This is a genomic window from Microcystis sp. 0824, from assembly GCF_003112475.1.
Taxonomy (GTDB): Bacteria; Cyanobacteriota; Cyanobacteriia; order Cyanobacteriales; family Microcystaceae; genus Microcystis; species Microcystis aeruginosa_C.
Window position 1 is genome coordinate 57,143 of the sequence record NZ_BDSM01000021.1, and the last position, 57,671, is coordinate 114,813.

55 protein-coding genes and 5 pseudogenes (2 of these 60 running past the window's edge) are annotated in these 57,671 nt (G+C 41.3%); 27 read left to right on the forward strand and 33 right to left on the reverse strand.

Going from position 1 to position 57,671, the window contains the following annotated elements; genetic code table 11:
- From aat to N0824_RS08005, 5 genes are all read left to right on the forward strand, one after another.
- Positions 1-346: the 3' portion of a leucyl/phenylalanyl-tRNA--protein transferase gene (gene aat / locus N0824_RS07985; RefSeq protein ID WP_108936378.1), read on the forward strand. 236 nt of this gene lie to the left of the window's left edge; the window shows 346 of its 582 coding nt (coding positions 237-582); its start codon lies beyond the left edge, outside the window; the stop codon is at positions 344-346.
- A 58-nt stretch (positions 347-404) separates the two neighbouring features.
- A complete protein-coding gene (locus N0824_RS20515) occupies positions 405-590 on the forward strand; it encodes a hypothetical protein (protein WP_146184267.1) in 186 nt (61 codons plus the stop codon).
- Positions 591-947: 357 nt separating this feature from the next.
- Positions 948-2,234, forward strand: coding sequence for an RNA-guided endonuclease TnpB family protein (locus tag N0824_RS07995; RefSeq protein ID WP_108936380.1), 1,287 nt, complete (start codon positions 948-950; stop codon positions 2,232-2,234).
- A gap of 47 nt (positions 2,235-2,281) precedes the next feature.
- Positions 2,282-3,400 carry a hybrid sensor histidine kinase/response regulator gene (locus N0824_RS08000; RefSeq protein WP_108936437.1) on the forward strand — a complete coding sequence of 373 codons (1,119 nt, stop codon included), beginning with the start codon at positions 2,282-2,284 and terminating at the stop codon, positions 3,398-3,400.
- Positions 3,401-3,435: 35 nt separating this feature from the next.
- Positions 3,436-4,809, forward strand: a complete 1,374-nt coding sequence (locus tag N0824_RS08005) for an ankyrin repeat domain-containing protein (RefSeq protein WP_108936381.1) — start codon at positions 3,436-3,438, stop codon at positions 4,807-4,809.
- Positions 4,810-4,844: 35 nt separating this feature from the next.
- Here the strand turns inward: N0824_RS08005 and N0824_RS08010 are convergent, their stop codons facing one another.
- From N0824_RS08010 to N0824_RS08020, 3 genes are all read right to left on the reverse strand, one after another.
- Positions 4,845-5,570: a Stp1/IreP family PP2C-type Ser/Thr phosphatase gene (locus N0824_RS08010; RefSeq protein WP_108936438.1), complete on the reverse strand. Its 726-nt coding sequence runs from the start codon at positions 5,568-5,570 to the stop codon at positions 4,845-4,847.
- A gap of 44 nt (positions 5,571-5,614) precedes the next feature.
- Entirely contained in the window at positions 5,615-7,303 is a 1,689-nt protein-coding gene (locus N0824_RS08015) for an AarF/ABC1/UbiB kinase family protein (RefSeq protein ID WP_108936382.1), read from the reverse strand.
- A gap of 90 nt (positions 7,304-7,393) precedes the next feature.
- Positions 7,394-7,699 (reverse strand): DUF6825 family protein, encoded by a 306-nt coding sequence (locus N0824_RS08020; protein ID WP_046662895.1) that lies wholly within the window; start codon positions 7,697-7,699, stop codon positions 7,394-7,396.
- A gap of 270 nt (positions 7,700-7,969) precedes the next feature.
- Between N0824_RS08020 and N0824_RS08025 the strand changes: the two genes are divergently transcribed.
- Complete coding sequence (locus tag N0824_RS08025) at positions 7,970-9,190, forward strand: ABC transporter substrate-binding protein (protein WP_108936383.1); 1,221 nt, start codon at positions 7,970-7,972, stop codon at positions 9,188-9,190.
- On the opposite strand, the gene N0824_RS08030 is transcribed toward N0824_RS08025, so the two are convergent.
- The gene (locus N0824_RS08030) at positions 9,171-9,494 is read right to left on the reverse strand and encodes a Txe/YoeB family addiction module toxin (protein WP_108936384.1); all 324 of its coding nucleotides are present in this window, start codon (positions 9,492-9,494) and stop codon (positions 9,171-9,173) included. The two genes, N0824_RS08025 and N0824_RS08030, sit on opposite strands and share 20 nt — an antisense overlap.
- Positions 9,491-9,724 (reverse strand): annotated as a pseudogene (locus N0824_RS08035) (hypothetical protein). Before N0824_RS08035 ends, N0824_RS08030 begins: the two are co-directional and overlap by 4 nt.
- Before the next feature lie 253 nt (positions 9,725-9,977).
- On the opposite strand from N0824_RS08035, the gene N0824_RS20685 reads away from it, so the two are divergent.
- Both N0824_RS20685 and N0824_RS20690 read left to right on the forward strand, forming a co-directional pair.
- The gene (locus N0824_RS20685; protein ID WP_158269543.1) at positions 9,978-10,880 is read left to right on the forward strand and encodes a hypothetical protein; all 903 of its coding nucleotides are present in this window, start codon (positions 9,978-9,980) and stop codon (positions 10,878-10,880) included.
- A 147-nt stretch (positions 10,881-11,027) separates the two neighbouring features.
- Positions 11,028-11,177 (forward strand): hypothetical protein, encoded by a 150-nt coding sequence (locus tag N0824_RS20690; RefSeq protein ID WP_158269544.1) that lies wholly within the window; start codon positions 11,028-11,030, stop codon positions 11,175-11,177.
- On the opposite strand, the gene N0824_RS08050 is transcribed toward N0824_RS20690, so the two are convergent.
- Both N0824_RS08050 and acsF read right to left on the reverse strand, forming a co-directional pair.
- The gene (locus N0824_RS08050; protein WP_108936386.1) at positions 11,166-11,687 is read right to left on the reverse strand and encodes a zinc ribbon domain-containing protein; all 522 of its coding nucleotides are present in this window, start codon (positions 11,685-11,687) and stop codon (positions 11,166-11,168) included. The two genes, N0824_RS20690 and N0824_RS08050, sit on opposite strands and share 12 nt — an antisense overlap.
- Before the next feature lie 157 nt (positions 11,688-11,844).
- On the reverse strand, positions 11,845-12,921 hold the full coding sequence (gene acsF / locus N0824_RS08055) for a magnesium-protoporphyrin IX monomethyl ester (oxidative) cyclase (protein ID WP_002752007.1): 1,077 nt from the start codon (positions 12,919-12,921) through the stop codon (positions 11,845-11,847).
- A 450-nt stretch (positions 12,922-13,371) separates the two neighbouring features.
- On the opposite strand from acsF, the gene N0824_RS08060 reads away from it, so the two are divergent.
- Complete coding sequence (locus N0824_RS08060) at positions 13,372-13,791, forward strand: DUF6678 family protein (RefSeq protein ID WP_146184268.1); 420 nt, start codon at positions 13,372-13,374, stop codon at positions 13,789-13,791.
- Positions 13,792-14,165: 374 nt separating this feature from the next.
- Here N0824_RS08060 and N0824_RS08070 read toward each other — a convergent pair.
- Positions 14,166-14,252 (reverse strand): annotated as a pseudogene (locus N0824_RS08070) (IS1 family transposase); the annotation flags it as partial.
- Between the two features lie 335 nt (positions 14,253-14,587).
- Here N0824_RS08070 and N0824_RS08075 point away from each other — a divergent pair.
- The 5 genes from N0824_RS08075 (at position 14,588) to N0824_RS08090 (ending at position 17,393) form a co-directional block, all read left to right on the forward strand.
- A complete protein-coding gene (locus N0824_RS08075; protein WP_108936389.1) occupies positions 14,588-15,220 on the forward strand; it encodes a methyltransferase domain-containing protein in 633 nt (210 codons plus the stop codon).
- Between the two features lie 135 nt (positions 15,221-15,355).
- Positions 15,356-16,246, forward strand: a complete 891-nt coding sequence (locus tag N0824_RS08080) for a hypothetical protein (RefSeq protein ID WP_108936390.1) — start codon at positions 15,356-15,358, stop codon at positions 16,244-16,246.
- Between the two features lie 81 nt (positions 16,247-16,327).
- Positions 16,328-16,717 carry a hypothetical protein gene (locus N0824_RS08085; protein WP_108936391.1) on the forward strand — a complete coding sequence of 130 codons (390 nt, stop codon included), beginning with the start codon at positions 16,328-16,330 and terminating at the stop codon, positions 16,715-16,717.
- Between the two features lie 3 nt (positions 16,718-16,720).
- On the forward strand, positions 16,721-17,029 hold the full coding sequence (locus tag N0824_RS20520) for a hypothetical protein (RefSeq protein ID WP_146184269.1): 309 nt from the start codon (positions 16,721-16,723) through the stop codon (positions 17,027-17,029).
- Between the two features lie 22 nt (positions 17,030-17,051).
- Positions 17,052-17,393: a hypothetical protein gene (locus N0824_RS08090; protein ID WP_146184270.1), complete on the forward strand. Its 342-nt coding sequence runs from the start codon at positions 17,052-17,054 to the stop codon at positions 17,391-17,393.
- 301 nt (positions 17,394-17,694) lie between these two features.
- Here N0824_RS08090 and N0824_RS08100 read toward each other — a convergent pair whose 3' ends face one another.
- Positions 17,695-19,185 carry an ATP-binding protein gene (locus N0824_RS08100; protein ID WP_108936393.1) on the reverse strand — a complete coding sequence of 497 codons (1,491 nt, stop codon included), beginning with the start codon at positions 19,183-19,185 and terminating at the stop codon, positions 17,695-17,697.
- A gap of 356 nt (positions 19,186-19,541) precedes the next feature.
- Between N0824_RS08100 and tatC the strand changes: the two genes are divergently transcribed.
- From tatC to psbB, 3 genes are all read left to right on the forward strand, one after another.
- A complete protein-coding gene (gene tatC / locus N0824_RS08105; RefSeq protein ID WP_002737652.1) occupies positions 19,542-20,303 on the forward strand; it encodes a twin-arginine translocase subunit TatC in 762 nt (253 codons plus the stop codon).
- Between the two features lie 220 nt (positions 20,304-20,523).
- Entirely contained in the window at positions 20,524-20,835 is a 312-nt protein-coding gene (locus tag N0824_RS08110) for a hypothetical protein (RefSeq protein ID WP_002749272.1), read from the forward strand.
- 330 nt (positions 20,836-21,165) lie between these two features.
- Entirely contained in the window at positions 21,166-22,692 is a 1,527-nt protein-coding gene (psbB, locus tag N0824_RS08115; RefSeq protein ID WP_002735904.1) for a photosystem II chlorophyll-binding protein CP47, read from the forward strand.
- 263 nt (positions 22,693-22,955) lie between these two features.
- Here psbB and N0824_RS08120 read toward each other — a convergent pair whose 3' ends face one another.
- From N0824_RS08120 to N0824_RS08145, 6 genes are all read right to left on the reverse strand, one after another.
- Positions 22,956-23,075, reverse strand: a complete 120-nt coding sequence (locus N0824_RS08120; RefSeq protein WP_043995402.1) for a photosystem II reaction center protein J — start codon at positions 23,073-23,075, stop codon at positions 22,956-22,958.
- Positions 23,076-23,117: 42 nt separating this feature from the next.
- Positions 23,118-23,237, reverse strand: a complete 120-nt coding sequence (locus N0824_RS08125; RefSeq protein ID WP_002735805.1) for a photosystem II reaction center protein L — start codon at positions 23,235-23,237, stop codon at positions 23,118-23,120.
- Positions 23,238-23,247: 10 nt separating this feature from the next.
- Positions 23,248-23,382 carry a cytochrome b559 subunit beta gene (gene psbF / locus N0824_RS08130; RefSeq protein WP_002736175.1) on the reverse strand — a complete coding sequence of 45 codons (135 nt, stop codon included), beginning with the start codon at positions 23,380-23,382 and terminating at the stop codon, positions 23,248-23,250.
- 25 nt (positions 23,383-23,407) lie between these two features.
- Complete coding sequence (gene psbE, locus N0824_RS08135) at positions 23,408-23,653, reverse strand: cytochrome b559 subunit alpha (RefSeq protein WP_002749269.1); 246 nt, start codon at positions 23,651-23,653, stop codon at positions 23,408-23,410.
- Between the two features lie 78 nt (positions 23,654-23,731).
- A complete protein-coding gene (locus N0824_RS08140) occupies positions 23,732-24,724 on the reverse strand; it encodes a photosynthesis system II assembly factor Ycf48 (RefSeq protein ID WP_108936394.1) in 993 nt (330 codons plus the stop codon).
- Between the two features lie 107 nt (positions 24,725-24,831).
- A complete protein-coding gene (locus N0824_RS08145) occupies positions 24,832-25,179 on the reverse strand; it encodes a rubredoxin (RefSeq protein WP_002757647.1) in 348 nt (115 codons plus the stop codon).
- Between the two features lie 561 nt (positions 25,180-25,740).
- On the opposite strand from N0824_RS08145, the pseudogene N0824_RS08150 reads away from it, so the two are divergent.
- Positions 25,741-28,042 (forward strand): annotated as a pseudogene (locus N0824_RS08150) (TOMM precursor leader peptide-binding protein).
- Between the two features lie 48 nt (positions 28,043-28,090).
- On the opposite strand, the gene N0824_RS08155 reads toward N0824_RS08150, so the two are convergent.
- The 4 genes from N0824_RS08155 to N0824_RS08170 all read right to left on the reverse strand — a co-directional run bounded on the left by N0824_RS08155 (position 28,091) and on the right by N0824_RS08170 (position 30,784).
- Positions 28,091-28,318, reverse strand: a complete 228-nt coding sequence (locus N0824_RS08155; RefSeq protein ID WP_045357929.1) for a type II toxin-antitoxin system HicA family toxin — start codon at positions 28,316-28,318, stop codon at positions 28,091-28,093.
- Between the two features lie 17 nt (positions 28,319-28,335).
- Positions 28,336-28,560, reverse strand: coding sequence for a type II toxin-antitoxin system HicB family antitoxin (locus tag N0824_RS08160; RefSeq protein WP_108936396.1), 225 nt, complete (start codon positions 28,558-28,560; stop codon positions 28,336-28,338).
- A 256-nt stretch (positions 28,561-28,816) separates the two neighbouring features.
- Entirely contained in the window at positions 28,817-29,911 is a 1,095-nt protein-coding gene (locus N0824_RS21285) for a patatin-like phospholipase family protein (protein WP_255420519.1), read from the reverse strand.
- A gap of 666 nt (positions 29,912-30,577) precedes the next feature.
- Entirely contained in the window at positions 30,578-30,784 is a 207-nt protein-coding gene (locus N0824_RS08170; protein WP_108936397.1) for a hypothetical protein, read from the reverse strand.
- 163 nt (positions 30,785-30,947) lie between these two features.
- Here N0824_RS08170 and N0824_RS08175 point away from each other — a divergent pair.
- Positions 30,948-31,644: pseudogene (locus tag N0824_RS08175) on the forward strand (IS1 family transposase).
- 116 nt (positions 31,645-31,760) lie between these two features.
- Here the strand turns inward: N0824_RS08175 and N0824_RS08180 are convergent.
- The 3 genes from N0824_RS08180 to N0824_RS08190 form a co-directional block, all read right to left on the reverse strand.
- Positions 31,761-32,072 (reverse strand): Nif11-like leader peptide family natural product precursor, encoded by a 312-nt coding sequence (locus tag N0824_RS08180; RefSeq protein WP_108936398.1) that lies wholly within the window; start codon positions 32,070-32,072, stop codon positions 31,761-31,763.
- An 18-nt stretch (positions 32,073-32,090) separates the two neighbouring features.
- Complete coding sequence (locus N0824_RS08185; RefSeq protein WP_233256385.1) at positions 32,091-32,930, reverse strand: peptidase; 840 nt, start codon at positions 32,928-32,930, stop codon at positions 32,091-32,093.
- A gap of 341 nt (positions 32,931-33,271) precedes the next feature.
- Positions 33,272-34,129, reverse strand: coding sequence for an IS5 family transposase (locus tag N0824_RS08190; RefSeq protein ID WP_108936439.1), 858 nt, complete (start codon positions 34,127-34,129; stop codon positions 33,272-33,274).
- Positions 34,130-34,528: 399 nt separating this feature from the next.
- Here N0824_RS08190 and N0824_RS08195 point away from each other — a divergent pair, with 399 nt between their 5' ends.
- Complete coding sequence (locus N0824_RS08195; protein WP_002757627.1) at positions 34,529-34,744, forward strand: hypothetical protein; 216 nt, start codon at positions 34,529-34,531, stop codon at positions 34,742-34,744.
- Between the two features lie 170 nt (positions 34,745-34,914).
- On the opposite strand, the gene N0824_RS08200 is transcribed toward N0824_RS08195, so the two are convergent.
- The 3 genes from N0824_RS08200 to N0824_RS08210 form a co-directional block, all read right to left on the reverse strand.
- Positions 34,915-35,157, reverse strand: a complete 243-nt coding sequence (locus tag N0824_RS08200) for a BrnA antitoxin family protein (protein ID WP_108936400.1) — start codon at positions 35,155-35,157, stop codon at positions 34,915-34,917.
- On the reverse strand, positions 35,141-35,260 hold the full coding sequence (locus N0824_RS08205) for a BrnT family toxin (RefSeq protein ID WP_306438739.1): 120 nt from the start codon (positions 35,258-35,260) through the stop codon (positions 35,141-35,143). The genes N0824_RS08200 and N0824_RS08205 overlap by 17 nt, the downstream gene beginning before the upstream one ends.
- Positions 35,261-35,348: 88 nt before the next feature.
- Positions 35,349-35,564, reverse strand: coding sequence for a BrnT family toxin (locus tag N0824_RS08210; RefSeq protein ID WP_233256387.1), 216 nt, complete (start codon positions 35,562-35,564; stop codon positions 35,349-35,351).
- A 475-nt stretch (positions 35,565-36,039) separates the two neighbouring features.
- On the opposite strand from N0824_RS08210, the gene N0824_RS08215 reads away from it, so the two are divergent.
- From N0824_RS08215 to N0824_RS08225, 3 genes are all read left to right on the forward strand, one after another.
- The gene (locus N0824_RS08215; protein WP_108936401.1) at positions 36,040-37,128 is read left to right on the forward strand and encodes an amidohydrolase family protein; all 1,089 of its coding nucleotides are present in this window, start codon (positions 36,040-36,042) and stop codon (positions 37,126-37,128) included.
- 81 nt (positions 37,129-37,209) lie between these two features.
- Complete coding sequence (locus N0824_RS08220; protein ID WP_108936402.1) at positions 37,210-37,815, forward strand: hypothetical protein; 606 nt, start codon at positions 37,210-37,212, stop codon at positions 37,813-37,815.
- Between the two features lie 92 nt (positions 37,816-37,907).
- Entirely contained in the window at positions 37,908-43,694 is a 5,787-nt protein-coding gene (locus N0824_RS08225; protein WP_108936403.1) for an AAA family ATPase, read from the forward strand.
- 21 nt (positions 43,695-43,715) lie between these two features.
- Here N0824_RS08225 and N0824_RS08230 read toward each other — a convergent pair.
- The 6 genes and pseudogenes from N0824_RS08230 to N0824_RS08255 all read right to left on the reverse strand — a co-directional run bounded on the left by N0824_RS08230 (position 43,716) and on the right by N0824_RS08255 (position 51,889).
- Positions 43,716-45,053 (reverse strand): annotated as a pseudogene (locus N0824_RS08230) (AAA-like domain-containing protein).
- A gap of 447 nt (positions 45,054-45,500) precedes the next feature.
- On the reverse strand, positions 45,501-46,712 hold the full coding sequence (locus N0824_RS08235; protein ID WP_108936404.1) for a glycosyltransferase: 1,212 nt from the start codon (positions 46,710-46,712) through the stop codon (positions 45,501-45,503).
- A 73-nt stretch (positions 46,713-46,785) separates the two neighbouring features.
- Complete coding sequence (locus tag N0824_RS08240) at positions 46,786-49,449, reverse strand: methyl-accepting chemotaxis protein (protein ID WP_108936405.1); 2,664 nt, start codon at positions 49,447-49,449, stop codon at positions 46,786-46,788.
- 93 nt (positions 49,450-49,542) lie between these two features.
- Entirely contained in the window at positions 49,543-50,073 is a 531-nt protein-coding gene (locus N0824_RS08245) for a chemotaxis protein CheW (RefSeq protein ID WP_108936406.1), read from the reverse strand.
- Positions 50,074-50,118: 45 nt separating this feature from the next.
- A complete protein-coding gene (locus tag N0824_RS08250) occupies positions 50,119-51,342 on the reverse strand; it encodes an RNA-guided endonuclease TnpB family protein (RefSeq protein WP_108936407.1) in 1,224 nt (407 codons plus the stop codon).
- Between the two features lie 181 nt (positions 51,343-51,523).
- Positions 51,524-51,889: a response regulator transcription factor gene (locus tag N0824_RS08255; protein ID WP_108936408.1), complete on the reverse strand. Its 366-nt coding sequence runs from the start codon at positions 51,887-51,889 to the stop codon at positions 51,524-51,526.
- A gap of 1,325 nt (positions 51,890-53,214) precedes the next feature.
- On the opposite strand from N0824_RS08255, the gene hmpF reads away from it, so the two are divergent.
- The 4 genes from hmpF to N0824_RS08275 all read left to right on the forward strand — a co-directional run bounded on the left by hmpF (position 53,215) and on the right by N0824_RS08275 (position 56,543).
- Positions 53,215-54,855, forward strand: a complete 1,641-nt coding sequence (hmpF, locus tag N0824_RS08265) for a pilus motility taxis protein HmpF (RefSeq protein WP_108936410.1) — start codon at positions 53,215-53,217, stop codon at positions 54,853-54,855.
- Positions 54,856-54,984: 129 nt separating this feature from the next.
- The gene (locus N0824_RS21570; RefSeq protein WP_255420520.1) at positions 54,985-55,113 is read left to right on the forward strand and encodes a hypothetical protein; all 129 of its coding nucleotides are present in this window, start codon (positions 54,985-54,987) and stop codon (positions 55,111-55,113) included.
- A 126-nt stretch (positions 55,114-55,239) separates the two neighbouring features.
- Positions 55,240-55,464: a hypothetical protein gene (locus N0824_RS08270; RefSeq protein ID WP_108936411.1), complete on the forward strand. Its 225-nt coding sequence runs from the start codon at positions 55,240-55,242 to the stop codon at positions 55,462-55,464.
- Between the two features lie 269 nt (positions 55,465-55,733).
- Complete coding sequence (locus N0824_RS08275; protein WP_108936412.1) at positions 55,734-56,543, forward strand: squalene/phytoene synthase family protein; 810 nt, start codon at positions 55,734-55,736, stop codon at positions 56,541-56,543.
- Positions 56,544-56,630: 87 nt separating this feature from the next.
- On the opposite strand, the gene petD is transcribed toward N0824_RS08275, so the two are convergent.
- Both petD and petB read right to left on the reverse strand, forming a co-directional pair.
- Positions 56,631-57,113: a cytochrome b6-f complex subunit IV gene (petD, locus tag N0824_RS08280; protein ID WP_004267928.1), complete on the reverse strand. Its 483-nt coding sequence runs from the start codon at positions 57,111-57,113 to the stop codon at positions 56,631-56,633.
- Positions 57,114-57,164: 51 nt separating this feature from the next.
- Positions 57,165-57,671, reverse strand: partial view of a cytochrome b6 gene (gene petB / locus N0824_RS08285; protein ID WP_002738970.1) — the 3' portion only. The gene runs 162 nt beyond the window's last position; the window shows 507 of its 669 coding nt (coding positions 163-669); the start codon falls outside the window, past its right edge; it ends in the stop codon at positions 57,165-57,167.

Below are 57,671 nucleotides of genomic sequence, written 5' to 3' on the forward strand. Positions count from 1 at the left end.
GCTGACTTGGATTTCCCCGGAGTTAATCCAAATCTATCAGCAATTATACCAAGCCGGTTGGGCCCACAGTTTCGAGACTTGGCAAGGGGATCAATTAGCGGGGGGGATTTTAGGTTTAGCAATTCGCGGGGTTTTTATCGGCGAATCGATGTTCTATAAAATTCCCGATGGTTCTAAACTTGCCATGGTCAAGTTAGTTGAACACCTCAGAGAACGGAATTTCAGTCTATTTGATGCCCAAATGCAAAATCCCCATCTGGCTAGATTTGGGGCCTATACTATCGGCGAAAAAGAATATCATTCCCGACTGGAAAGCGCTCTGTTGAAGCATTGCCATTTTGTTTAAGTATTTTTTCCGATTATAAGTAGCTAGACAAAATTAATTACACATATCTGACTACCTCTTGCCTCTTGCCTCTCCTAACCAAGAAGTTAATTTTGCCCTATTACTTAGCAGTCATCTTAACAGTGAGGCACTAACTTTTCCTTTTGGGGGAGCCAGTCGTCAGGATTCGTTCGTCATCGGCAAATTAGGTTACACTTCACCTTTAGGAAAAATGCTGTCACAATCCATCTGGAAAATGTCTTGACTACCGAACCCGATTACTGGTATTGTATTATACATAATAGCCCAAGTAGGTGGGTGTTAAAAATTGTCAGATACCCCCCCCATCACTCCGCCCTTATTAAGGGGGATACCCGCGCCTATCGGCACCCCCCTTATCAAGGCGGGCAGGGGGGATCAAAGACAAAATTTATCTTCAATTTAATTGAACCCACTTACCTAAAATGTCGGATGAATACCCCCGCTAAATTTTTCGACAAGATACTCACCTTTGCGGGGGATGAAATCCGACCAGAATATCAACCGCGGAGCATCGATTTAATTCTACCATCTATGAGTAAACTGTGTTATACTTAATTTATCCAGGGTCGAAGATTAATCAATGCTAGTCGTAGAAGCCAAGTTCAAAAACGGGACACCAGAACAATACCAAAAACTTGATGAAGCTATTAGAACTTCTCAGTTTGTGCGTAACTCTTGTGTTCGTTATTGGATGGACAATCAAGGGACAAACCGCAATGATCTCCAAAAACTTTGTGCGGTACTAGCTAACAATAAAGAGACCCCTTGGGTTAATAAATTAAACTCACAAGCACGTCAATCGGCTGCTGATAGAGCCTGGCAATCAATTAGTAAGTTTTACCAGAATTGTCATGCTAAGATACCGGGAAAAAAGGGGTTTCCTCGGTTCAAAAAGCATAGTCGTTCCGTTGAATACAAACTAACAGGCTACAAACTATCTGATGAGCGACGTAAAATCAGATTTACTGATGGCTTTAAAGCAGGAGAATTTGATTTATGGTGTAGTCAAAAAACCTTAGTTTATTATTCAGAGCAACAGATTAAACGGGTAAGAGTTGTTAGACGTGCTGACGGTTATTATTGTCAGTTTTTGATTGACGTAGAACGGCAAGAATACCATAAACCAACGGGACAAATAACAGGAATTGACTTAGGAATAAAGGAATTTTATACCGATGCCCAAGGCAATACTGTAGAAAATCTACGTTATTTAAGAAAGTCAGAAAAACGACTGAAAAAAGCACAAAGGAGATTATCAAAACAATTTCGTCAAGGAAAGAAACAGTCTAACAACTATCACAAGCAACGGATAAAAGTGGCTAGACTTCATCTTAAAGTATCAAGACAACGTAAAGACAAAGCAATTAAAGATGCTTTGGCGTTAGTCCAGTCTAATGATCTGGTCGTCTATGAAGCTTTAAAGGTAAGAAACTTAGTAAAAAACCGTAAGCTTGCCAAGTCGATTTCCGATGCTTCTTGGTATCAATTCACTGAATGGTTGAATTATTTTGCCAAGATTTATCGGATTGTTTGTATTGCTGTATCTCCCCATTTCACGACTCAAGATTGTTCAGTTTGTGGGACGAGGGTTCAAAAATCATTAAGCACTAGAACTCATCAATGTCCTAACTGTAAAACAGTCTTAGATAGGGATCATAATGCAGCAATAAATATTCTGAAAAAAGGGTTGAAATATTTGGGAAATCATCTCAACGGTACTGTTGGGCAAACAGAAACCGACCCAAACGCCTTGGGAGAGTCCGACCTCTGGGTTTTTAATGGAGACATTGAAAATCTAAGCTGTCTCGTTGAACAAGGAATTTCTAACAGCGATGTGGAAAGAATCCCCCGTCACAGCGTAGCTTGACGGTGGGAGTATGTCAATTGGTAATGCAATTCAGATTTAAATTGGCGATGTCAAACCAGTTAAGGATTCTAATTATTGATGATGATGAAGTGGATCGGATGGCCGTGCGCCGATTCTTAAGAGCATCGGAGGTGGAAATACAAATAACAGAAGCCACTAACTATCAAGATGCTAAAGAACTGATTTTCAGTGATCTTTTTGACTGTATATTTATCGATTATCGTCTACCCGATCAAGATGGTTTGACTTTGGTGCGGGAAATTCGGCAACAGGGAGTTAAAATCCCCCTAATTGTCTTAACTGGTCACGGAGACGAAGAAATTGCCGTCGATCTGATGAAAGCCGGTGCTTGGGATTACTTGAATAAATTTCGTCTTTCTCCCTTGCGCTTAAATCAAGCGCTCCAAAACGCCCTACGCCTCTATGAAGCGGAAAAAGAAGCGGCGACTGCCAAACAACAAAAAGAGCAATTAGCTAAACAAAAAGAAGATTTTATTTCGAGGATAACCCACGATTTGCGAACTCCCTTACTGTCGGCTAATCGGATGTTAGAACTATTTCAAGAAGGTTTATACGGTGAAATTACTGGCGAAATGATTCGAGCCATTCAGGTGATTATTCGCAGTAATAAGAATCTCTTGGAAATGGTTAATAATCTTTTGGAAGTTTATTTTCATGAAAACGGTGAAAAAAAACTGAATTTGACTAAATTAAAGATTCTCGATATTCTCGAAGAAGTGTGTCAGGAGTTAGCTCCCCTTGCCCGAGAAAAAGGACTAGAATTAAGCTTAAATGCCGAAAATACTGGAGAAGTTTCCCTAATTGGCGATCGCTTAGAACTGCGGCGCGTTTTTACCAATCTCATCGGCAATGCAATTAAATTTACCCAAGAGGGTGACGTGAAAATTCATCTTATCCCCGCTACAGAGGAAGATAATTTTGTCACCATTGTCGTCGAGGATACTGGTATAGGCATTGCAGCAGAAGAACTACCCAGGATTTTCGAGCGCCTGCACTCTGGTCCCCCAGAAAGTTCCACCAATGGTTTAGGACTTTATCTCTCCCGTCGCATTATCGATGCTCATGGGGGAACTATTGCCGTCACCTCAGAATTAGAAAGGGGTAGTAGCTTTTCTGTCCGTTTACCTGCCTATAAAGATCGATAATAGAAAAAATACTTTCTGCCGATCGGTCACTGTTAATGGCTTCTAATTGGGATATCTTGTTAATGCAAGCGACGCGTCAGGGCAATCTCGCGCGGGTTCAAGCTTTACTGAGTCAGGGGGCAAATGTCAACGCCACTGATGCCCAAAATACTACGGCTTTAATCTATGCGGTGCAGGGGGGTCATAGGGAAATTGTAGCAATTTTACGAGAATTTGGGGCTGATATCAACAAAAGTAAACAACCTCAAGGTTTAACCCCCCTCATGTTAGCGGCTGCCCTCAATCACGGTGAAATACTCGCTCAACTAATCGCCTCTGGTGCTAATATCAATCAGGTCAACCAAGATGGTACACCCGCACTAATGATTGCCACTTATAAGGGTCATACAGCGATCGCAGAACAGTTATTAATCGCCGGCGCTCGGGTCAATATGCGAGATCGGGATGGAGATACGGCTTTATCTGTAGCGATAAGCCAAAATTACGCCGCAATTGTCGGTTTACTGCTCGATAGTGGTGTAGACGAAGAAATACGTCAAGAAGCTTGGTTACAGGCTCTCACCGCCAATTGCCCAGAAATCCTCGAATTGTTTATTACCCGTGGTATGCCCCTCGATTCTCCCACTTTATCTGGGGAAACTCCCCTAATTTTGGCTGTAGAGAAGGGAAATCTCGCCAGCGTGCAAACTTTACTGCAAGCGGGAGCAAATCCGAATATCATCACGGAGGAGGGAGAAACTGCCCTCATGCTCGCTGCTGCTGAGGGATATTTCGATATTGTCCGACTTTTACTCGCTCAGGGGGCCAGTGTTGACAATCAAAATCAGGCCGGAGAAACGGCCCTGCATTTAGGGACGATCGAAGGACATTTAGAGATCGTCCAGGCCTTACTACAAGCCGGTGCTTTTGTCAATCACCGCAACCATTTTGGCGATACACCCCTGATCATCGCCACCGTGCAGGGGTACGAAGCGATCGTTTTAGAATTGTTAAAACAGGGAGCGGAGCCTAACCTAACTCAGCAGGGAGAAACACCGTTAACTTTAGCTCTACAGCGCCAATTTACGGAAATATGCCGTTATCTCCTCGACTACGGGGCTAATCCCAACGCGGTTTATCCCGATGGCAAAACCGTCCTCATGAAAGCTTGTGAGGGCAATAATAGTCAACTGGTGCGCCGGTTAATCGATATCGGTGCTGATGTCAATAAACTCGATTTTAGCGGCGCTTCCCCTTTAATGTGGGCGAGTTATCACGGTTGTCTCGACACGGTTAAAGTTTTGTTAGACAGGGGAAAAGTGAACTTAAATCAGAAAAATCAAGGGGGAATGACCGCTTTAATGTTAGCTAAGTTTAATCACCATCAGGCGATCGTTTCTTTATTACAACAAGCGGGAGCGATCGAGTAGGAGAGGAAATAGCGATCGCTGATCGCTATTTCCTCTCAATTTTGCGTTACCATGACCACGGTGATATTATCGGAACCGCCTGCTTTTTTGGCTGCTGCCACTAAATTCTCGACAATTTCCTGACAATCGGCACCGGTTTGCAAATAATCACTAATTTCCTCGTCGGACACTTCTTCCGTCAAACCATCACTACAGAGAATCAAACTATCGCCGGATTGCACATCGAGGGGAGATACCGTCACTGGGGGTAAATTGCGACGACCAAGGCATTGAAATAAAACGTGCCGCCAAGGGTGGTTTTTTGCTTCTTCTTGGGACAGGTCGCCCATTTTTATCGCCCTAGCTACCCAAGTATGGTCTTCCGTCACCTGTTCTAATTTTTGCTCACGAAAACGATAGAGACGGGAATCACCAATATGGGTGTACCAAGAGCCATCATCTCGGACGATAGCCATGACTAGGGTTGTCCCCATGTCCTGTCTTTCGGGATTTTTCAGTTGATCTTCAATAATCTTCTCGTTAGCGACAGTAATTGCCTCCTGCAGCAATTCCCCGGCAGTCAGGGGCGAATTCCAGTGTTCTTCTAGATGAGCTTGGATAGTTTCAGTGGCGATTTGACTAGCTTCCTGGCCCCCCGCATGACCTCCCATACCATCAGCAACGATAAAAAAGCGCCGCTCGGGGTCGATATAATAACTATCCTGATTAACCGATCGCACTACACCGGGATCGGTCATTCCCCCAAAAGAAAAATTGTTCATGGAAATTTCTGCTGCTAACACAATATTTATTATCCCGCAATCAATTACATCATGCGATCCTGACGTTCAATTTTTCGCCAGAGTCTCACAAGAGCTATCCCCGGCAGCAGGGAAATTGCCATCGGCACTAAAGTTAACCAACCAAAACCATTGACAAATAGAAGCGTCGCTGAGATAAGCAAAGCACTGATCAGTAAGGTGTAGTTGGTTCCCATTTGAATCATACCCAATCGCCGCAAAAGTCGATCGGATTCGCTGGAACGTACCCGGACACGGATATCACCCCGTTCTAATTTTTCGATCGTATCATCGATGCGTCGGGGTAAACTCAGGGCGGTGCTGCTCACTTGGGCTGCTTGTCGTCCTAACTCATCGAGGATATTACTGCCATTATTTCCCGTCATATCATTTACTAATTGCAGGGCAAAAGGTTGGGCCACTTCCATAAAGTTAAATTCAGGATCGAGTCCTTTGCCTACCCCTTCCAGGGTAGAAAATGCTCGCATGACGAAGGTAAAGGTAGCGGGAAAGCGAAAAGGCTGATCGTAGGCGATTTCATAGAGATCATCGCTGATAGAGGCCACGGATTGCTCCTCAAAGGGTTTATCCATGAAGTTATCGAGCATATACTGGATCGATCGCCGCACTGCTCCCATATCACCATTAGCAGTTAATGCTCCTAAATCGACCAGAGAAGTGACCACGCGATCGGCATCTTTTTGGGCAATTCCCAAGAGAGTCTGCATTAATTTTTCGCGCACGTTGGTTTTAATTTGTCCCATCATGCCGAAATCGTAGAAAATTAAGGAGCCATCACTATCAACGGCGATATTGCCGGGGTGAGGATCTGCGTGAAAAAAGCCGTTGTTGAGTAGTTGAATTAGATAGGCTTTTGCCCCCAGTTTAGCCAACAATTTGCGATCGAGTCCAGCCGCTTCTAGGGCCTCATAATGACTGATTTTGATGCCAGGGAGATATTCTAGGGTTAAAACCTGGGGAGAGGTGTAGCGCCAATAGACTTTCGGTACTTTCACCCAATCTTCCCCGCGAAAATTACGGCGAAAAGTGTCAGCGTTACGACCTTCATTGAGATAATCGGTTTCTTCCCAGAGAATTTTACAGCATTCTTCATAAATACCCGTCCAATCGCGACCTTTACCCCATTTGGGATGATTTTGGAAGTATTGGGCGATTTTTTTTAGGATGGTCAGATCGATACTAAATAATTTTTTCAATCCGGGCCGTTGGACTTTGACCACCACATCTTCCCCAGTCTTCAGTTGGGCCCGGTGAACTTGCCCTAAACTAGCGGCTGCCAGGGGAATAGGATCAAAGCTTTTAAAGAGTTGATTGAGGGGTTTACCGAGGGATACCTCGATGATTTTGCTGGCCTGTTCGTAGGTAAATGCGGGAACCTGATCCTGTAGTTTCGAGAGTTCTTCCACATATTCGAGGGGAAAAAGATCGGCACGGGTAGAAAACAGTTGACCGACTTTAATAAAAGTCGGCCCCAATTCTAGCATGGTTTCCCGAATCCAAGCGGCTTGTTTTCTGCGTCTGCTGGCCAGTTTTTCCTCGCTATAGCCGCCGTTATAGCTCCATTTTTTACCGTTGAGCCAGAATTGATAAAGTACGGTCAGAACGAATCGCCAAATATCTAGACGACGACGATTGATGGAATAGTTTTCTCGATTCCAACGATAGCTATTTTGGGCGACTTGGAGGGCCGGCATTGCTGGGTTTAACTCTGGGGTAACGGGGACGGGTAGAAAGGCTGACACGCAATTTTTGGGGCTTTAAAGCGACTAAAAGAGGGTTTTTGGTTAATTACGGTGGTTTTTTAGTTCCGAGCGCAATTGGGCGATTTCAGCCCGCATTTCGTCGATGTTTTCCTGCACATCGGCACTGGAGGAACCACTGGACTCTGTACCAGTATATACTCCCTTTTCCACGGCTCGATCGGCTCTCTTTTGCACTTCTTCGACGAATTGCCGCAGGTTTTCCCGTTGTTCGGCATCAAATTTGCCTAATTCGCTTAAAGCGTTGGTCAACGCATCTTCTAGCTGTTCACCGATCACTTCAGCGATCGCTCGTCCGAGGAAAAAGGCGTGAATAACGGGGTTAGTCATAATCTTAAATGGATGTTTTCGCTTGCTGGGGTTTGTGGACAGGAAGGGCGATATATAAATTCCCTAACTACTAGGTTAGGCGACAGAACCAGAAAAGGCAAATCGTTTTTAGGAAACGGAGGTTAGACGGGGAGGTTAATCGACAAAATTAAAGGAAAGAAAGGGGGCTAAGGGAGTAAAATCCGGTTTGATCGCGTCAATAATTGCTGAAATCAACCCGATTCGCGAAATAATATTGTCATCAACAATATCAGCCCTAGGAGAGTTAAAATGCTCAGAAAACGTTTATTAATCCCCTTAATATTATCCCTAGTCACTTTCGGTCTAGTGGTGGCCTGTAATTCCGGCACTCCCACCAGTCAAAACCCCAGTCCCGCAGAAAAGGCCGCCACCGGTGCTATTCCCATCGGTGCAGCTTTGGCTCAAACCAGCAATGTCGCCCTATTGGGACAGGAACAGGTGATCGGTGTCAAGATAGCCGAAACATATTTTAATAAAAAGGGCGGAGTCAATGGAACACCGATTAAAGTTATTATCCAGGATGTGGCTGGGGATGAACAGGGGGCGATCAACGCCATTAATACCCTAATCACCCAAGATAAGGTGGTGGGTATTCTCGGTCCGTCCCTGTCCCAACAAGCTTTTGCCGCTAGTCCGATCGCCGATCGAGCTAAAGTTCCCATTCTTGGTCCGTCTAACACTGCTAAAGGTATCCCCCAGATCGGTGAATATGTGGGTAGGGTGTCCGCTCCTGTGGCTGTGGTCGCTCCCAATGCGATTAAAACCGCTTTAAAAATCGATCCCAAGATTAAAAAAGTGGCTGTCTTTTTTGCCCAAAATGATGCTTTTAGTAAATCGGAAACGGAAACTTTTCAAGAAACCCTAAAGAGTTTAAATCTTGATATTGTCACCGTACAGAAATTCCAAACCACCGATACAGATTTTCAAAATCAAGCCACCGCCGCTATTAATATTAAACCGGATTTAGTGGTTATTTCTGGTTTGGTTGCTGACGGGGGTAATTTGGTCAAACAGTTGCGACAATTAGGCTATCAGGGGTTAATTATTGGTGGCAATGGTTTAAATACTTCTAATATTTTCCCAGTTTGTCAAGCTCAATGTGATGGCATTCTCATCGCTCAAGCTTATAACCCGGAATTAGATCTTCCTATTAATCGGGATTTTGTCGCCGCTTATACAGCAGAAAATAAAAAAGCACCGCCCCAATTTACCGCTCAAGCTTTTACGGGAATTCAAGTTTTTGTCGAGGCCTTAAAACGGGTAGATGATAAAAATAAACTCAGTACACTTTCCCTCGAACAAATTCGCCAACAATTAAATCAGGAAATTTTAGCGGGTAAGTATGTCACTGTCCTGGGAGATATTGCTTTTACTCCCGAAGGGGAAATCATTCAGGATAAATTCTCCGTGGCACAAATTAAAATGGATGCCGATGGTAAAAATGGTAAATTTACTTTTGTGAAAAATTAATCAGTAAAGGGTTCTTCTCATTTCTATCTCGTTGCAAGGAACTCCCTTGCAACGCATTTCCAGAGGTTCTAGCTTTTGTGTCATAATCAGACACGCTATAAACTAGGCGATGTTCTTTTGTAATGCGTCGTGACCATAATCCTGATAGTTCATGTTTTAATGCTTCTGGTTTTCCTAATCCAGAAAAAGGCTCTCTTTGAACATCTTTAATCAGGCTGACAATTTTAGCGTAAACTTTTTTATCTGCGATCGCCCATTGATTAAACTCATCAAAACTTCGGGTTAGAAAGGCGACTTTCCTCATAAGTTAGCAGCATCTACATAAATATAACTATCAGGATTTTTCAGAGATTCTATTGCCTCTTGGAGATGTTAACGGTTAGCTTCTGTGGAAAGCAGATAGTCCGTTTCATCCATTTCAGCAGCTTCTTTAATCAATAAAATCGCTTCGACAACTGTTCCTTCTGGTAAGTCGAGGGGAGGTAAACTAAGTTGACCATTTTTGATGATTGTTTGGTATTTTAGTGCATTCATAGAATTTTACTATTCTTGATATTCTATTAATTATAGCAGTTTCAAAGATAACTTGGCTCTTCTCGTTTCTGTATAGTCTTACCTCGTTGTAAGAGTCTCCCTTGTAAGGCTTTCCAGAGGTTCTAGCTCTTGTCTAACCGCTCAGGGGAGGGAGACACTCCTTCCCTTTTCTTCTTACAGGTAGAACCTTGGCAGCAGAAAAACATAAAGATTTTATTAAATTGTATTTTTAACTACAATGTGGGGGGGGGAAGTGTGTATCTTACTCTTCTGTTCGCTAGTCTTTGGTGTTGGGTATTGCTGTGTCTTCACCCAACCGACGGAAACTGCGATCGCAAACGAATTTATCAATCTCGATCAAACAATTATGGATGCAAAACTGAAAAATAGCACCTTTGACAAGTTGAAGCTGGCTCCCATCGCCCTAGCGGCGGGTGCAGGCCTGATGATGGCGGCTGCTGTCCCCGGACAAGCAGCATCGCAGCTATCAGTTGACTTCAGTCCCAACGATAGCTGCGTCGCTTCTGGATATGCAGGATTTATTTTTAACAACAACTCGGCACCGGGGACTCGCACATATTTATCTGGCTCCACTGGTTACACTGGCTCAATGGATAGCGGTACCGGCATTGGTGTGACGCTGGCTTCTGTTTCCGGTCCATCGGCTTTTCGCATGATTGATCGAGGTGGTACAAATTTGTTATTGCGCGACTTTGCTGGGCGTGATGGTATAAATCTCGGACAGGATTTAAAATTTGCTGGCTTAGTGGCTGGTTCCTATTTGCTCACGATACCTTTGACTGATACAAACAACCAAGATGGTGTTGTGGATGTGCAACTTAGTACAAACGGGGCAACATCCTTCAGCAATGTTCACGACAATTTAGCTTACGGATTGAATCAGGGTCGAAGTGCCGTGTTGAAATTTCAGGCTGACGGAATCAATGATGTTATTGCGCGTTTTTGGACGGGGGGTAATCAGTTTGGTGTCACTGGACAAACTACCAATACTAGCAATATAAATCGCATCTTTACGATGAATGGATTTGTCTTGACGCGTGTCCCTGAACCCTCCTTAAGTATCTTGGGTACAGTATTGGTTTTAGGATTTCTACCGATTCTCAAAAAAAAGTTTCCATCGAATGATAAGCACTGATGATCACAGAAAATCGAGAAGCTCCGAAAGTGCTTTTTACCTCGTTGCCAGACTATCCCTTGTAACACACTTCCAGAGGTTCTAGCTTTTGTGTAACCCATCAGGGAAGGGAGGGAGTGTTTCCCTCCCTTGTCCCCACTGTTAAGAATGTTGGACATAGACAAACAACCGATTTGGTGGGAAAACTGCGATCACTATGGGTTAATCTGGTTAGAAGCGGGTCAATTCAGCCAATATAAACAGAATTTTGCCACAAAAGGAGTTATAGATTTAGCTAAACAGGTTTTATTGCTGTAACTGATGACCACAGCTACTACAAAAGCGATCGGTTGCCGCTACTTTTGCCCCGCATTGACTACAAAATCGCACTTGACTGACGGTTTTTGTGTCTCCCATACTCATTTTCATATCTCCCATCTCCATTTCCATGGGGGCAAAATTCATCGACATATTACCCATTTTCATCGGTTGCATTGGTTGCATCGGTTGCATTGGTGAGGAGGAGAAACTGGTAGCGGTTGTCGATTGAGAGGACTGAGAAACTCCAGAGGTATGAGGAGAGGAAAAACCGATACTGCTTCCTTGAATTTGGATTCTGTGGGGTCCGGTTTCGGTGATAATTTCAATAATTGCCCCTTGGGGAATTATCTCTATTTGGGGTTCTTTTGTCCAAACTCCCGTGGCAAAACTACTGCTAGACTGCTGTTGTTGTCCCACTGCACCACTAGCGAGGGTTACAATCGTCTGCGGCCCTTGATTATCGAGATAGAGACGTTGTCCTGTGGGTAATTCACTATAAATAGCCATATTTTTGACGGTGAAAAGTAAAAAGTAAAAAGCTAGTTAACACCCCTAGGATCCAGTCTAGCGAGGATAGAAATGTTAGAGGATTTTCTTAAGAATTTTATCGACAAAAAAAGGGTGGTTTTACCCACCCTCACCATGTCTCAAGAAAACAAACTTTTTAACGGACGCTACCGGCTAATTTATCGACCCGAATCGGTTTCATCAGGTACAATTTGAGGAATTGCCAAGCGTTAGAGGCGAAGATAGGCAATTTCTTCAGGAATTTAACTGGTGCGGCACTGTTTTCGCTATCGATCGCCCGTAATCCCTCGTTATTGCGAACACAAATTTCTAGGCGATCATAAAATTCAGGACTATCCACATCGAGAACAATCGGGAAGACGCGGCCGGCGGTTTCATTGGTCTTCTCGATTACATACTTATCGTACTCGCGAGCGTCCAAACCGAGAATGGCGTAGAAACCGGAACGCTGAGTATCATTGAGATACATCGTAGCGAAGACCGAAAGCAGGAAGAAACGACACCAGAGACGAGCGCGCCAATCATTAAGAATATCAGGCTGCGCACGCATGATCGCATCGAAGAAGTCCCCGTGACGGTTTTCGTCTTGACACCAATTCTCAAAGAAGTTAAAAATCGGATAAACCCGATCTTCGGGATGTTGTTCGAGATGACGATAAATGGTGATATAGCGCCAATAACCGATTTTTTCGGAAAGATAGGTGGCGTAGAAGATAAATTTCGGTTTAAAGAAGGTGTAGTTACGGCTTTTGGTTAAAAATCCCAAGTCAAGGGAGAGGTTGAAATCCGATAAAGCCTTATTAAGGAATCCAGCGTGACGCGCTTCGTCCCGGGACATGAGGTTAAAGCATTCTGCGAGGACGGGATTTCTGTTTTTTAAACGTCTGCCGAGTTCTTTGTAGAGAAGAAAGCCGGAAAATTCAGCCGTGCAGGATCTTTCCAGAAATTCCACGAATAAGCGGCGAGTTTCGCCATCAATATGCTCCCAAGAGCGATCGAATTCTTGATTGCGAACGAAGTGATGCCGGTTATAATCGGTACGGAATTCCTCTAAAATCGCTTTCAGTTCTTCCTCGTTAGCGGCGATCGACATTTCCGCCATCGCTTCAAAATCAGTGGTGTAGAAGCGGGGAGTGAGGATCGTTTCTTTAGCGGGAACTTTTATACCCGGACGGATTTCCTCGAATTCTGGTTTTTGGATCGTGCTGACCATAGGGATTATTGGTTTTACTCTGGGATGATGATTGAGACGAGTAAAGGCTCTGAGATGATAATGACGAGCCGTGAAAAAACGGCTAGGATTCACTATAGCAAGCTCTCAGCCCTACACTCCCTTCCTGTTCATTAAAAGTTACAACTCTTAATTAAGCTGTGTAAACAAACGAGGATTTTTCGCTGGGAGTCTTGACAAATGTTCGGGGGTGTGGGGTGATATGGGGAAAACTTCTGGCGATTGCGCCTAAATGGAGTATTATGCAGAAAGTTTCCGTATATCTTTACTCTGGAGAGTGTTATACAGAAAGTTTCCTTTGGGGGTGACATACGGAAGACTTCTGATGATTGCGCCTAAATGGAGTGATATACAGAAGGTTGACCCATATCGTTAAGTCTGGAGAATATTATACAGAAAGTTGACCTATAATATGTAGTTAGGTATAAAACCATGAATACATTCAGTAAAATTCGAGAAAGGGTCCTCATGAGAGTATCTGAAAATGGACTTGTATCTGTAATGAATGATACAAAGTGGATGAAACTTATTGATAGGATAAAACTTTTAAACTTTCTGCCGCCATATCAAATAAAAAACCTATTATCTGACTTGCCATATCCAGAGGATTTCAACGATCCAATTTATTATTTGGGAGATTACAGTGAAGGAATACTACCATTTTATGCTATTGAATGGATTTTAATTAATCCCAAATATTATTATACCAGGGGAAAATTGTTAAACGATGGTTATAAATCTGTTTACAATGAATTAAAACAAATTTTAATAGAATTAAAGATACCATACCATGAAGAAAATTCTATGTTTTACATATACGGATATATTAATTCAAATACAAAATTAAGCTAAGACGCATTTAAACCGCTTATTCTTAGATTAGCCTAACGTCCCCCAATCGCTTTACTGTTGCCTTTTGCCTCTTGCCTCTTGCCTCGTCTCAACAAGCAATTTAAATTACGAACATTGCGATGCCGAAGGCACTGCGTAGCAGTACGCTATCGCTGTAGGGTGCGTTCCCTAATGCAAGTCCTACTGCTCCACCGATCGATTTTTGGGGAACGCACCATGCACATTTATTGAAATTGTGGGTTAAAGTGCGATGCCGCTCTTGGGAGACCAGTTGAGGAATGTTAGCGAAGATTCCCAATGTTTAGGTTAAAATAGAGAGGCAAAAGTTGCAACAGGGTCGCTTATTTTTAGGGCGTTGCTGAATTGAGGTATGATTAGGCAAAATGGCGAGCATTCGGAGGAAAATAATTTCTATGATTTGAATAAGGAACTGGAAAATCTTCAAATTTTAGGTAGTGAATTGGCTCTCTTGGATTTGGTGGGTAAAATGTATTCTAAGATACATTCCTGCTGGCTAGGGGGTGGAACGAACCACAGAGACACAAAGGACACAGAGATCGATCACTACTATATAAGTTAAAGTTATCACACAAAGAATAAGAGAGCCAACAAGGTTTTTGGCAATATGCTAATCTGGCTAACACGCTTTTGAGGGTGATATGGGGAAAACTTCTGTATATCACGCCTAAATGGAGTTATATACAGAAGGTTGACCCATATCGTTATCCCAGAGAGTGTTATGCAGAAAGTTTCCGTATAATATTTAGTTAGCCCTCAAAATAAGGAAACCACGAAGATGAACGAAAGCAAGTATGTTCAATATGGCTGCGGATGGTCTGCGCCTAGTCAATGGCGAAATTTTGACGCTTCGCCAACTCTGCGCTTTGAAAGAATGCCTCTCATAGGTCGTCTGTATACGAAAAATCAATCTCGATTCCCAAGCAATGTAGAGTATGGAGACATTGTAAAGGGTTTGCCAGTTTCGCCGGATTCATGCGCAGGTGTTTATTGTTCTCATATTCTTGAACATCTTTCGCTTGGCGATTTCCGTGCTGCTCTACGTAATACAAAAGAAATTTTGCGCCCAAATGGCATTTTTCGCCTTGTGTTGCCTGATCTCGAACATTCAATAATTAAATACAATAAAAATGCATCGGCTGAAGCAGCATCAGAGTTCATGAGAGAAACGTCCCTTGGTCATGAAAATCGAGCGAGAGGACTTAAAAGCATTATTACCACTTGGCTTGGAAATTCGCAGCACCTTTGGATGTGGGACTACAAGTCTATTGCGGCAGAGCTTAAAGATGCCGGCTTCATTGAGATAAGAAGGGCCTTCTTCGGTGATTCGTCTGATCCTTTTTTTAATACAGTAGAAGACAAAGGCAGGTGGGATAATTGCCTCGGTGTTGAATGTAGAAAACCGGGCTAACAAGGCGCTGCACTCGGACGGCAATGGAGCGCAGCGGAATTGCCGCCGGTGAGCTTGGTCGTTATGCCTAAATATTTCATCAAATATAAGTAAGAACTGGTACAATTAGTTTTAGAAAAAATATCAGTAAGATCTGTGAATCTATTGTTATTTCATATTCCTTTGATCGCTGCGGGCGTTGTTGTTGGCGGCGTAGTGATTGCATCTGGCGGGTCGGGGCTTCAGTCTGGTGTGGCAGCGATCGCAACAGGGGCAAGTGGTTTTGCGACATCTGCTTTGCTGATACAGTCACAGTCTAGTAAACAAGGTAAGCTTGAACAGGAACGCGATCGGCTAAAGCAAGATATTGAAAGACAAATACGAGCTTTACCTTTTGGGGCAGAGCTAGAATATTTGCAACGGCAACGAGAATTATTGCGACAAAACGTCAGCGAACTTAAACAACAGGAAGAAGATTTACAAGAAAGGGTTAGGTTAGTTGAGGAGAATCCCCCTAATCTAGAAGAGTTGGAACAACGTCAGCAGAAAATTGGTGAATTAAAAACACAGATCAATGAAAATAAAGGGCGTTTACAGGCGATCATTGATCAGATTGCGGAACGGGAAAAGCAACGGGATGGTTTGCAAGAGGTGACTTCGCAGTTTTTGCAGAAGCAAGAAGAGGTCAGAGGACTGACTGAACGATTACACGAACTCAATCAGCAAGCGGCAGAGTTAGAACTTTTTCGTAGCACCTATGATGCTCTGCGTAAAGATGCTCAAAATCTAGAAACTAAACAGCAGCATTTACAGGCAGAAATTCCTCGGCTTGAACAAGAGCGCGATCGCATTTTGGCAGAAATCGCCACAATGGAAGAAAGGGCGCAGCAGGTTGACGCGCTGCGGGTAGAAATCGAAATTTTAGAAGCGGAATTGCGAGGCAAACGTTCTGCGTTAAGCAGCTTAATTCGTCAAATCGAACAGTTAGAGTCTGAAAAAGGTTTGTTAGAGGGTGAAATCTATCGTAAGTCTCAAGAATTGAAGTAAATTCAAGAGAAAATTCGCAAGGCTAAGGGAGAACTTGAAGAAATTGAAACTGGTATAAAACAAGCCTTTCAAGCCCTAGAAATGCCCATTAAACTAGAGGCAAATCAGTCGCGCAACTTTGCTAGTGAGAACGAATTTTTAGCAGCCTTTAGAAAATACTTGAGCGACAAGGGTTTGATTTTCCCTGAACGTATCGTTAATGCTTTCCATACTTCTTTGAAGGTACAGGATATTTCTGCCTTGGTGATTTTGGCGGGGATTAGCGGTACGGGTAAGAGTGAATTGCCCCAAGCCTATGCAGAATTTGTGGGTGCGCCACTGGTTATGCTGCCTGTGCAGCCGCGATGGGACTCGCCACAAGATTTGCAAGGTTTCTATAACTACATTGAGAAGAAATATAAACCAACAGATTTGATGAAGTATCTATATAGCGGTGTGCAGTCGTATGAGGTACAGTATCACGAGCTATAAACCATGCTAGGCAAAGCTTGGTCTGTATCTCACTCAAGCGCTTACCGCTATAGTGAACACGCTAATTTACTATTGTTTTTGGGTGATAGTTATGCCCTTACTAACTATATAAATCTAGATTTGCTTTTTGATCTAAATATTCTATCCAAGCCAAGAAACCAAGTAATTAACTGGGATAAGCAAATTCAAGTAATAGCTAAAATATCTGGCTTAAACAATCGCCAAGATTTATATCTTGATTTGTTTAGTAAGTATACTCAATATAGAAAAAAACTTTTATCAAACGAACGATTATATATGGGGTTATGCTAGGTTACTTTTATGGTATGTAGATATGAATGATCATTCACTAATTCCAACTTATAATAAACATTTTCTAACTATTACTAATTATTGTCTAACTCTAAATGCCAACATTCCTCATGAAATATCCTACATAAGGGATGCTTTAATCGCACTAATTTATTCACTTACTTTTCGTGAAATTGATCCTCACTTTGTTGAGCAAGGTTCTCCTGCGTATGCTCAATCTAAACAACTATGCGAGAAATTAGTGCCAAATCCAATTCGATCCAGAAAAGCTAATATTGACGTGTCGCTAAATCAATTCTTTGAACAGTTACTTGACGGCTCTGCCACCCAAGAGCAAATAAGTAATATGATTGAAATTGATTAATTTAAAAAATTTCTTTAGCGATCTTACAGTGAGCTTCTCGAAGAATTATTTAACTTATCTATCCTATGGATTGGTTTTAGCAAAGCCAAGCGAACGAGAACTAAGAATATTGCCAGTATTACGATCCTTTAGTCCTAGTTATGTTTGGCAACCCTAAGCAGGAGAAGTTTACAACCCGCTTATGACATCCCCAAATCTGAAAAACAAGCTTAATGAACTGCTAACCTACATTAACCTCACAAGCAAAGACGGGCATAACTAGACTGTTAGGCATACCTATCACGGCTATATCAAGCAACTCTTATTCAAGAGGTAGTGACCTGGCACGAGATCCCTTAACCTTGTTGTCAATATTTCGCAATATATTTGCACCGAGAGCATAGGCATATAAACTTGCGGTTTCAAAGCGAAATCGTATATCTTTGTATAAAAAATTGGCATCTCTAATAGTTTTACTTGTCACCAAGATCGGTTGAGATATACCTGGATTCTTTTTTAAAAATTCTATGCAGTTGTCCAGTTCGGAAGGTGTACTATGAGGGCGATCGCTCCACTTAACCTCAACTATCCAAGAAGGTGATTGATGGGCAGCCTCTAAATGTACAATATCAATTTCTCCAGTTTTCCATCGTGCGTAATAAAGCTCAATCATTTTACTGTGCTGCCATTGACTAAAAATAGCGGTTTCAGTCATGGCTCCCATTGCCTTAGAGTCTGTTTCAAGCTGACCAAATAGCGCAGCGCGCATTGAAGGATTAGTTAAATAGACTTTAAAGCAAACTGCTCTCTTAAACTTTTTAGCGTTTTGATCAATTCTCTCTACTCGGCGGATTAGGAATGCAGCCTCAAGATACTCAAGGTAACGTTTGATAGTGTTTTTAGATACACCAGAGGATTGGGATAACCCCTCGATACTTACTTCGTTGCCTGAATTATACGCCAGGGTTGTGAAAAGTCTATTCAGTTCTTGAATATCACTAATCCCATAAAGGCTTGGCAAATCTCGAAGTAAAACTTTGTCAATGATATCGCTTTTAATATATTGTCCAGGATCCTGTCGAATTGTTTCAGAAAAGACAGCTTCTGGATAGCCACCGAAGTTCAAATAATTAATAAAAGTCTCATTCAACTGATCAATATCTTTAGACACAAACTCATAGATCTTAGATGGATAACTAGAATCTTCAGAGTCATGGACATTTGTCTCTATTAATTCATTTTCTTTTTCTATAAACATTAAATATTCAGCAAAGGTTAGCGGTGGCAGGATATAGTCGCTGAATCGACCAGCACCAGAATCAGTGCTTTTAAGCCTTAGAGCAGCAGCAGCAGAGCCAGTAGCGACAAATCGACAGATTGGAAATGAATCAACCAGGGATTTTAGATGAATTTCCCACTGACGCAAGTATTGAATTTCGTCAAAAAAGACAAATAGTCTCGAATTGCGATCGTGATTGAATAGTTCCTGAAAATACTTAAGTATCCGCTCTAATGGAAGCCCTGTATAAATTGGAGTTTCAAGAGAGACATATAAAATATTTACCGCACTAATGCCAGAATCTAGGAGCAGACGAATAGTGTGATAGACCATGACAGTTTTACCAACACGCCTGGGTCCCATCAAGACTGTTGCTCGACGCACACTCGTGTCCAAGATGTTTTGAGAAAAAGCCTCAAAGTACTTGCGCCGTGGCATATCTTCATAGATTACTTTTCCCCTACGGTCTGTCTCCCACCAAGGATTATCAAATTGAAGGCGGGAGAGGATGTCTTCTTTTGCGATCTCGAGCATAAGACTAAAGTTAGAGAGCTAATCTTAGTCTATCCGAGAGTCAAACTAAGGTCAATCAGCTAATCTTATTTTGGCAGCTGAGACGGAGTCATCAATGAGCGTTGCTGTATCTAATACTAAATCTGGTTATTAAAAACTGATTATTTATTTCCCCCTTTGCCTTTTGCCTCTTGCCTTTTGCCTCTCCTCTATAATCTGAAACGACCGATTTTCATTCCCGCACACCATGGTCAATTTGTACAGTGCGTAAGTCCTAAAAATAATCTCCCGACTCCTGACTTCTGATAACTGATTCAAGGCTAAGGGTCAACAATGCTAGGATAAAGGCTTGAGTAGAGAACGATCGAGCGAAAGCCATGTCATCGACAGAAGTAAAAACCCCGCCCCCAGACAGTACCGAATTTCTCGACGAATTGCCCGGAGAAGTGGAAATGTCCTTATTTGACCACTTGGAGGAGTTGCGGCGCCGGATTTTCTATAGTTTAATTGCCGTGGCTGTGGGTGCGGTGGGATGTTTTATCTTCGTTAAACCCCTAGTACAAGTGCTGGAAGTTCCCGCCCAAGGGGTAAAATTTTTGCAGTTGGCCCCGGGAGAATTTTTTTTCGTCTCCCTAAAAGTAGCTGGATATAGCGGCATACTGGTGGCTAGTCCGGTCATTCTCCTGCAAATTATCCTCTTTGTGCTGCCGGGGTTAACCCGTCGCGAACGGCGTTTAATTGTCCCGGTAGTGTTAGGATCGAGTGTTTTATTTTTTGCCGGTTTATTTTTTGCCTATATTGCCCTGATTCCCGCCGCTTTAAACTTTTTTGTCAGTTATGGGGCGGAAGTGGTCGAACAAGCTTGGTCGATCGAGCGCTATTTTGAATTTGTCTTACTTTTACTTTTTAGTACTGGCATCGCCTTTCAAATTCCCGTTATTCAATTGATTTTGAGCTTTTTAGGCATTATTTCCTCGCAAACGATGTTATCGGGTTGGCGTTTCGTAGTTTTGGGGGCGGTGATTTTAGGCGCGATTTTAACCCCTTCTACAGATCCTCTCACTCAATCCCTGTTAGCAGGCGCGGTTTTGGGTCTATACTTTGGTGGCATTGGGGTGGTGAAATTAACGGGACGTTGACTAGCTATTAGCCGTCATAGGAGACAGGAGTGGGAATTATGAATTATAAATTATGAATTATGAATTGACGAGCGGGGAGCAGGGAGAACAAAGCTGACTTTTGCCTATTGCCTATTGTCTTTTCTGGCTGATGGCTGAGGGCTAAAAAGCTGATAAAATTTGACGGCTGAAAACTAATTAAGCCAGAAAGCTAGAGATTGATTCTAGATTGAGTAACAAAGTGAAATATTTTTTCTTAACGGCAGGTTGGACAATAGGACGGGTGTGGGAATTTGGCGGTTTGTGGGATCACGCGAGTAGTTGGCGACGACCACCACAGATAGAGCGATTAAATATCGGTATTTTAGAGGGAGAACAGGTTTTATGGCTTTATAAGGTGGAAGAAGCCGTGATTATGGTGGAAGTTGCCCCCAAGAGTGCCGAAATTGCCGATACTGTCCCCACCATCGGGCAAGTGGTGCTAAAACGCTTGATTAGTGCCGAACAAGTCCTCGAAATCCTGCAAAATGCCGAAGAACTACTGAGGAAGTGATCAGGGGGCAGGGGGCAGGAGGCAGGGGGCAGGAGGCAGCTTTTTTCTCCCCACTCCCCAATTTATAATTCATAATTTATAATTCATAATTTCCACTCCCCACTCTGGCGCCCCCCGATCTGGACTATTCTGGCCGAAGATCGATCGCAAAGACTTGAAATCTGTTCTAACAATAGTTACACTTCTTTAGAATAGATACACTTTTCAAGGGATAATGTAGGTCGGCTAACTCTTGCACTTAACCGTCGAGATTGTTGGGCTTATATTTTGACCCTGAATATAAAAAGCGTCTAAGTGGACACTAAATTGTCAATAGGAGGAGCGTAGTCAATGGGACTACCTTGGTATCGAGTACACACAGTCGTTCTCAACGACCCGGGCCGTTTAATTTCCGTTCACCTGATGCACACCGCACTGGTAGCGGGTTGGGCTGGCTCCATGGCCCTCTATGAGCTTGCTATTTTCGACCCCAGTGACCCCGTATTAAACCCGATGTGGCGGCAAGGAATGTTCGTGCTGCCCTTCATGGCCCGTTTAGGTGTCACCGGTTCTTGGGGTGGCTGGAGCGTCACCGGCGAAACTGGTGTTGACCCCGGTTTCTGGTCTTTTGAAGGCGTTGCCGCCGCTCATATCGTCTTATCCGGTCTGCTATTCCTAGCGGCCGTTTGGCACTGGGTTTTCTGGGATTTAGAATTATTCGTCGATCCCCGCACGGGCGAATCTGCCCTCGATTTGCCGAAAATGTTCGGTATTCACCTGTTCTTATCCGGTTTACTTTGCTTTGGTTTCGGTGCTTTCCATCAAACAGGCCTTTGGGGTCCCGGGATGTGGGTTTCCGATGCCTACGGTTTAACTGGTCATGTGCAGCCCGTAGCTCCCGAATGGGGACCGGCTGGTTTTAACCCCTTTAACCCCGGGGGTGTGGTAGCTCACCACATTGCTGCGGGTATCGTCGGGATTATCGCCGGTTTATTCCATTTAACCGTTCGTCCCCCCGAAAGACTCTATAAAGCCTTGAGAATGGGTAATATCGAAACGGTTCTTTCTAGCAGTATCGCCGCAGTTTTCTTTGCCGCTTTCGTCGTGGCTGGAACCATGTGGTACGGTAATGCTACCACCCCGATCGAACTCTTTGGCCCGACCCGTTACCAATGGGATAAGGGCTATTTCCAAGAAGAAATTGAGCGTCGTGTGGAGGCTAGCATCGCCAATGGGGCCACCATCGCCGAAGCTTACCAAGCAATCCCCGAAAAACTGGCTTTCTATGATTATGTCGGTAATAGCCCCGCTAAAGGTGGTTTATTCCGTACTGGTGCCATGGATAGCGGTGACGGTATCGCTAAATCTTGGTTAGGACACCCTGTTTTCAAAGATGGCGAAGGTCGCGTCCTTAGCGTGCGTCGGATGCCTAACTTCTTTGAAACCTTCCCCGTTGTCCTGACTGACTCGGAAGGTATCGTTCGCGCTGATATTCCTTTCCGTCGTGCGGAATCGAAACTGAGTATCGAACAAAGTGGTGTTACCGTTTCTTTCTACGGTGGCTCTCTCGATGGTCAGGTCTTCAGCGATCCTGCTGATGTGAAGAAATTTGCGCGTAGAGCGCAACTCGGTGAAGCTTTCGAGTTTGACACCGAAACGCTGAAGTCTGACGGGGTATTCCGCACTTCTCCAAGAGGTTGGTTTACTTTCGGTCATGCTGTCTTTGCTTTACTATTCTTCTTCGGTCACATCTGGCACGGTTCTCGTACCATCTACCGCGACGTATTCGCCGGGGTCGATCCGGATCTGGAAGAACAAGTGGAATTCGGTTTATTCCAAAAATTGGGTGATCTTAGCACTCGTAAACAAGAAGTTTAGTTTTAGCTAAATCATCCCTATAACTAAAGGAGTCAAGTCTTTGACTCCTTTTTTTTGTTAATCACACTATTAAAAACGGATTTATCCTAAATCCGGTTATTAAAAACTGATTATTTATTCTCCCCTTTTTCTGTGCGTTACTCAAGGGATTTAGTATTAGTATAAAGTTCGATCGAGCTTTACCTTTAACCGAATAGTGAAAAAACCGCTAGTTATAGAAATAACTAACGGCTTTTTGCCTGGGGAAATTACCCGGAATGGAATTACATAGAGGAACCTAAACCGGCGTAAGCTCCGTAGAAGAAAAGACCAACCACGGCGATAACGCCTAGACCGGCGATGGTGGCGACTAACCACAAAGGAATACGACCTTCTGCGAACATGAATAACACCTCCTAATTGCGATGACAATAAATCGGGACTAATTAGTTAAAGAAATAGCTGGAAAATAAAATTCCCAAGACAGCAACTAGGAGTAAACCTAGATAAAGAGAAGTACGATTTAACTCGACGGCTTGCCGATTCGGATTAGGTGTTCTTTCCATAATTGTTCTCCTAGCGTTGAATAAACTGCATTGCCGCAATTGCACCGATAAAGAAGACAGTGGGGACCGCTAAGGTATGAACTGCCAACCAGCGAACGGTGAAAATGGGGTAAGAAATGGGTTGATTGGGATTACCACTAGCCATTGTTTTTATCCTTAATTAAAGTAAACTACTGATTAAACTGCTCGATTTGATTTTTGGCCTCAAAGCGATCATTAATGATCGGTAATTCTTGACGCTCTTGAGTGTAATACTCATCGGGACGGGGAGTGCCAAAAACATCGTAAGCCAAACCGGTACTCACGAATAACCAACCTGCGATAAACAGCATGGGGATGGTGATGCTATGGATAATCCAGTAACGAATACTGGTAACGATATCGCCAAAAGGACGTTCGCCGGTACTACCTGACATGGACGGTTCTCCTCGGAATGATAGGACTTGAAAAATTCAATCTCTATAATAGAGACTTTCTTGACCCTGAGACAAGTTTTAGGCCGGTTCGCTAGGGGGATTATATTTCAGTAAGACCCCATTTTGTCCCAAGACAAAACCCTTGTCGGAATTGATAAAAACAATTCGATAGAGATTGGAGGGGACACTTTCCACCGCGCGATCTTTTTGCCAAGACTGGCCGCCGTCATCACTGACCAAGAGATTGCCGCTACCACCAGCGACCCAAATTTCTTCGGGGGTGCGGTAGTTGAGGTCCAAAAGTCCCCAACTGGTGGAAAACTCGGGGAATACCTTATCTTCCCATGTATCGAGATCATTGGGGCTAGTAAATTGTAGTTGACCACCCCGGGCCAGGGCCCACAGTTCCCCTTTTTCACCATAACCGACTTTTTGTAAACGGCGGGAGGAAAGACGATTGTGGGGTTGCCATTCTGTTGACCCCGGTTCCCAAGTGGAATAAAAGTTACCGCGTGCGGAAACGGCCACATATTTACCATCATGGGAACGAACAATTGTCCGGGCCACACCCACAGCACCTTCCACTAAAGCTTGCCAAGTTTTGCCTCCGTCTTTGGTGCGGTAGATAGCACCTAAATCCGTGACCATTTCGGCGGTTTTGTCGTTCAGAGCGATAATTCCGTAGGGGGAACCGGGTAATTTTTCACTTAAGGGGATACGGGACCAGCTGCTGCCCCCGTCTTCGCTATGGAGAAGAATCGAGGGTTTACCGACAATCCAACCCTCTTGGTTGTGGAAACTGACGGCGCTAAAGCTAACTTTTTCGTCGCCAAGGTTGAGGACTTTTTGCTGCCAACTGTCCCCCCCATCGCTGGTTTCAAAGAGGGTAGATTTGGTCCCCACTAACCAACCGTGCTGCGGGTCGTCGGTAAAGGCGATATCGGCAAAAGTGGAGTCAGTGTCGAGGGTGAGGATTTGCCAAGGACTACTGCTCAGGGATGGCACATTACTACAGCTAAAGCAGAAAAAGGCTACAGCTAGAACTATTACGAATTGTTTCAGTTTTCTCATCAATGGTTCAGAAGTATTGGTCAAGGAATCGGGACGGATTAAGGTTTGTACCCGATGAGTTACAGGCTCATAAGAGCCGTTGGATTTAAAGATAATGAGTGCTTGAGTTAGTTTAAACCATATAAACTAATAAAGAAAACAAATCCTAGCGCTAAAGCCCCGAAAATCAAAATATTTTTTTGTGCGGGAGTGAGACGGTTGACTCCAAAACCATAGCTAAGATTTTCTTGGAATCCCGAAGGAGCATCTTTAGCTCCAATGTTGATAAATTGGGAACGACGCACACCACACACGGGACAGCGCCACGTTTCTGGCAATTCCTCGAAGGGGGTTCCGGCAGGAGTGTTGGTTTTACTATCTCCCTTGCTGGGGTCGTAAACGTAGCCGCAGGAGCGACATTCGTAGTTGGCAGGGGCCTGGTCGGCTAGGGTTAGTTCTGGTGGGCGATCGCTCATAACTAAGATTAAGGGAATTTTCAACACTCTGTTACAAATTATCCTTGAAAATTGACCTCTCTCACGGCCAACCCCCAACAGAATAGCTAGTTTTCAAGTCTGAAAAGGATTAGCGGGGCAGCATATCGGCTTTAAAAAAGGTAAGATTGATCTATTAGGGCTTAAATGTCTATTAAAACTTTATTAAGTTTATATTTGGGCTATTTACCCTGATTTTGGTAGTAAAATTTATTCCGAGAAATTGAGAAATTTTAGGCAGGGAAGAAATTAGGGGGCTGATTTCTCACCTCTAACCGATTATTCTTGACCAAATTGACTAAATCCCTAGCTTAATTTCTTCTTAGAGGCGAGAGTGAAGCTAAATTACTTGTCTCCATATTGCATAAATTTAATCAATTTTAGCGATCGCTTTTATATTTTGGCATAAATGGGCTGCTCCCTCGCCGTTCCCTGTTCCCGAAAACGAAAACTTCGCCCCTCACCATTAAGATAACTGCTATCAACCTGATATTATAGGTATATAATTAACCTTAACTATCCCTTAAAAAGAGAGTAAACATTGTGTTCAACCAGCTTGATTGGAATCCTGCCTGCCTACTCAATTGAAACCTTAGAACCAAATACGGTATTTTTTCTATCTGAGCGAGAATCTATCTGTTTTCAAGAGCCGCTTTATTATCGTTTAGTAAGATTAATCGATGGTCAACGTAATTTTGATGAAATTATTGATATTCTTCAGTTAGAATTTTTACAAAATCAAGAAATTAATCCCAATAATCCTAATTCGCTTGCAGTTATTATTAATTATAGTCTGGCAATTCAAAAAGCAATTTTTCAGTTATATAAACGAGGGTTTTTATTAGAAAAAAAAGAATTATTACCGTCTAATCTAGCAATTTTATGCCATCATCTTCAGGTTTCTCAATCCCAAGCTTTTGAACGATTACAATCTCTGAAGGTTACCGTTAAAAGCCTAGGCTCAATTCCCCAGCAAGATTTGATCAATATTTTAAATTCCTTGCAAGTTCAAGTCGCAGATGAAGGGGATTTAACCATTATTTTAACCGATAATTATCTTCATCCTGATTTAGAGAGTATTAATCAACAAGCTTTAGCCTCGCACAAGCCTTGGTTATTAGTTAATCCCCTGGGAAACCTAGCCTGGATTGGTCCCTTATTTGATCCCGATAAAACTGGTTGTTGGCATTGTTTGGCTCAACGATTACGAGATAATCGTCCCGTGGAGGAATTTATCATTAGACAGAGAGAAAATAAGATTTCTTTAATTTCTCCTTTAGGGTTTTCTTCAGCGACAATACAGACGGTTTTAAATCTGACGGCTATGGAGGTTTTTAAGTGGATTATTCAAGGTAAAAATCAACGTTTAGAAGGAATACTAATGACTTATGATACTTTAAATTTACAATTTCAAGAGCATATTTTAGTTAAATGTCCGAACTGTCCTAGTTGTGGATATTCTCTAAATAAAACACCTTTACCTGTGGTTTTGGGACATCGGAAAAAGGCTTTTACCAGTGATGGGGGACATCGTTTTTGTTCTCCTGAAGAAACCTTAAGAACCTATCAACATCATATCGGTCCTATTACGGGAATTGTGCGAGAATTAAATAAGATACAAGGGAATGCTTTAGTTCATACTTATGTAGCTAAACATCATTTTCGCAGTGTGTTTGATGATTTAGACAGTTTACGGCAAAATATTGGAGGTAGAAGTGCGGGAAAAGGCCGTACAGATAGTCAAGCAAAAGCAAGTGGATTTTGTGAAGCTATTGAGCGCTATTCGGGAGTTTTTCAAGGGAATGAAATCAGAGAAAAAGCGAGTTATCAAGAGTTAGGAGATAAAGCTATTCATCCTAACAAATGTATGAATTTTAGTGAAAAACAATATCAACATCGAGAAGAATGGAATGCGAAGAATCAAGGATGGTTTCAAAAAGTCCCTGAACCTTTTGATGAAACTAGAATCATTGATTGGACACCTGTATGGTCTTTAACTGCTCAAGATTTTAAATATTTACCGACGGGATATTGTTATTATGGTTATTCTCAATCTGAACCCTTAGATTGTTGGGCGGATTCTAATGGCTGCGCCGCAGGAAATACGATAGAAGAAGCGATTTTACAAGGGTTTATGGAGTTAGTGGAACGGGATTGTGTGGCTTTATGGTGGTATAATCAATTAGTTAAACCTTCCGTTAATCTGGAAAGTTTTTATCAGCCGTATTTTGAGCAATTAAAGCAATATTATGAGGGGTTAAATAGGGAGCTATGGGTATTAGATATTACCAGTGATTTGAATATCCCTTGTTTTGCTGCTATTAGTCCGAGAAAGGAGCAGGAAGTGGAGGATATTTTATTAGGATATGGAGCGCATTTTGACCCGAAAATTGCTATTAGTCGAGCGTTAACGGAGGTTAATCAAATCTTACCGAATGTGTTATCTTTTAAGGAAGATGGGACAACGATTTATAATCCTTCTGCGGATCCTTTGGCGGTTAAATGGTGGCAAACTGCAAGGTTAAGCAATCAATCTTATTTAGTTCCCGATAGTAAAATAATACCGAAAAAAAGTTATGATTATTTACAATTAGCTAGTGATGATTTATTAGAGGATGTTAAATTGTGTCAGCGAATTGTTGAGTCAAAGGGGATGGAAATGTTAGTATTAGACCAAACTCGTGCTGATATTGGTTTAAGAGTTGCTCAAGTCATTATCCCCGGAATGCGTCATATGTGGAAGCGTTTAGGGGCAGGAAGATTATATGATGTTCCTGTTAGCATGGGATGGTTAAAAGAGACTTTGACGGAAGATGAATTAAATCCTTTTCCCATGTGGATGTAATGCTTTGGAATAGGGGACATTATAACTGAATGGTTACAAATTAAGTTTTTATTTTGTTTGTAAAAAATCATCTGGACTAATACCAGCCTGTTTGAGAATAGCTCTTACAGTCCCCTCTGGTAGATCACCAGAATGATTAGGAATTGTTGTATAGTTCTCTGTCTCTGGATTGTACCAAATTTCGTGACTACCTGCGGCTTGGCGATCTAAAACAAAACCAAGCTTTTTAAGTTTTTTGATAATATCACGATACCGAAATCCTGATAATCTTCCCATTTTTTATTTTAATCTGTTTAGACAACTAAAGGGTAGTAAAAATCATCTTCTATATCTTTTAAATTATCAATTTGATTGCGTTGTTTTTTAGCCTCGATTAATTGATGAGCGACATCTCTGGCAATTTCTAGGGTTTCTTTAAGGGTTTTCCCTTGTGCAACTAATCCCTGTAAGTCATCGGAGGTTGCTAAATAGACTCCTTCGGGTAGCTTTTCAATATGTAATTGGATCAATTTTTCCATCAGTTTTTCTCCTAGTTTAAGGCTTAATGGTCATTATAGGGTACATAGAGAATTAACAAAGTACAGGTATTTTATCCCTGACAAACTAGAAGCTTGTTCTACATTTTATTATGAGCGCGAGGATAAAACGAATTTCCAGGCTGATAACTTCTCAATTCTAACCGATCTGAGCCAGAAATGGATAAGCTGCCCTGATGACAGATAGACAAAGGGTGTGTCACCGAAGTAACACACCTGCTGAAAATAGGCGAGAGTTCTACTTAAGGTTAAGGAAATAGTTTTGTATCCAAGTGATATTCTCAGTCCACGCAGAGGATTTAATATAATCATCTACCAAATCTTTCATCTTGGGAATTTGAGAGCAACCATCCAGAGGAATCGTTTCTGTTAAATCGACATTAATTCGCTGATATTGTCGATCCCCCAAGATCATTTTTACCTGAAAATCATCTAAAATTGATGAACCATCCATCATGATTGAAAGTAAGGGAATCTTTGGTGTGTCATCAAATTCTATTGGCCAAAACCATGTTGTCGGTCCATATCTTAACAGTCCATCGGGTTGATACTCTGGTCTCATCCGATTGTGAGTTTGCCCCGTCCCAACTGATAGTATTTTAATGTCTCCAATAGCAAGATTTCTGTCCTTTAAAATTCCCGAACCTAGAACTCTAGCTAAGGCTAATGTGCTAGGGTTGTTAGCAAATACACCACCATCAATACAAAGTCCATAAGTAGGATGCTTATAAGGGGGAAAATACACCGGTGCGGCACTGGTACAAAGCGCAGCATCTATCATTAGTGTATCCTGGCTGGCACTGTTGGGTAAATTATCAAGGGTTATGGGTCTCCATGAAGGATTATTTGTGTCGGCTTCATTATACAGTTGAAATGTCGTTACTAAAACTTTAGATTCTAGGGTCGATAAGGGTTGGTTAAACTGGGTTAAACTATTCTCCAAAACCGATTTTAATCCATTGTTGTCATATTTGACATACAATAGTTGTTCTAGATTTTCTATAATCTTTGCAAAAATGGTGTCTTTCAATTCATTGCTCTTAGCCAGTTCTTCCAGAAAACGATCTAAAAAAGCATCTGACTTAGGGGGTTGATAAGGGGTAAAGATTTGGGAACAATTAGTGCTGCTGTTATAAATATTAACCGCATCGGCAATAGGAATACCACTAGCTAATCCTAAAGCAATAATTCCCCCTGTTGATGTTCCTGTAAACAGATCAATTTTGTCAAGAAAAGGGATTTGTTTATCGAGTTCTTGCAGAATCATGGCGGTGATTAATCCCCGAATACCACCCCCGTCACAGGATAAAATTAAGAAATTAGAATTACTCATTGATTGATTCTCCTTTTTGGGAATAAGATGTGAACAAAATTTATTGAAAAAATTGACTGAAAAAATTACTCAAACGTTACGCATCACAGGTTGAGATTGAATGGTAAGATTCATTGGTTTTTTCTCCTTAATGAAAAATTGACTGATTTCAGAATGATTGCCAATTGCCTAGACTACAAAGCCTATATAATTGACTTTTGTAAGCAGTTGAGAAAGAGAGAAAGGAAAAAAAATATGATTTTTAAACCTTTCCCTCGTTCTTTATTTCTGAGTTAGATTTTGGTATTTTAACAAAAGGTCTAATTCAGAAAATTAGCCGCTACTAGCAGACAGTGTGATCGCACTCTTTCCTTTGGATTTCCTATCCGTTTACGCAGTCACAGCTCATGAAGCCAGTGTCAACACAGTGCCGACCTTGTCCGCAGTTGACCACGCCACACCCAAACGGACAGAAGAACGATAGATTAATGCCTAATCCAGAAACAGAAGTAATGTTCGCAGTCCGCACAACAGGTTGGGATTGAATGGGAAGATTCATCGGTTTTTTCTCCTTATTTGAGAGTTGACTGTTTGTTAATGGTTTGAGAGTTTGCCTAACACATATCACTGATTCGCGGTATATGTGAGGCGAGAATTAGATAAGTCATTGGGGTTTTTCCCTAGTCTTTATTTTTGTACGCAGTCGCAACTATCACCATCACATTTAGGTTGTAAAGCCTTGCCACATTTGTTGATATCTACTGAACCATTTCTGCAAGTACAATAAGCACTGGCATTAATTCCTAAACCCATGCCGTAAGGATAGATAAGAGAATTACATTGGGCATTTCTTAAATTCCGAGCAACAGGTTGGGATTGAACTGGAAGGTTCATGTTTTTTTCTCCTAATTAAATTGTTAATTTCTACAGAGAACAACTACAACCACTGATCGCACCGCAAGCGGTTTGACCTCCTAATCCACAACAGAGATCGCAAGCTAAATCAGATAGTTCGATTCGGCGTTGCATAATAGAGATATGAATGGAGGAAATCAAAATGCAATGCCCTGAATGTAAATCTACCCATATCCGTAAAAATGGCATCAATAAACAAGGTAAACAAAATCATATTTGTGTAACCTGTGGCCGTCAATTTATTAATAACTATGAAAAACAGAAAGGCTATGACGAAAAAACGAAGCGAGAATGCCTAACTGCCTATGTTAATGGGATGGGATTTAGAGGAATAGAAAGGCTAAAGGGAGTTCATCATACGACCGTAATTAATTGGGTAAAATCTGTGGGAGAATTATTGCCAGGGGTTCCTATGACCCAGAAACAATTCCTGAAGTAGGGGAACTGGATGAATTGGAAACCTTTGTTGGCTCAAAAAAAACAAAATCTGGGTGTGGACAGCCGTTGACCACTTTAAAAAAGGAATTTTAGGTTGGGTAATCGGAGACCATAGTAGCGAAACGTTTCGCCCATTATGGGAATTAGTTAAGTCTTGGGGATGCTATTTTTATGTGAGTGATGGATGGTCAGTTTATCCATGTTTTATAGCAGAGGGCGACCATATAATTAGTAAGACTTATATGACCAGAGTAGAGGGTGAGAACACACGTTTAAGACATTATCTAGCCCGATTGCATCGCCAAACACTCTGCTATTCTAAGTCTACAGAAATGTTAGGATACTCTATTCGTTTATTAATTCATTATCTGAAGTTTCAAGAAGTGCCTATTCCTTACTGATTCATAGCTTAATTCAGCAACGCCTTCGATTCCTCTGATTCCAGAAAGCCTTACTGTACTTACTTTTCTCGAAGTGGGTGGGACTTGAAGGGGAAGATTCATGAGTATTTCTCCTTTTAAGAATTGAGTTTTCGGCAGATTTCACGAGCTAAGTAAGGCAATCGATCACAAACTTCTGGGTCGCTTTCGAACGCATATTTTTTAGTTAAAAGCATCACATTTCTGAGAGATATCTCAGGACGTCTTCTACTTTCTTCGGAATAGTATTCTGCCAGATCTTCAGAGGTAAAGCTGAAGCCTCTCTCAGCAGCCAGTATAACAGTAAGATCCATTAAACTTTGGACATCTGTTGTTACCTCTAGACTATTTTGAATTTCTAGATCACTCTCAGCAATTTCATTAAACTGTCTGACGGCTTGGATAGACATAAGTTCTCCTGTGATGTGTTAAGATTGAGACCAAGAACGAACTTGACCGATAGTGACGGGAATGACATGGCTCACATCAATGGTGAAACGAAAAACTCGATTAGAACGCTGGTTATTTTCGGGATCAAAGAAGCTTAATTTTACGTCGTAGCAATCGGAATCAGGGCGACAAATCGGGCTTTTTTCCACGGAAATAGAATCCAGAACCCGTTGACCACCTGCCGCGCTCGCAATCGCCACAGAAGACTGAAAAGCGTTAGTGGCTGAGAAATTTAAGGCTCGTTCTTGAGGGGTTGTCCCTAAATTCTGATAATCATAATAAATCCGATTCAAATAGTCTTCAATTTGAGAACGTAAACTGTCTTCTGAAACATTAGTGCCAGCCATTTGAGGCATCACTGATTGCACTAAAGCGGGAACCGACCAGCTATACATCCCCCGTACTTCAGGAATAATCACAGGGACAACTTGACCGGACATTAAGCGAACACTACCGCTAATCACCCCTGGCACTGAGATTCGTTCAATATTTTCATCTCCTAAATAGGCACGGAGTCGATCAAATGTCACACTAGCATCAGCACCCACTGGCACAATGGCGTAAATAGGTGTTGCATCCAAACTCAGTGTCCAAATCAGGGATTGCGCCTCATAGGGATTTTCATTAAGATACTCTAACAAACTCATATCAGGAGGCATGGCTTGAGTAAAAGAATCTCGCCGTGCTTCTGTGCCGAAATCTGTGCCTAATTGACCAATTGCGTAAACAATTTGGGGCGCACCATTACCATTGCCACTACAGGCACAAGCAGAGGGGGTAATAGAAGAATTCACTTCATTGTTGGGGGTAACTGACATGGAATTAAGACTAGAAGGATGAATTGACATAATAGAGGTGGTTTTCGCTTGTGATCCCTCTGTTTCTAAGGCTGAGGGCAGAACAGCGAAGGGTGAAGTAGAATAGAACTCTTGCAAATTAATTATATGTTATAATGATAGGTTAACTAACTTTCCCCAAAAAATTAGTTAACCAGTACGTTCGTCCTGAATGAAAACTTGAAGTTTAACTTTTAACTCAAAACTCTTTAGATATGCTTTAATTTGGTTATCAAAACCTCTTTATTTAAGCGGCACAAACTATCTCAATTTTTATAATTGAGAATAAATTCTCCTTGACTTGATTAATCTTTAGGCAACTTTTAAGAAGCTGCTATACCTATCCCTAACTCACAGTTATAAATAGCCGCCAACAAGTTAACTCTTAAACTATATCTTCGACGACGATTCCGATATTTACAGGATAAGATTTTAAAGATTTTGAGTTTCCTATTTATATGTTCAATGATAATCCTTTCTTTGGCTAAAGCCTTGTTATACTCTTTTTCTAACTCTGTTAATTTTCTATTTTTCGATTTCTTTTTCGGTGTATAACTATTACTATGGTATGGAGCTATTCCCTGATAACCACTGTCTTCTATGCTGGTAGTTAAAGGATGAAAACGAACTCGACTTTTTTTAAATAAACTAAAATCATGACCTCTGCCTTTCCCACAAAAGACACAGATAATTTCCTCTGTATTTTGATCAGCTACTAATTGGAATTTTAAAGTATGATAACCTCTTTTACCCCCCAAAAAATCTTTCTGTTTCTTTTGGGGGCGTTCAATGGGAGTTTCCGTTACATCCATTACCGTTACGACCGGTATCTCTGCTTGATTTAGTAGAGCTTTTTTTCCTTTTAAACGGAAGTTTCCCGATTGTAAAAGCATTTTTTCCGTCTTATTTACAATCCGACATATAGTTGATTCTGATAGTTCCCAGCTTGTACCAATGTGAAAATATGTTCTATATTCTCGCCAATATTCTAACGTTACTAAAACTTGTTCTTCTATAGATAGTTTAGGTTTCGGTCCCCTTTTAGATGGTGAATTAGAGTCGTCTTCAACACTTTTTACTGATTCTACCATCTTTCTATATGTTTGTTTATACACACCGAAACGGCGTTTGAATTGTTCATCTGATAAGTTTTGATAATCCATAATTTTGCTAATAAACATAGCAAAATTATAGATGATTTCCTGACCTAAGATCACATTTTATTCTTTTTTCCACTTCAATCTAAGAATTGAGAAAAAAGCAAAACCTTATATTATACCATAAAAAAATTATGCAAGAGGTCTATTAGATTTAAAGGGTCACTTTATGGTGTGACTCCCTAATTCCTTAAGGAGAACACATGAATTAATCAGGCGACTAAAATCATCAAAACCCTTTTACCTTCTGACTTGTAGCGGTTTCAGGGGATGAAAAGAAGGCAGCAAAAAAGCGATCGCTTATCCCTCAAGGAAAACACCTGCCCTAAGTAAGGAGATGCTACCACCGGATTATGAGTATAACCTTTCAATTAGTTCTGGCTTTACTTTCCCGTGGTCAAGTGATTTTACAAGGAGAAAACCATGACAAAAAAGCCTCATATTAAACTCATCCACATTGGAGAGTACATGGCTGAAGTGGAAGTCGAACTGATTGAGACTCCCGAAGGATGGTCGCCCTATTTATCATTAGAAGACGCTCAAAAATTAGATGATGTCCGGGAAGCCCTTCGTCAAGGTGATCTACAAAAAGCTTCCAATTTAGCACATCTTTACAAAATTACCCCTCTTACCGTTTAACTAAACTTTGACCAGAAAAAATTAAAAAGCGATCGCTATTCCTAAGAACAACACAGCGATCGCCTAATACTAAATCTGGTTATTAAAAACTGATTATTTATTTACCCTTTTGCCTATTGCATGAGTAGAAAACGGGTTTCTCGGAGAAACCCGTTTTCTGTGCGTATAACTTATAATTCTTCCCGAAGAATACGGCGTAAATCGGACTGAGTGAGCGATCGCTCAGAAGGAGATTGGATATATTGTTTTAAAGCCTCATTAATTAGGGTTTGATAACCCATTCCTGCGGTTTCAGCCTGTTCTCGAAAATAAGCTAGAATCTCATCATCTAGATAAATGGTAATGCGTGTTTTTCCCTGAGAGGAAATGAGCGCCCCTCGTTTTCCTTTAGAAAAATCATATTCCTTTCTCATAAGTTTTTCTCTCTTGTTTTGTAGCACGACGAGCAGAAATCAAGCGAATGACTTCACCCCGCAAAGTATAAATAACCACTAATAGTGATCCCATGTTTCCCATCCCCACTGCAATATAGCAATTCCCATAGTTGTGAGGTACAGAGTCTTAGGTTTTGAGGAGTCAGGAGTCAGGAGTCAGGATTCGGGATTCAGGATTCAGGAGTCAGGATTCGGGATTCAGGATTTAAGATTTTGGTGTACCTCATGAGATTGGGAAACGCTATAAAACGTTCTTCTGTTATACAATCGGGATCAAGATCATGAATAGCGAGGGGATCAAAAAACACCATTTCAGCTTCTGCAAAGAAAACACCGTGCTTTTGCCAGTTGGTTTTTGCTTTTCTGGGATCATATTCAAATGTCATACATACATTATATGTATCTTAGAAGGTTGAGTCAAGCTCAAAACCCCTTCAGAGGGTTGTGGTAATGGTTATTAACCTCAAAGAAGCGATCCCATTTCTTAGAAAATCAAGAAATGATATCCTATATAATTACAAAATTCTGGTATAATAGACCAATATTACTTGATATGAGTTATCAACAAAAATTCAACCTGGAAAGGATTAATAATCCTCAGTTGATTATCTATGTGCTAACCATCTCGTCAATCTTCACTGTAGAGAATCTGACAACCCACTTCTAAGCCCGATCATGTTACGCTACCGCTAACCCATCCTACAAATAATTGTGCCTCCCTGCTTAAGTTTAATAAAGTGCTGTATCAAGTTTAACCCAATCAATCCATGGAGTTTTAGAGGATGAAAAGAAAGCCGCAAAAAAGCGATCGCTTTTTCCCAATCAAATATAATTTAGGTAGAAAATTGCCGAAAACCCTCTATGCTCAACGGGTACAAAATTATTGATGCTGATTCCCATGTCATTGAACCCCCCGCAATGTGGGGACAATACCTAGAACCTAAATTTAGGGAATTTGCTCCTTCTGCTGACATGAAAATCAAAGGAGAACCGATTAGTCAAAAAATCTCCCCACAAGTCCAAGCAGAAGGGAATAAGCAGATGAGGCAAGCTCATCCCCAAGCTTATCTCAATCGCTATAACCCAGAGTCCCATGTTCAAGCAATGGTACAAATGGGGGTAGACATTGCCTTTATTTATCCTACTTATGGACTGTGGTTATTTGCCATTGATAGCCTACCCGCCGAAGTGATGGGGGCTTTTGTCCGTGCCTATAATAGATGGTTATCGGAAGAATTTTGTAGCTATGACCCCCCTAGACTGAAAGGAGTCGCTGCAGTCAATCAACACGATCCCGAAGATATGGTCAAAGAGCTACACCGCATGGCAAAGTTGGGCTGGAAGGCGGTTTTTTTGCGCCCTAACCCCGTTAAAGGCAGAATTTTGAGCGATCCAGCCTATGAACCCTTTTGGGCGGCCTGCGAGGATTTGGACATGGCTGTAGGAATTCATGAAGGCACTCATAGCCGCTTACCCACCACTGGCGCAGAGCGGTTTAATAGTCGGTTTGCGCTTCATGCTTGTTCTCACCCGATGGAACAAATGATGGCACTGTTAGCCTTAATTGAGGGGGGGGTTTTAGAACGTCATCGGAGGCTGAGGGTGGCGTTTCTAGAGTCAGGGTGTGGTTGGCTTCCCTATTGGTTATGGAAGCTTGACGAAGAGTATAAAAATTTACATTGGGAAGTCCAAGATCGGGTAAAATTACCACCATCGGAGTATTTTCGCCGTCAGTGTTACATTGCAGTGGAACCCTCTGAACCCTGTTTGGCTCAGGTCATTGATTTTATCGGTTCTGATAACTTAATCTTCGAGTCTGATTATCCTCACATGGATCATCAGGCTGATGGGGCAAAAAAAGTTATAGGACTTGAAGACAACTTATCTCAGGAGATAGTTAAAAAAATCGTTTGGGAAAATCCTCAGCGATTTTATGCTTTAGCCTCTTAACGAAATTTTTTTACGGAGTTTAGCCATCATTTAGCGTCTCTATTTTTTCAACAAATCTTCAAATCAAAGGAGTTTCTGCTCATGATTACATCTCAAAGTATCAAGCAATTACACAGCTTCGTTGTTAGTACCAATACCGAGAAAGCTTCCCTTGCGTCAGATTCAGATGGGGTAAAGACTACACATAACTATTATAATCGAATTGTAAAACAGTGCAAAAAATTGTCTCAACTCGTAGCTATTTCTTGGCTAGAACATGAAAATGCTCGACAAATACGGCGGATATTTCTCGACTTCAAGAACAATGATTTTGAACGCCAAAGTACGACCTATATACATAGGGTAGATTTACTGACAGGAAAAAAAGGAGATTTGTTAGAACCTTGGTTTCCGAATAATAGTTTTGGATCAATTTTTGATCCGAAAGAAATCAACTATTTTCTCATCCAAGTCAACTGGGATACCTTTGAAGGAAGTCTCAGAGAAATGACGCAACCTTCTGTAGAACAAGAAGGACCTTTCTTTATTATGACATTGCCCTATCCTCCCAAACCCAGTGCCGAGAATGTTAATTTAGATGATGTCCCGCTTGCATGGTTAACAAGCAAGGTAGATGTGAACAACCCAAACGAAACAGTTAGCGATCCCTTTCCACCAGTTCCTTATCTTCCAACAACTTGTACCTAATTAAATACCCATCACAAGACCTAGCCTAGCCATAGAATAAGTGTTAAACTTTAAACATGGGTTTATCCTATGGCTTACTGGGTTAAAATATTATGGTGACTAACTATCAGATCCTTGAAAAAATATATGAAAGTAACAAAACCTTAGTTTATCGAGGAACTACACAGCCAGATAATCAACCTACTATTCTGAAAATTCTTAAAGAAAATTATCCAAGTGTTTCAGACCTTACACGCTACAAACAGGAATATGAAATTACTTCCTCTTTAAAGGTAGATAATACCATTAAGTCCTATGATTTACAAAGACATGAGAATAGTTTAGTCATGTTTTTGGAAGATTTTGGTGGGCAGTCTTTAGATTTATTATTATCTCAATGTCAATTAAGTCCAGAAGAATGTTTAATCATTGCCATTCAGATAACAGAGGGATTAGCGGCCATTCATAACGCTAATATTATTCACAAAGATATTAATCCATCTAACATTGTTTATAATCGGCAAACTCAAAAACTTAAAATTATTGATTTTGGAATTGCTACTCATTTATCTCAAGAAATTCAAACCTTTTGTTCTCCCTATCAATTAGAAGGAACATTAGCTTATATTGCCCCAGAACAAACCGGAAGAATGAATCGAAAACTCGATTATCGGAGTGATTTTTATAGTCTGGGGGTAACTTTTTATGAACTTTTAACTAATAAACTTCCATTTGCAACAACTGACCCAATGGAGTTAGTTCATTGCCATATCGCACAACATCCCTTACCCCCTCATGAAATCACCTCAGATATTCCCTTAGCAATTTCTAATCTAGTTATCAAATTATTAGCGAAAACGCCAGAAGAAAGATATCAAAGTGCTTGGGGAATCAAAGCAGATTTAGAAACCTGCTTGAACCAGTTACAGTCTCAAGGACAAATATTGCCCTTTTCTCTCGGAAAACTGGATATTTTTGAAAAGTTTCAGATTCCCCAAAAACTTTATGGTCGAGAACAAGAAATTACTCAACTGTTGACAACATTTGAGGGAGTTATTCAGGGAACAAAAGAAATAATTATCATTTCTGGTTATTCAGGCATTGGCAAGACTGCTTTAGTCAATGAAATTCACAAACCGATTACAGAACAAAAAGGCCAGTTTATTCGGGGTAAATTTGAGCAATTACAGGGAGACATCCCTTATTCAGCTATTGCTAAAGCTTTTCATGACTTAATATCTACAATTTTAAGTGAGCCGGAAGTTATCCTACAAAACTGGAAAACAAAATTGTTAGAAGCCTTAGATGGTAATGGAAAAATTATTATTGATATAATTCCCGAAGTAGAAAAAATTATTGGGCAACAGCATCCCGTTGAAATACTTAGTAAAACTGAAAATCAAAATCGATTTCATAGAGTCTTTAAAAGATTTATGAATGTCTTTTTAACAAAAGAGCATCCATTAGTTATTTTTATTGATGATTTACAGTGGGCAGATTTACCTTCTTTGAATTTAATTGAACAATTAATTTCAGATACAGATATTCAATATTGTCTCTTGATAGGGGCTTATCGAGATAATGAAGTCAGTTCAACTCATCCATTAAGACGGACTTTAGAAAAAATTCAGCAAGCAAAAGTCACAATTAACCAAATTATCCTTAAACCCCTAAAAATAAATCATGTTAATCAATTAATTGCTGATACCCTGATTTGTTCAACAGAATTGACAAAACCTTTAGCTAAATTAATTTTCAAAAAAACAAATGGAAATCCTTTTTTCCTCAGTCAACTTCTCTATTCCTTATACCAAGAAAAGTTATTAAGACTTAACATCGGTCAATATTTTTTAAACTCAGAAGATAATCCCCAAGTTTATTGGCAATGGGATATAAAACAAATTGAAAAGGTCTCCCTCACCGATAATGTCATTGAATTGATGGTCAAGAAAATCAAAAAAGTAGATGATAAAACTCAACAGGTTATCAAATTAGCTGCTTGTATTGGCCATGAATTTAACTTAAAAATTCTGGCTCTGCTCAACCAGAAATCTCAAATTATCACGGCTAGAGAATTACAGTCTGCTCTTGATATGGGATTGATTATTCCCCTAGACAATAACTATAAAGTTCCTTTGCTGTTAGATTTAGAAGAATTATCAAACAACCGTGCTGAAAATTCTTTATCTGTCTGTTATAAATTTTTACATGATCGAGTACAACAAGCTTCTTATTCTCTTATATCAGAGGAAGAAAAAAGAGAAGTTCATCTAGAGATTGGCCGTCTCCTCCTCAAAAATATTCAAGAAGATGATTTACACAATCAACTTTTTGATATTGTTAATCACTTTAATAAGGGAGCTACTTTAATCACTAAACAATCAGAAAAAAATGAGTTAGCTAAATTAAATCTTCAAGCGGCGAAAAAAGCAAACGTTTCAACTGCTTATGGAGTTGCATTAAGATTTTTAGAAGAAAGTTTAGCATTGTTAGGGAATAATAGCGGGGAAAATCAATACCAGTTAACGTTAGAAATTCAGATAGAATTGTTAGAAACTCTCTACCAGAATACACAGTGGGAGCGCATGAAAGGGCTATCTACAGATATTTTAGAAAAAGTGACTAACATTCTTGATAGAGTCAAAATTTATGAACTAGAAATCTTGTCCTATTACGCTCAATTTCAGCCAGATATAGCTATTAAGGTCGCATTTATTGCTTTAGAACAATTGGGAATCAAGATTGACCAAAATCAAGAAGGTGTCACTGAGAGAAAAATCAAAAATAAAATTAAGCAACAAACCAAATCCTTGAAATTACTATTAAAAGATAAAAAAGTTGAAGACTTAGTTGACTTACCGAAAATGACCGATCCTTATAAGCTTGCCGCTATTTCAGTAATGCAAAAGGTTACAACTGCTTTAGCGACAACAAATTTTGCATTATTTGTTGAAATTGTATTAATTCAGCTTAATTTTTGCCTTAATTATAACAATCCTCCTCAGGCCGCCGCTACTTATAGTCTCTATGGAGTGCTTTTATGTGGAATTGTAGAAGACTTTGATTTTGGTTATCAGTTTGGACAACTATCTATGGCATTCTTAGAACAAGATAATATTAATAGGATAGAGCCTTTTATTATTCATCAGTATTATGGTTTTATCATGTATTGGAAAGAGCATATTAATCAAAAAATAATCTTAGAACAATTACTGAATAGTTTACAAAAACTTCTCAATGTGGGGCATAATGAATACGTTTCTTATCTGGCTTTAGATTATTGCTTAATCAAATTTTTCGGAGGATGTAATTTAGAAGAGTTAGGGCAAGATTATTACAAATATAGCCAATTAATTCAATCTCTCAACCTTGAGTATTCTCGTAACTATATAGAAATATGCAGCAATATGGTTGTTAATTTAACTTGTATTGATCAACCTAAATATCTTCTTTTAATTGGTAAATCCCAAGATCAAGAAGCACAGTATATAGAAGATTTTACCCAAAATAATCATCAATGGTTGTTGTTTATTTACTATTTTGGCAAAATGTTTATTAATTATTTTTTAAAAGATTATGTCGAGGCTTTTAATAATAGTCAGTATGCAGATAAGTATGTGATGGCGATTGTCGGATATATCTGCAAACCACACCATATTTTTTTCTTCTCCCTTTCTCATCTTGCCTATTATCCTAGTTGTAATAGAGACCAACAAAAAGAATTATTCAAACAAATTAATAGAAATTTAAACTACCTGAAGAATTATGCTAGTCACTGTCCTGAAAACTTTCAACATAAATATTGTTTAGTCGAAGCAGAAAAAGCCCGAGTCTTAGGTCAAAACTGGAAAGCTCAAGAATTTTATGAAAAAGCAATTGAAGGAGCAAAAAAGTATGAATTTATCCATGAAGAGGCTTTAGCTTATGAACGCGCCTCTGAATTTTATTTTACTTTAGGTAGAGAAGAAATTGCTAAACTATATCTCAGAAATGCCTATCATTGTTACATTCGTTGGGGTGCAAAGGCCAAAGTTAAACAATTAGAAGAAGAATACCCTCAATATTTATTAGGCATCAGCAGTCAAAACAAATCTAAAGGACTGAGTACCACCATTTCAACCACTGGTAATGATGGAGCAGTTCTTGATTTAACCACTATTCTCAAAGCTTCGCAAGCAATTTCTGGAGAAATTAAACTAGAAAATCTTCTGCAAAACTTAATGAAAATTGTCATTGAAAATGCAGGAGCGCAGAAAGGTTATTTGATTTTAGAACAGCAAGGAAATTGGGTCATTGAAGCCCAAGGCGCAATCGATGAAGAAACTATTAATATCTTACAATCAATTCCCATAGAATCTATCGACCATAATCACTCAATTCCTATCTTACCCACTAGCATTATTAATTATGTCGCTCGGACAAAAGAAACTATCGTTTTAAATGATGCCACTTCATCAGGTCAATTTACCAACGATTCTTACATTATTGCTAAAAAAACTAAATCCATTCTTTGTACTACTTTACTCAATCAAGGTCAATTAAAAGGAATTGTTTATTTAGAAAATAATTTAACAACAGGCGCATTTACCTCAGAAAGAGTTGAACTATTAAATATTCTAGCAGCTCAAGCTGCTATCTCTATTGATAACTCAAGACTCTATCAAACCTTAGAACAAAGAGTAGAAGAACGGACAAAAGAACTCACAAATACTTTAGAGGTACTGAAAGCAACTCAAGCAGAACTTATCTTTGAAAATGACCTGCTTAAAACTGCTGAACAACCTCCCAAATTTGTCTATCAAGTGGGGGGAAGTTTACCGATGGATGCGCCGAATTATGTGGTTCGACAAGCTGATCGCAATCTTTATAAAGCTCTCAAACAAGGTCTATTTTGCTATGTTTTAAATGCACGTCAAATGGGAAAATCTAGCTTAATGGTACGGATGATGAGCCAATTACAAAAGGAGGTAATTAGATGTGCAGTAATTGACTTAACTCGGCTAGGAACAGACAATATTACCCCCGAACAATGGTATAAAGGATTAGCCGTTGATCTGCTCCGCAGTTTTGGATTAATCAAAGAATTGAAAACTTTTAAAGCTTGGTGGAGTGAACAATTAGACCTGCCTCCTGTACAACGATTAGGACAATTTATAGAAAATTTTCTTCTAGTTAATGACGATTTTGATCAGCAGCCATCTAGACAATCGACAGTTATATTTATTGATGAAATTGATAGCATTTTAGGGTTAAAATTTGATGTCTCTGACTTTTTTGCTTTAATTCGTTCTTTTTATAACCAGAGAGCGATTCAACCTCAATTTCAAGAGCTAACTTTTGCCTTTTTTGGTGCTACCACACCTTCAGCTTTAATTACTGACCCCCAGAAAACACCTTTTAATATTGGTAACGCTATTGAATTAGCAAGTTTTAAGGAACACGAAGCCCAACCTTTATTATATGGGTTAACAGAAAAAGTCAGTAATCTTCAGACAATGCTTAAACAAGTCTTAAGCTGGACGGGAGGGCAACCTTTCTTAACTCAAAAACTCTGTCAACTGATGCGGGATAGTGAGCAACCAATCCCCTCTAATCAAGAAGAACAATGGTTAGCTCAGTTAGTAGCAGAAAAAATTATTCAAGATTGGGAGATGCAGGATCAACCCGAACATTTAAAAACTATTCAAGATCGCCTTCTTCAAAGTCCAAACCGACCCCAGTTATTAACCTTGTATCGACAAATCCTACATCAAGAGGCAATACAGATTGATAACAATCCCTATTTACCTGAGTTATTTTTATCTGGATTAGTGGTAAAGCGTCACGGGAAAATGGACGTTCATAATCGGATTTATCAGACGATATTTAATACTGATTGGCTTGAGCGATCGCTATCTTAACACCATGATTCAAAAATTTGTTTATACTGAACCAGTATATTGACTTCTAAAGTATTTTTGATACAACTGACAACTGATAACTGCTTGATTTTCTCTGAGTTTAATTAAACCCATACTATTAAGTTTATAAGCAATAATTGGATCAACTATCATTGGTTGATTCCCTTGACAAATCTGTTGAAAAACATCGGCAAGTTCGGGTTGTTTTTGTAAAGTGACCCAGTGCAGCTGTAAATGAGAGGAATAAATCCCCGTTGATGTAGTTGCTGATTTGATTAAATCTTCAATCCTGATTTGCTCTTGGCTAAGATGATAAATCGCTAAATGAATCAAGGCAGGATGTCCCCCCACTAAGTCGATCAATTGTTGAATTTCGTTGGTTGCTAATTGATTTAATTGATATTTTTTGGCCAATTCTGCCACTTGTTCTTGACCAAAACCCTGTAACTCTATAGGTAATCCCACATTAAAAGGAGACTGTTCTAATCGCAGAGAAACATAAGATTCTGTGGATTGAACAATAATTAAACGTAATTTCTGCTACAGGGGAGAGCGCTTAGATTCTTCATAACAAGCTCGGATTAAAGGTAAAAAATCTTCCGCTACTTTCGGGTGTTCAAAGACTCGATGCACTTCATCAAAAGCCAATATCAGTGGCTGTTTTATCTCTCGTAAAATATACTCTTCAAAATAAATTGTCCAACTCATTTTAATTCCTATATCTTCATCCCAATAATCATCTAATTTGGCTTCTAAATTCAACTGCCGAGCGCAATTACGGCAAATCCAGCGTAAGAACTTGTTAAAATTTGCTATAATATCTTGGTCTGCTTTTTGTAAATCTAAACTAACAATTTGATAACAGAACTCTTGTTGACAAGCCTCTAAAATTGTTAATAATAAAGACGTTTTTCCCCATTTTTGGGGAGCCTTAATGCGAACTAACGCCCCAGATTGGCCGATTTCCTCGATAATTTTTGCTTCAAGATTTGTTCGTTTTAGATAATAATAAGAATTATAGGGAACAGGAGCATCGGGGTATTCTGGACGCTCATTCTGGGGATATTCATTACCGCAATACTGAAGCGATGTGGAGTTGCTAAAATGAGATTGTAGTCTGGATAAAAAATTTTTCTTATTGATCGGTTCCCCGATCAGTTGCGAGACTCTATAATAGAGTCCTGGGGCAACTACATTGGCAAGATAACTGCTACTATAACCATTTTCTTGGGCAATTTCTTGATAGTTCTTTTTCTGCCAAAGTCCTCGCAATAATAATTGTTCTGTGTCATTGAGACAGCGATTCTCAAGCTTGAGCAGTTGCCCATTAAGAATCTCTTGGATTTCCTCGAATTTCATTATTTTTCTCTAAGGTAAGAAGATTTGAGGGAATAGATTATTTGATTTTCCAGTTCCGTTGCAGCCAGAAATGTTGAATCTTGATATAACAGCACCGATTCAAAATAGAATTGGTATATTTGACAGACAAGCTGACGAGAACCAGTAACCGACAAAATTGTGCGATGGCAACCCTGAGAGAGATTAGTTTCCCCCCTTGCTAGGAAATTATAGCATTTCTTGTCAAGGTCAATTACACGGCGAGCAATTATCTCTTGATAATTTCTATCAAAACCCCTGAGTCTTCAGCGTCTAACCCCTCGATAATCCTATTAAGAATTAATTCGGAAAGATCCTCACAGGAGTTGACTAGATAGGGTTTTAGCAATCAGATGTACTACATTTCAACTGCCTATTGGCAATTTTAGTACAGTGGCTGCTCCCAATCTTGCCCACAACGGTTAACAGTTACTGTTCATCCTTCAATACACTTGCTCCCAGAGCTTTTAGGGTTTCTTGCAGCATTTCAGCGCGAGAGAAATTACCCTGATCTTTCAATAATTGTAGGCCTTTTTGCCAAATCTCGATCGCCTCATTATAACTACCGAAAGCTATATAAGCCACCCCTAGATTTTGGTAAATAGCGGGATTATCGGGGTTTAACTTGAGAGCTTTTTTATAAGCTTTAATCGATTCTGGTAGCCAGTGCAGTTGTTTGAGAACCAGTCCTAAATTATAGTAACCATCGGCATATCTAGAATCAATTTCCACGGTTTTCTCAAAGATAGATAAGGCAGTTTCGTAGTTTTCTGCTTCGTATAATAACCCACCGAAATTATTATAGGCCCCCAGTTTTAATTTATCTAAAATTGGCTGCTTAATCGCTTTAATAAAATTATCGGCTGATTGCTTAAATTCCCCCACTGAATAATAATAATTAGCGAGATGATAATACAACTCGTATAAAATATGCGGATTAGAGCCATGGCATTTTAAACCGTGTTTGAGCAGCTTAAAACCCTCTTTATCCCTGCCAATCTTTAGATATAACCCTCCCAATTTACTACACACATAGGGATCATGGGGATGTTGCTGATAAAAGCCCTCCATCGCTTTTCTTGCCCGTTCAAACTTATCTAAGCTGGCTATTTTATCCACGGTGTAACCGTAGTGAAAGATAGCAATTTCTGGCAGTTCAACTATTTTCAAATCAGGCTCTTTTTTTAATAAAATAGCCACATTATCATCAATAATTGAGTGATAGGGACGGGTAAAAGTTACCTGAGGATGTCGGCGAAATAGCCGCGAAATTAGAGAATAGGGTGATTGTATGGCTCCGATTTCATGGCGGATTAAATTAATAACTAAATTTTCCTCTTTTTCCGTTGCCCGACGCATTTGCGGTACGATAGCGGGATTTAATTCCTCATCGGCATCAAGAACTAAAATCCAATCGCCAGTAACATATTTTAAAGCCGCATTTCTGGCATCGGAAAAATTACCCCGCCAATCGTAGCTAGGAACTATAGCACCGTAACTTTGAGCAATAGCAATCGTATCATCGGTCGAACCCGTATCCATAACGATCATCTCATCCACCACCCCTTTAACGCTATCCAAACAGCGCCGGAGATTTTCGGCTTCATTTTTGACAATCATACAGAGACTAAGTTTAGGCATAACTTTACTCACCCTAGCGGTCAATCTTGAGGGATAGCGGCCAATCAATAACTCACCGATTACCGCTCACCGATTATCGATCATCTTCCGAGTCTACCTTAAACCGTTCTACCGAAGACAGCAGCTCCCGGGAGATACTAACCAATTTTTGCAGAGAACCGGCCACCCGTTGGGATTCTTGGGAAGTTTCCTGAGCGGTTAACTCCACCGACTGCATAACTTGGGCGACATTGAGAGAATTTTCCCGTTGTTTGACCGTATCGGCAGTAATCGAGCGCACCAGCGTATCGATGCGGTTAGAAACTTGGATAATATCTTCTAGGGACTTCTTGGCCTGTTCCGAGCGCTCGGTGACATCGATAACCTGTTGAATCCCTTCCTCCATTGCCGTCATTACCGAACCCGTTTCCGATTGAATCTGTAAAACGATCTGTTCAATTTCCTTAAGAGATTTAGCCGCTCTATCGGCCAACTGACGCACCTCATCGGCCACCACTGCAAAACCGCGGCCCGCATCTCCCGCTCGCGCCGCTTGAATCGAGGCATTAAGAGCCAATAAATTGGTCCGCGAGGCAATCTGAGAGACTACTGCGACAATTTTCGAGATTTCCTGGGAAGCTTCCGCCAAACGCTTCACTTTTCGCGCCGTTTCTGATACAGTGTCGCGGATTTGCAGAATTCCCGCCACGGTTCTTTCCACGGAATCGCCCCCCTTCAGGGCCGTAATCGAGGAAGTGCGGGCGACTTCTTCGGCTTCTCTGGCGTTTTCTGCCACCCGTTGAATTGAGTCGGTCATCATCTGTACCGAATTAAGGGTGACTGCTAATTCCTCCGCCATCCGCAGGGCATCGCTAGACTGATTGCGGGCGAAAGATTCACTATTGGTACTGGCTTGATTCACCTGTTTTGCCGCTTTTTTCACCTGTCGGACAATTTCGCGCAGGTTTTGGATAGTCAAATTAAAAGCATCGGCCACCGCCCCTAACACATCGGCACTTACCTCCGCCTCCACGGTCAGATCCCCCCGAGCCGCTCCTTCCACATCATCGAGAAGTCGAATCACTTGCCTTTGTAGATCTTCCCGTTCCTGTTCCGTTTCGGCGGCGCGGCGTTGGGCTTCCGTGGTGGTAGTTAGCACCACCCGGGCCATCTGATTGAAACGATTAGCCAGTTGACCGAATTCATCTTCCGAGTAGATCGTCGCTTTAGCGTGAAAATTGCCTTCCGAGAGATGATCGAATTGGCTTTGCAGATCGTCGAGACTACGCTTAATTTGACTAATTAGCAACTGTAAACCTAGCCGAGTCAGGGCAAAAGCTCCCAGTCCGGTTAATAACATCATGGTTAGTACCGGTTGACTAAAAGGGGAAAGGCCGGCTGGGGCTGGTTTGGTGGCAACTTTTTCGGTTTTTTCCTTGTTATTCGGGACTGGTTTGGCAGTCAAGAGGTTAAAAATCCAAGAGGTGGTACTAACGGCAAAAATCAAGACTACAGGGGTAATACCCGCTAAAGCCGCTAGGATTAGTTGTTTTTTGCCCAAAGAAGCATTGACAAAAAAGGCTAATTTGCCCGGATTGACTTCCACCACTGGCTTGAGCAGGCGCTCGGAAGCATGGGCAAGATGACTATCTCTTTTGTCATCGGGGATTTTGAGACGAGAAGGATTAAAACTAGGCTCTCCCACAGCAGAACTGACATGAAGGGGCCCACTGGGTTCGGGGACAAAACCACCACTTAAAGCTTCCCCCCCCGAACTGGTCAATAGATCCGAGTCCCCCAGTCCTTCGACTAGATCTGTCAGATCCAGTGGGGCAAAACCGTCTAAATCCTCATCATTGAGTTTTAGTTCTCTAAAATCTCCGGTTTGGTCTTCCTCATATCTTTTTTGAGTGACTATGCCCTCATTAAGGCCAGTTTTCGCCGCTTGTCGGTAGGTCGGGTTCGGGTCAATGGCAAAAGTGCTTGTTTCTGGGGTATCGGGATAGGATAACCCCTGATCTCTCCCAGTGACGGGATTTTCCCACCAGTCAGAGGAAGCCGTAAAAGTGGTTTCTCTCGTTGACCCTAACCCACCGCCCCACCCTTCCTGCAGCGTGTCAATCTCCTCTGCTTCTAAAAAGGGGAAAGGGGGTTCTCCATCCGGAGAATCGCCAGACCACTGGGAACCGTGAGAGTCTGAACTGGCCAGGGGAAGGGAACCAAAGGCGGTTTCCTCCGATTCCCCAAAATCATCGCCATAGGAATCGACTGTACCCACCGTAGACTCCCCGATATCCTCCTCATTGAAAAGACCACTACTCCAATCCATTGCCTCATTTTGCTGATCGGGATCAGCCGGTTGCGACCGCCCAGACAAAGAATTGCTGAAACCTTGACTGGGATCGAAAGCTGCCTCACTGTAGGCAATGCTTTCTGTAACAGCGATCGTAAAATCTCCATCCTCGGGTTCAAAACGCAATTGCCGAATCTGATCGAGACCCCGTCGAGCATAATCCACCAGATCAAAGCGATTGGGGGAATTTTTAGCCAATTCCAGCACTTTTTCGTAACGTTTCTCTGCCAAGCTGTATTGTTCTAGTCCTAGATAAATGTGTCCCTGTAAAAGGATGACATTGGCATCATCGGGATACTTGCTGATCATGTCTTTGACAATGACGGCGGCATCTGAGAGGTTGCCCTGGCAATAGGCAGTGTTAGCCTTTCCATAGAGTTTCGCGTATTCTTTCCCTGACGGCATTTGCCCCTCCCCTAGTAAAGATAAAGTGGTGAAGTAGTTAGTGGTTTCAAGAAATAATTGCTATAAATGCTATTCTGCTATTTTTTTGGGGTTTTAAGCCGCCCAACGGGCAGAACGAAGTATGGCCAGATGATCGAGTAGTCTTAAGGTGGTTTTTGATTCTTGGCCCAGAATCCACTCTCCCTGCACATAGGGGGCGATCTGATCGGGAATACCGGCGGCACTACCTAGTTGATCTAGGTCGAGCCATTCCATCTCTCCCAAACGTTGCACCCCTAAACCGAGGATCGTTTCCTCTTCTTCGATCACAATTACGGGAATTTCGGCTTGATCGGTATTTAAGCGGCTCTTATCCCCCAAAAATTGACCTAGATCCGCCACCCAGATCACTTGACCCCGGAGATTGATCGCACCGAGGAGCAAGGGTGAAGCATTGGGAATTGGGGTAATGCGATCGAGTGGTTGCTGTATTACCTCGCAAATGCCCACAGCACTAAGGGCAAACTCGTCCTGAGAGGGTAGATAAAATCGCAAGTGCAATTCACCGACGGGAGTTTCTAATTCCTGAGTGTCGGGGGCGGTATTTTGAGCGTCACCAGCCAAAAAATCGGCGTTGTTAAGCATTTGTTTGGTTCTCTTGCAACTAATAGTTCGTTGACGCTCCCCGCTCTAAAGAGACGGGGATTCTTCGTTCATTGAGTCTCCGTTAGCAAGCAGGATTTCTCCAACCAACCAAGAGGGAATCTCTCCCGAAGCGTTTAAAGTTTGCGTGCGCCCCACGCTACTTAATCCCTTTTGCAAGATGTTTAAAGCGGCGTTTCTGTCTCGACAATCTGTATATCCACAATGAGGACAAACATGGGTTCGAGTAGATAGCGACTTTTGGACTTTTTGTCCACAATTAGAACAATTTTGAGACGTATTATGAGGTGAGACAGCTATAGTTAACTTGCCGTATTTGTCCCCAAAATACTCTAGCCATTGCCTAAAAACAGACCATCCTGCATCGGTTATCGACTTCGCTAAATGACGATTCTTAACCATGCCTTTGATATTTAAGTTTTCATAGGCGATTAAGTCGTTAGACTTAACTAAACGGAGTGCCACACTCTTGACAAACTCTTCTCGTTGCCTACTTACTCTTAAATGTTTCCGAGCATATCGCTTTCTAGCTTTGTGATAATTACGAGATTGTTTTTTACCCTTACGGTATTTCTTTGACTTTTTCCTGTTTAATCGGTTTAATTGTTTTTCAGCTTTTCTGTAGTAGTTCGGACAATCAATTTGATGGCCTTCGCTATCTACTAAGAAAAACTTTAATCCCACATCAATCCCAGTGGTTTTCTGGGAAGGTGTTAAAGGTTTAACCCTGTCTCTGGGGTCTAATTTAATGCAGAACTGCACATAATAACCATCAGCACGATTAAGGATTCTTACCCGTTTAATCTGGTCTGGTTGATAGTAATTAATATCTCTAGAACCAATCAACTTAAGAGTACCAATACCTTTTTTGTCTGTAAAGGTAATATGACGTTTATCTTTTGATAGCTTCCATCCAGATACTTTATACTCAACGGAACGGGAATGTTTTTTAAACTTAGGGTAGCCTTTCTTTCCTTTAACTTTATTTTGGCAATTATCATAAAACCGAGTAATTGCCCGCAAGGTTCTTTCTACAGCAGTCTGGCAAGCATGGGAGTTTAAATCATCAACAAATTTAAACTCTTTCCTTAATGCTGTGTTGTACCGAAATAACTCTGTTTTGCCAACACCCCGATTATCCATCCAATAACGCAGAACTTTATTCCGAACAAATTGGGTTGTCCGTATTGCCTCATTAATGGCTTCTATTTGATTAGGTTTTGGCTTAACCTTGTATTCTAGTACAAACATTTTGATACTGCTTGACTGAGTATCAATATCTTAACACAAAATTCCTTAAGTTGACAATACATATTTATTTAAAGCAGCCCGACCCTACACTAAAGGGCGGGGCTTGTACCCAAATTTTCGGTCAGCGTTTTTAGCTGTCTTGACCTATACCATAGTTAGACTGTCACCGGTGAAGGCGATTTTATCGACGCAGCAGTTGTTTAACAGTGCAAATGAACTCAATCGGTTCAAAGGGTTTGACAATGTAGGCATCGGCTCCGATTTTCATGCCCCAATAGCGATCAAAGACTTCCCCTTTCAAGGAACAAATGACCACGGGGACATTTTTGGTTTTGGGATTCGACTTGAGACGACGACAGACTTCATAACCATTCATGCGGGGCATGACGATATCGAGGACGACGAGATCGGGATTGACTCTCTGAATATGTTCGAGGGCCTCCACCCCATCTTTGGCGATCGTGACCTTAATGCCGCTATTGCGGAGTAGATCACAGATCAGTTCCCGTTGCGCTTGGCTGTCTTCTACCAGCAATATTTCTCTCATAACTCCCTACCTAGCCAAGCCGCCAAGAATAACAATGGAAAAAGACGCGCGATAATAGTTCCCCTTGACCCGATGCTCCGAAATTGCTCCCATTTTTTGCCTCCAACGCACGCTGAAATTTATCAGGGGGTTTCCCTCTCGAGCTTCATCTCTATGGTTCCCAATTTCACTGTTAAAAACGACTAGCCAAGACATTTTTTTCGGGTTTGGGGTTTAGTGTCAGGTTTTAGGATGTTGGGGTTTTAGGGTTTTAGTGGAAATTCCCCTATCCTGTCATTGCGCTAATTCCCCCATTCCCCCATTCCCCTGAACGTATTTTTCCAACAGCAGTCATAACTCATTTTCGCGCAAAGGTTTGCTTAAATAATCGGTTGCCCCGACCATTTTGGCTTTTACCCTTGCCAGCAGCCCCCCTTGACTGGTTCAACCGTCGAGTTTTGGTAGGGCGATATCCCAAAGAATGAGAGCAGGTTCGATCACTATAGCCTAAGGGAGAGCTTCTCAGGGAAAAGACCACAGGAATAGTTGGAATTTTCTAAAATACTATCGACTTTTTCACCAATACTGAGAGCGTCATCAATAGTTCTCCTGTTCTTTATCCTAATTCAATCAATTGTAAAATACTGGGAATGTCAATCTCATTGAAGCTTCCTTGCATAATTTCTCGGAATCTCCCCCACTAGACGCTATTTCTTTTAGTCTAGAAGAACCTAGAGCCGTTATCTTAATGGGGAGGTACGAAGTCTCTGGTTTTGGGTAATACCGGAACGATAGCTGGTCGTCTGGGGATGATGCCAAATCTCGTCATACTTCATCTTGAGGAGAAACGCTGTCTTCTTTCCTCTTGTCACTAATAATAAATCTGATAAGCTAATTATGTGAGATATTTTTCAGTAAGCTTTGCTGCATTTAAACTAGGCTGGGAAATTTTCAGTACAAAAGGTCTAGCTTTCTATCCTTGCCTCTCGCTCTCACGCCGTCTTAACCAATCATTTAGATGTGTGGTCAGCTTATTCAAACTGCAGCCAGAGGTAAAAGGGGTGAGAAAACCTGAGCCGATTTATGAGATTGACTGCCGAATTTTTTGAGACTAGGTCAGTAAATTGGTGCTGAAAAATCTGCAAAAATTTAAAATTTTCCAGTGGGTAAGAGTAAAAATTGAGAACAAATGTATGTCTCAAAAAGAAAAACTCGAATGATAGAAACTAAAAATTTTTTGGCAGCCGATGGTTACACTGAAACCATAGACAGGCGGCTCCTAGCCTCGATCGCCAACTCTCTCTAAAACCGATTACAAAAACTTTCATCACAGAGGAAGACTACTCGTGCTATACCTTGCAGAAGTAAAAAAACAGACTAGAGGTTTTATCAGCGGTTACAAAACCGAATTGAAACTATTGGCCTGTCAGCATAAAGATCAGACGTGGAGTGCCATAGCGGGGAACGATATCTTAACCTACGACGAAACTAACTCCATAGGTGAAGGTGCGCTTCTCTTGGTGAATTTGAGCGATAATCGTCAACTGCAAGGAAACCCAGAATTAGCGGGAGCGGAGATGGTGCGGCAACTGCAAAAGATTTCCCGTTTGATGGAGCGCAATAAGGAAGATCAAGAGAAAATCGATCAGTGGAAAAAATCCCTCACCTATCAAAGCGAGATTCTCAACCGCCAGAAAATGGAAATGGAGGCAAGAATTGAGCAAATTGAGCGAATAGAAGCAGAATTCGATGATTTAGAGCGCAAAAGACAAGAACTGGAAAACCTAAAACAACAATTAACAGAGCAACAGCGACACCTGAAAGAAGAACAAATAAATTTCAACTCCTCCCCCAATCTTTCCCCAGAACAACAACAATTTATTCGCTCTCTAGCGGAGAGTTTAGCTAATAATCACAATCTGGGCAATTCTCCCTCACAAATTCTCTATTCAACTCTTGAATCTGTGCAGGGACAACAGACAATTTTAAATAGTTGTTGGCAGAGTTTAGAGGAGCAGAAAAAAGCTGTAGAAAATCGTCAGGTCGCCAACGAACAAATGCTCAATCATCTCGAACAAAGAGCCAGGGAATTACAGATAAGTCGCAGTGCTTTGGAAACAACGAAAATACAACTACAAATACAAGAAACTGTTCTGAGTCAAAAACAGGAATTATTCGAGCGCCTTAACCTCACCCTACAAACCACTCATTCTACTCGACAAATGCTTCTTCGTCTCGCCCAGGCAGAAGACCTAGATTTTGATGGTAAAATCGATCTAGAAGCTCTTGAAAAAATGCCTTTAGAAGAATTGGAGAGCTTAGTTAACAATTTACAAACAGACCTCGAGCGCTTGGAACTTTTTGTCAATGACCAAGAGGAAGAATTAACTCTCCAATCCCAAACCGTGGAAGAATTAGAGGCAAAAATGGCCACAATAGATGAATCCGAGCAAGCTAATTTAGAAGAAGAATTAGCCGAGGAACAGGAGAGAAAAGGAATGCTGGCGGAAACTTTGGTCGGACAAAGACGTAATCTTCGGGAAAGGCAAGCTATTCGCTCTCAACATCTGAAAATTCTGCACCGGAGACAGGGAATTTTATACCCAGAAGATGCCCAAAAATGTAGCTTTGAACCAGTTTTAATTCTCCTGGAGGATAGTTATCAAAATAATCTCCAAGAAAGTCAAAGTTTAGCGGCAGAAATCAAGCGACTACAAGAGGATTTACAAAAAACTAGAGATACTATTGATGAGCAATGGTCGGATTTAGAGCAAAAAACTCGTGAATTTGAAGAACAGGAGCGACAATGGCGCGATGCTAATCTGGCATTAGTGCGTTTGAAAACTCAGATGCAACAGTACGAAACTTTCCTGCAACCCGTGCAGGATCATCTCGATCAAATCCGTCAAAAACTAGAAAATATCTCCCAGTGGTTGATACCGATGGAATCTAATGGTATTGCCTATCATTACGCTATTAACAGTTAGGCTTAATTAGGGTTTGCTGAACAAATAATACAGGGCAATTCAGACAAAGATTTCCCCTTTCTTGCCGATAACTTTTATAGCTTTTTATCTATGAATAAAATAATTTAGATCAATTTAATTCTAGGTTAGATGTGGTATAGACTAGGATTAGTAATTTATACTCAGATAGTTATGAGACAATCCGATCGAGAAATAATAATTCTAGCGGCTGTGGCATCCCTCTTAGCGGTGGTGGCGGAAGTTGTGATCGCTTTTTAGATAAAAAAAACTGATTTATGGGGTTAAAGTCTGGCAAAATTGGCAATCAATGCTGAGGAAAGATATCGATAGAATGCTTGTAACAGGGGCGGCAATTGCGATCGCCTCGATCAGCGAAATTAAAGCATGAGTATTAGTGTAACGGGTCAGGTAAAAAGAATCGAAATAGGCACGGGAACTTGGGCATTAATTGCCGATAACGGTCAAACCTACGAATTAATGGAACCGCCCGCCGAATTAACCCAAACAAAGGCAAAAGTGACAGTTATAGGTCAAATTCGCTCAGATGTGATGACTCTGGCCATGATCGGGCCCGTTTTAGAAGTGACCTCCTTTCAATCCCTGCCATGAAGCCGCAAAATACTGTTTAAAAACGGGTAAAAACCACTTTTTAAGCCCGTAATCTCGAAAAATTACCGTAATTATCCCTCACATATCCCAGAAAGAAAAATTGTCAAGAATACCCTCATGGTTGATTTTTTCGGGAATAATCTCGAAATTTTGAATAATCATACTACAATGGACAGCAACTTGGTCTTAGGAACATCGGCATAACCTAAACCGATCTGTCTGATTGGTTTAACTCGTAGTTACCTAAGTTGGCGTGAGGAGAGGACTGAATGAATTTGCGCGATAATGCTCTAACGATTCTGCAAGAAACGAGTCGAACTTTTTATATTCCCATAAGTCGTTTACCCGATCGTCTGCTCGAGGCAGTAGCCTCAGCTTATCTCTGTATGAGGGCGATCGATGAAGTAGAAGACCATCCCGACCTAGATAACTTCAGTAAATCTCAGATATTAAGACAAATTAGCCTGAATTTACAAGCAGGTACTGAAAATTCTACCAAAGAAGACTTTGCTTTTGGCTTAGTCCATCGGGAGATTTTGCCGGAAGTAACCCTGAGAATTGGAGAATGGGCCCTGTTAGCACCGGATTCGATCGCCCCCCGGGTTTGGGATGCTACGGCGGCTATGGCCGATCGCATGGCCTACTGGGCCGGAAATAACTGGGATATTCGCACAGAAGTGGAATTAGATCAATATACCTTTAGTGTGGCTGGTGCCGTGGGTTTATTGCTGTCCGACCTCTGGAATTGGTACGATGGCACCGAAACTAATCGCAGTTATGCCATCGGTTTTGGCCGGGGTTTACAAGCGGTTAATATTGCCCGCAACCACGGGGAGGATCGGCGCCGGGGGGTAAGTTTTCTGCCCCAGGGTTGGACAATTAGTGATATTCATAATTATGCCCGTCGTAATCTGAAATTAGCCGATTATTACACTCAATCGCTGCCCAAAGGGCCAGCACTTGATTTTTGTAAGATTCCCCTCGCTTTAGCCCATGGCACTCTCGAAGTCCTAGCATTAGGTAAGGAAAAACTCAGCCGCAGCGATGTCATCGCTTTGGTACAACAAATTACCCGATAGGAGAAATCAAAATTAAAATTGCCCACGATCGCTCTTCCAAAGTCAGGAATCACAAGCGTGGGCAAAAAACCGGTGGTGTTCAGTAAATTAGAACAAACCGAGAGTTAAAGATGTATCGATGGGGAAAGTGGCACCAATACCTAACCAAATCGTGACCACAGTACCAAATAGGAAGATAGCGGTGGCGACGGGACGACGGAAAGGATTTTGGAATTTATTGACGCTTTCAATAAAGGGAACTAACATCAAGCCTAGGGGAACGCCAGCCATGCAAGCGATACCTAAGAGTTTGTTAGGAAGAATGCGGAGAATTTGGAAAACGGGATAAAGATACCACTCTGGCAGAATTTCTAGGGGAGTAGCGAAAGGATCGGCAGGTTCACCGATCATGGTGGGATCCATAATCGCTAAACCGGTGCAGAGTCCGATCGTACCGAAGATAACCACCGGGAAGACATAGAGCAGATCGTTGGGCCAAGCGGGTTCACCGTAGTAGTTGTGACCCATACCTTTAGCCAACTTAGCACGCAGAGCGGGATCGCTGAGATCGGGCTTTTTTAATGTGGACATGGATAATGTCTCCTAAAAATGATTTCGGATCGACAGAGATATTTTTCTGAATTATAGAGGCCCAGAAATGCCTTGTTTACGGATCATCAAGAAATGTAGCAACATGAAGACCGCGATCGACCAGGGCAGTACAAATGTATGTAAGCTGTAGAAACGGGTTAAAGTTGCTTGACCGACGCTTTCGCTACCGCGCATCAGGGTGACGAGTTGATCACCGACGACGGGAATAGCAGCAGGTACACCGGAAACAATTTTAACCGCCCAGTAACCCACCTGATCCCAGGGTAAGGAGTAACCGGTGACACCGAAGCTAACGGTGATCACGGCCAGGACAACCCCAGTGACCCAGGTTAATTCGCGAGGTTTTTTGAAGCCACCAGTCAGATAGACGCGGAAAACGTGCAGGATCATCATTAAGACCATCATACTGGCGGACCAGCGATGGATAGAACGAATTAACCAACCAAAGTTGACTTCGTTCATGATGTACTGTACGGAGGAGAGGGCCTCTGCTACAGTGGGTTTGTAGTAGAAGGTCATGGCGAAACCAGTGGCAAA

Bases quoted from the DNA above. Each gene is read 5' to 3' on its own strand.
- N0824_RS08190 (WP_108936439.1), bottom strand. From the start codon at position 34,129: ATGTTTATTAGCAAAATTATGGATTATCAAAACTTATCAGATGAACAA.
- N0824_RS08240 (WP_108936405.1), bottom strand. From the start codon at position 49,449: ATGCCGTCAGGGAAAGAATACGCGAAACTCTATGGAAAGGCTAACACT.
- N0824_RS08180 (WP_108936398.1), bottom strand. From the start codon at position 32,072: ATGTCTATCCAAGCCGTCAGACAGTTTAATGAAATTGCTGAGAGTGAT.
- N0824_RS08275 (WP_108936412.1), top strand. From the start codon at position 55,734: ATGAATTTGCGCGATAATGCTCTAACGATTCTGCAAGAAACGAGTCGA.
- N0824_RS08255 (WP_108936408.1), bottom strand. From the start codon at position 51,889: ATGAGAGAAATATTGCTGGTAGAAGACAGCCAAGCGCAACGGGAACTG.
- N0824_RS08225 (WP_108936403.1), top strand. From the start codon at position 37,908: ATGGTGACTAACTATCAGATCCTTGAAAAAATATATGAAAGTAACAAA.
- N0824_RS21570 (WP_255420520.1), top strand. From the start codon at position 54,985: ATGTGGTATAGACTAGGATTAGTAATTTATACTCAGATAGTTATGAGA.
- N0824_RS08030 (WP_108936384.1), bottom strand. From the start codon at position 9,494: ATGAGGAAAGTCGCCTTTCTAACCCGAAGTTTTGATGAGTTTAATCAA.
- N0824_RS08085 (WP_108936391.1), top strand. From the start codon at position 16,328: ATGCCCATTAAACTAGAGGCAAATCAGTCGCGCAACTTTGCTAGTGAG.
- tatC (WP_002737652.1), top strand. From the start codon at position 19,542: ATGTCATCGACAGAAGTAAAAACCCCGCCCCCAGACAGTACCGAATTT.
- N0824_RS08020 (WP_046662895.1), bottom strand. From the start codon at position 7,699: ATGACTAACCCCGTTATTCACGCCTTTTTCCTCGGACGAGCGATCGCT.
- N0824_RS08075 (WP_108936389.1), top strand. From the start codon at position 14,588: ATGAACGAAAGCAAGTATGTTCAATATGGCTGCGGATGGTCTGCGCCT.
- petD (WP_004267928.1), bottom strand. From the start codon at position 57,113: ATGTCCACATTAAAAAAGCCCGATCTCAGCGATCCCGCTCTGCGTGCT.
- N0824_RS08060 (WP_146184268.1), top strand. From the start codon at position 13,372: ATGAATACATTCAGTAAAATTCGAGAAAGGGTCCTCATGAGAGTATCT.
- N0824_RS08155 (WP_045357929.1), bottom strand. From the start codon at position 28,318: ATGGGAAGATTATCAGGATTTCGGTATCGTGATATTATCAAAAAACTT.
- N0824_RS08245 (WP_108936406.1), bottom strand. From the start codon at position 50,073: ATGCTTAACAACGCCGATTTTTTGGCTGGTGACGCTCAAAATACCGCC.
- N0824_RS08090 (WP_146184270.1), top strand. From the start codon at position 17,052: ATGAATGATCATTCACTAATTCCAACTTATAATAAACATTTTCTAACT.
- N0824_RS08235 (WP_108936404.1), bottom strand. From the start codon at position 46,712: ATGCCTAAACTTAGTCTCTGTATGATTGTCAAAAATGAAGCCGAAAAT.
- N0824_RS20520 (WP_146184269.1), top strand. From the start codon at position 16,721: ATGCTAGGCAAAGCTTGGTCTGTATCTCACTCAAGCGCTTACCGCTAT.
- acsF (WP_002752007.1), bottom strand. From the start codon at position 12,921: ATGGTCAGCACGATCCAAAAACCAGAATTCGAGGAAATCCGTCCGGGT.
- N0824_RS08160 (WP_108936396.1), bottom strand. From the start codon at position 28,560: ATGGAAAAATTGATCCAATTACATATTGAAAAGCTACCCGAAGGAGTC.
- N0824_RS08050 (WP_108936386.1), bottom strand. From the start codon at position 11,687: ATGGCTATTTATAGTGAATTACCCACAGGACAACGTCTCTATCTCGAT.
- N0824_RS08185 (WP_233256385.1), bottom strand. From the start codon at position 32,930: ATGTCAGTTACCCCCAACAATGAAGTGAATTCTTCTATTACCCCCTCT.
- psbB (WP_002735904.1), top strand. From the start codon at position 21,166: ATGGGACTACCTTGGTATCGAGTACACACAGTCGTTCTCAACGACCCG.
- N0824_RS07995 (WP_108936380.1), top strand. From the start codon at position 948: ATGCTAGTCGTAGAAGCCAAGTTCAAAAACGGGACACCAGAACAATAC.
- N0824_RS08250 (WP_108936407.1), bottom strand. From the start codon at position 51,342: ATGTTTGTACTAGAATACAAGGTTAAGCCAAAACCTAATCAAATAGAA.
- N0824_RS08100 (WP_108936393.1), bottom strand. From the start codon at position 19,185: ATGCTCGAGATCGCAAAAGAAGACATCCTCTCCCGCCTTCAATTTGAT.
- N0824_RS08200 (WP_108936400.1), bottom strand. From the start codon at position 35,157: ATGAGAAAGGAATATGATTTTTCTAAAGGAAAACGAGGGGCGCTCATT.
- N0824_RS08270 (WP_108936411.1), top strand. From the start codon at position 55,240: ATGAGTATTAGTGTAACGGGTCAGGTAAAAAGAATCGAAATAGGCACG.
- N0824_RS08005 (WP_108936381.1), top strand. From the start codon at position 3,436: ATGGCTTCTAATTGGGATATCTTGTTAATGCAAGCGACGCGTCAGGGC.
- N0824_RS08010 (WP_108936438.1), bottom strand. From the start codon at position 5,570: ATGAACAATTTTTCTTTTGGGGGAATGACCGATCCCGGTGTAGTGCGA.
- N0824_RS08215 (WP_108936401.1), top strand. From the start codon at position 36,040: ATGCTCAACGGGTACAAAATTATTGATGCTGATTCCCATGTCATTGAA.
- N0824_RS08120 (WP_043995402.1), bottom strand. From the start codon at position 23,075: ATGTTCGCAGAAGGTCGTATTCCTTTGTGGTTAGTCGCCACCATCGCC.
- N0824_RS08210 (WP_233256387.1), bottom strand. From the start codon at position 35,564: ATGACATTTGAATATGATCCCAGAAAAGCAAAAACCAACTGGCAAAAG.
- N0824_RS08145 (WP_002757647.1), bottom strand. From the start codon at position 25,179: ATGAGCGATCGCCCACCAGAACTAACCCTAGCCGACCAGGCCCCTGCC.
- N0824_RS08170 (WP_108936397.1), bottom strand. From the start codon at position 30,784: ATGAACCTTCCAGTTCAATCCCAACCTGTTGCTCGGAATTTAAGAAAT.
- N0824_RS08000 (WP_108936437.1), top strand. From the start codon at position 2,282: ATGTCAAACCAGTTAAGGATTCTAATTATTGATGATGATGAAGTGGAT.
- N0824_RS08140 (WP_108936394.1), bottom strand. From the start codon at position 24,724: ATGAGAAAACTGAAACAATTCGTAATAGTTCTAGCTGTAGCCTTTTTC.
- N0824_RS08015 (WP_108936382.1), bottom strand. From the start codon at position 7,303: ATGCCGGCCCTCCAAGTCGCCCAAAATAGCTATCGTTGGAATCGAGAA.
- N0824_RS08125 (WP_002735805.1), bottom strand. From the start codon at position 23,237: ATGGAAAGAACACCTAATCCGAATCGGCAAGCCGTCGAGTTAAATCGT.
- psbF (WP_002736175.1), bottom strand. From the start codon at position 23,382: ATGGCTAGTGGTAATCCCAATCAACCCATTTCTTACCCCATTTTCACC.
- N0824_RS08205 (WP_306438739.1), bottom strand. From the start codon at position 35,260: ATGGGAAACATGGGATCACTATTAGTGGTTATTTATACTTTGCGGGGT.
- N0824_RS08220 (WP_108936402.1), top strand. From the start codon at position 37,210: ATGATTACATCTCAAAGTATCAAGCAATTACACAGCTTCGTTGTTAGT.
- N0824_RS08195 (WP_002757627.1), top strand. From the start codon at position 34,529: ATGACAAAAAAGCCTCATATTAAACTCATCCACATTGGAGAGTACATG.
- N0824_RS20690 (WP_158269544.1), top strand. From the start codon at position 11,028: ATGTTGGACATAGACAAACAACCGATTTGGTGGGAAAACTGCGATCAC.
- N0824_RS21285 (WP_255420519.1), bottom strand. From the start codon at position 29,911: ATGAGTAATTCTAATTTCTTAATTTTATCCTGTGACGGGGGTGGTATT.
- N0824_RS08025 (WP_108936383.1), top strand. From the start codon at position 7,970: ATGCTCAGAAAACGTTTATTAATCCCCTTAATATTATCCCTAGTCACT.
- psbE (WP_002749269.1), bottom strand. From the start codon at position 23,653: ATGTCAGGTAGTACCGGCGAACGTCCTTTTGGCGATATCGTTACCAGT.